This is a genomic window from Serratia sp. CoH_134_PS_4 (genome assembly GCF_058190535.1).
The window spans coordinates 56,747-112,318 of record NZ_JBXWKI010000015.1 but is presented as its reverse complement, the minus strand read 5'-3'; the positions used below and the strand labels follow the sequence as shown (position 1 = coordinate 112,318).

Here is a 55,572-nt window from a genome sequence, read left to right as displayed (position 1 = left end):
GAACACTATGCCCGGCAGTATTATCTCTGCCGGGTTAATGCTTCTTATTATTGTTATTTAATATTCTGGCGCGCCAATTCTAACTGTATATCTTTATCAAGATTGGCTACCCAGCGGTTATAGTTTGGATGAATCTTTCCATCTTTGGCATCCATATTACTGCTGCCCAGATACTTAATCTGATAACTATTTGTATTGTAAGTGATACGGATGTTAGCACTGTGCCCGCGTAACAGGATTTTGCCATCTATCACGCCATCACTCGTCGGATTCAGCATCCAGTTGCGATTCAGCCCGGCAGCGAGAATGGCCTGGCGCACTTGTGCTTCAGTGTGACTCCCTACAACATTCTGATTGATGTTTTTTACCGGTGCAGTGCCTGCACACCCACTGACCAGAACTGCGGCGAATACGCCAGTTAAAATGAGCTTTAATGGTTTCATACTCTTTTCCATGAGCGGTCGTAAATAAGAAATGTATTAGCCATACACGAAGAGCGCGGTATGGTTTCCCCTCATTAAGATACCTCTATAGATTCTTTTCGACAAATATTGCTGCTTTTCATCGTGATAATTCTCTTTTTACTCAAGTCTCACTGCGGTATGTCGATAAGTATTCCTAATCTTTTAATTGGATATTCCGTGCAAAAATAGGAATTTTGGGAATGCAATCTGAGGTCAGATATAATAAATTTACCCACGCAATTTCTTTGACCGGTAATACCCTTATATGGCGGCGACATGAATATACTCAGTTGGTGGGCAATGGCTCCCGATCGTGGAACGCGTGAAGCTTGGCGTCAATGGGCTGCAGACAACTCATTTGCTACTGAATCACAGGGTGTATTACCCGGTTGTTCACATATTCCCATGATGTCGCTACGTCGAATGAGTGTCGGAACGCGTTTGGCAGTAGAGAGTGGACTCATCTTACTGAATGACTTCCAGGCGGATATGGCGATCTTTACCAGCCGCCATGGTGAGTTAGCGCGGACACACAAAATTCTCCAACATCTGCATCAAGAACAGCCGTTATCGCCAACGGATTTTGCCATGTCGGTGCACAACACGGCTGCCGGTTGGTTAACGATTATGGCGAAGAATATCTTGCCAACGACATCATTGGCCGCCGGTGAAGACAGCTTTCAGCAGGGCATGATAGAGGCCCAGGCCGTATTGGCGACGGGTAGCGCGGAGCGGGTGCTATTAATTGATTTTGACGGTGTTGTGCCGGAAGTTTACCGGCCTTTTACTCCCGCGAATTCCTACCCTTATGCTGTCGCGTTGCTGTTGGAAAGCGGTGGTTCACTGCATTGCAACGCCGTAGACGACGGGCCGACGGGCTGTCAGGAACCACAAAGCCTGTCGTTCTTGCGCGGTTGGTTGCGCACTGATGATGCATTCACTGTTCCGGGCCCGCGGCACGGCTGGTCGTGGGGGCGCTGATGGCAACGACGATATCTGCGGGAAATGTGCCCGAACAATCGTCCTGGGTTAATCGCTGTTGGCGGGTAGTGGCCACCGGCTTTTGCTTTTCTCTTTTCGGTCTGGGCGGCCTGCTGCTATCAGGCGTTTGGTTTAACCTGATGCGTCTGGTGGTGCGCGATCCTGCGCGTCGTAGCCGGCTGACACAAAACGCGATCCGGCATAGTTTCCGCTTTTTTCTGGCAACGACGCGTTTTTTCGGTGTACTGGATTACCATTTCGACAACGTTGAACGCTTAAGTGAGGACAGTGGCTGTTTGGTTATCGCCAATCATCCCAGCCTGCTGGATTATGTGTTGCTGGCTTCACAGATGCCGCGCTGCGACTGTATCGTCAAGGAAGCATTACTGAGTAACGTGTTTGTCAGTGGTGTGATCAAAGCTGCGGGCTATCTGGCCAACGCGCAGTCGGATATTTTGTTGGAACAGTGCCGCCAACGTCTGGCCAGCGGTGGAACTATCCTGATCTTTCCTGAAGGGACACGCACGACGCCGGGCAAGGGGCTGACCCTGCAACGTGGGGCAGCCAATATTGCGCTACGTAGCCAGTGTGATATCCGCGTGGTGCATATCCACTGCCAGCCACCTATGCTGACGAAAGAGGGCAAATGGTATAAGATCCCGCCGATAAAACCGCAGTTCCGCATCACCGTTCAGGACAAGATCGACGCTCGCGCATTTATACATGCGAATGACGTTTCTCCCGCCCTCGCGGCAAGAAGATTAACCCAGCATTTAACTGACGCTTTACAGTCAGATTCTATAAATAATGAGAAATAGCGTAATGAATTTATTGAGCTCTGAAATCAAGCAATTGATCATTGATACGCTCAATCTTGAAGGTATGACACCGGAGGAGATTGACGCCGAGGCGCCGCTGTTTGGTGATGGACTGGGCTTGGACTCCATTGACGCCTTGGAGCTGGGCTTAGCACTAAAGAACCGTTATGGCGTGGTGCTGTCGGCTGAAAGCCAAGATATGCGGCAACATTTTTATTCCGTGGAAACGCTGGCGAAGTTTGTTTCTGCACAGCGTAGCAAATAAGGGGTTTTCATGGATAAGCAAGAAATTTACCTGCAAATTCAGGCATTACTGGTCAAGTTGTTCGAGTTGGATGCCGATGACATCAAACCCGAGTCTCGGCTGTACGAAGAATTAGAGCTAGACAGTATTGATGCAGTGGATCTCGTGGTGCACCTGCAGAAAACAACCGGTAAGAAGATCAAACCTGAAATGTTCAAGTCGGTACGTACTGTGCAAGACGTGGTTGATGCCATCGATGCGTTGCTGAAGTCAGACAGCTAAGGCCAGGGCGTGAAGGTGAAGACTGTTCCTTGGCTAAATGGGGTGTTACGGCTGCTGCAGGCTGCGACCTGGCTAGTGCTGCTGCTTTACCCGCTGGCGGTCTGGGTGGGTTTATCACGCTGGGGAACCACTGTCTTGGCGCCGTTATTGGTGACGTTCTTTACCCTTCGTCTGTTCGTACTGCGCGGTAAACTGCGTCAGCAAATGTGGCTGGGCAAAGCGTTAGCCATCGTTGGCATTCTACTGGCGCTTGTCAGCTGGGCGCTGAAACAGAACCATTGGTTGTTGTATTACCCCGTACTGGTCAACGCATTACTGTTGATACTGTTTGTATACTCCCTGTTTGTACCACCCACGGTGGTTGAGCGGCTGGCCCGAATGACAGAGCCGCAGTTGGACTGCGCCGGCATTATTTATACGCGGCGGGTGACTCAGGTGTGGTGTGGCTTTTTTATTGTTAACGGTGCAATAGCGCTGGCAACCTGTTTGTCCGGTGATATTGCACTTTGGACGCTGTATAACGGCGGCATCAGCTATCTGCTGATGGGAGCATTAATGGGTATTGAATGGATAGTCAGGAAAAGGGTCAGGCACATCTAAGTTTGCCAATGAGCCAATGGCTTAGTTCGGCACGCGACGATAGGGTGCTTATCGCCTGGCGTGGCGACAAAGCATTATGTCTTGGCCAATTTCGCCGTGACGTTGCGGCGTTGACCGAAAAACTGCTGGGCAGGGAAGAGCGCCGCTGGGCGCTGTGTTTTGATGATAGCTATCGCTTTGCTGTCGCGTTGCTGGCGTCTTTGTATGCTGGCAAGGTGCCCGTGATTTTTGGTCACCAGCGTGAGGCTATCCTCAAAGAGCAGCGAACGGATTTCGATGCGTTATTGACCGATCTTGCTCTTAATCCCGGCGTACCCATTTTGGCTGTATCCGAGGGCGCTGGTGCAGATATAGGCTTACCTGCCTGGCCTCGGGATCCTCGCTTTATCCTTTATACTTCCGGATCGACCGGCCAGCCGCAAGCGGTGAATAAATCTGTAAGCTGCATGGACCGAGAAAGCGAGCTTTTGGCCGCAACGTGGGGCGATACTTTCCAGGGATGTCGCGTCGTTGCCTCGGTCTCTCACCAACATATGTATGGCCTGAGCTTTCGGGTGTTCCTGCCGCTGGCTTTGGGCCTGCCCTTTGATGCGCAGCTGACGCAATACCATGAACAGTTGATTGCTCAGCACAAGGGGCAACGTTTAGTGTTCGTCAGCAGTCCCGCGTGGCTTAAACGATTAGATAACCGGTTGGCTATTGCAGAGTGCGTTGATGTTATTTCCGCAGGTGGTCCGCTATCCTGCGCGGAAGCAATGCAGTCTAAGCAAGCGCTGGGCGTATTGCCGTTGGAAATTTATGGCACGACGGAAACGGGTACGTTGGCCTGGCGCAGGCAAGATCGTGAAGAGACATTGTGGCAGCCGTTTGCGGATGTAAGGTTAACGGTAAACTCAGATGGCAGTGTTCAGGCTATGTCCCCATTAATACCCGATACCGGTGAACTGGTGCTGAGCGATATTATTCAGCTTGCGCCAGATGGCCGGCAATTTCAGTTAAAGGGGCGTGCTGACCGTATTATCAAGCTGGAAGAGAAACGCCTGTCGCTAACCGAAGTCGAGCAACGCCTCATTTCTCTGCCGGAGATCGCCGATGCTGCGGTGATAACGCAACAGCGAAGGGGGCGCACTGTATTGGCGGCGGTGATTGTACTGTCTGCGTATGGTGAAACGCGCCGGCATGCCTTGTCTGAAGGGGGATTTACCCGTGCGTTGCATCAGGCATTACGGTGTTGGCTAGAGCCGGTGGCCCTGCCACGCAGTTGGCGTATTATCGACGCCATTCCGCTTAACCCACAAGGTAAACGCGCCTATGCCGAACTACAGGAGCTATTTTTATGATGCAACCTGAGGTGCTGCAACAACAGGTGAGTGATGCAACGCATGCCAGCCTGCAGCTGCGTTTACCTGCCGGGCTGTTTTGGTTTCGGGGTCATTTTCCAGAACATCCGATCTTGCCTGGGGTCACGCAGTTGAACTGGGTTATGCAGTATGCCCGGCAGTTGCTGGCTATTGAGGCCGAGTTCAAGGGGATCGAGGTGATCAAGTTTCAACAACCCTTGCTACCTGAACAAACAGTGACGTTACAGCTTGAATGGCAACCCGCGCGGCAGAAGCTGTTGTTTAGTTACCGCGTGGGTGAGGCGACGGCCAGCAGCGGCAAGATCTCATTATGTCAGTGAGCGCACCCTTCTCTCCCTGCATTATTATCCCTTGCTTTAATCATGGGCAGATGATGCCAGCAGTGCTGGCTGCGCTGGCAGGCTATGGCTTGCCATGCCTGGTTGTCGATGATGGTAGTGATCCCGCGACCGAGCAGGAGTTACAGCGGTTGGCTGCTGGGCTGCCATGGGTCATGTTACTGCGGCTGGAGCAAAATCAAGGCAAAGGCGCGGCAGTAATCGCCGGTTTGCAGTTGGCACAACGGCAGGGTTACAGCCATGCTTTACAGGTGGACGCCGACGGTCAGCATCAACTGAGCGATATCCCGGCAATGATAGCCGAAGCGCAAAGGTACCCAGACTGTCTGATCTCCGGTCGGCCTGTGTATGACAGCTCAGTGCCGAAAGCGCGTTTGTATGGCCGCTATATCACCCATGTTTGGGTGTGGATCGAAACCCTGTCACTGTCATTGAAAGACAGCATGTGCGGTTTTCGTGTCTATCCGGTGGCGTCGACGCTGGCGTTGACGACACGCCAACCGCTTGGCAAACGCATGGATTTTGATACCGAAGTGATGGTCAGGCTATATTGGCAGGGGGTCGCAAGCCGTTTTCTACCCACGCGTGTGACCTATCCTGCCGACGGCGTTTCCCACTTCGATGCGCTGCGCGATAATTTGCGCATATCCTGGATGCATACCCGTTTGTTTTTCGGCATGTTGCCGCGTATTCCCCGCTTGTTGCGCCAGCGGCGTCGGTTGGCAGCCCCAGAACATTGGTCGGCGACGCAAGAGCGTCAGGGCCTGTGGGGCATTCGGCTGATGTTGCGGGTGTACCGTCTGTTCGGCCGCCGGGCTTTTCAACTACTGCTGTATCCGGTGATCGGCTATTTCTGGCTGACTGGCCGTACTCAGCGGGAGGCATCGCGAGACTATCTGCAGCGCCTGCAGCTGTTTGCCCAGGGGCGGCAGCAGCCGTTGCCCGGGCCACTCGACAGCTTCCGTCATTTTATGCGCTTTGGTGATGCGATGCTTAATAAGCTGGCAAGTTGGCAAGGCGAGCTGAGCGATATCAAGTTGGTGAATCCTTCTCTGTGCGAACATCAAATTGCCAGCGGCAAGGGAACCTTAATTCTGGCCTCGCACTTGGGAGATATTGAATCCTGTCGGGCGCTGGGGGAGTTGGGTTCCGGCGTGACGGTCAATGCGCTGGTGTTTACGGAACACGCCGAGCGTTTCAATCAGTTGATGAAAGAGGTTAATCCCCGCGCCAATGTGAATTTGATTTCTGTGACGTCGTTGGGACCAGAAACGGCGATGCGCTTGCAGGATAAACTGGATGCCGGTGAATGGGTGGCGATCGTGGGCGATCGTACTTCCGCGGGCAAATTCCAGCGCGGTGAGCAGCCGCGTGTCGTGTGGAGCCGTTTCCTCGGTCACCCTGCACCGTTTCCGCAGGGCCCATTCATTCTGGCAGCCGCGTTGCGCTGCCCGGTATTTCTGATGTTCGGCCTCAAGCAGCAGGGGCATCTTAACGTCTATTTTGAACCCTTTGCCGATCCGCTAATTTTACCCCGTCAACAGCGCCAGCAGGCGTTGCAAAAGGCGGTGGACCAGTATGCCGCGCGGCTGGAACATTATTGTCTGCTGGCACCGCTCGACTGGTTTAATTTTTTCGATTTCTGGCAGTTGACGTCGCAACCGTCATCGCAACAGAGGCCTGAGACATGAAGCTAAAAGACGATCCGCGTTTTTCCGTTAAGGTTGAGATCACCATTCCTTTCCATGATACCGATGCCATGGGGGTGGTCTGGCATGGTAACTACTTCCGCTATTTTGAAATCGCCCGTGAGGCTTTGCTGAAACAGTTTAACTATGGCTACCGGCAAATGCAGGCATCGGGCTATGTTTGGCCGATCGTCGACACACGAGTGAAATATATTGCTCCAGTGCTGTTTGAACAGAAAATTAGTGTCTGTGCCGAGCTGGAGGAATATGAAAATCGCCTGCGTATTGGCTACCGCATCCTTGATGCACATAGCGGTCAGTTAACCACTCGCGGTCATACCATTCAGGTGGCAGTAGAGATTGCCAGCAAAGAGATGTGTTTCGTTTCGCCGCAGGTGCTATTGGATAACATCGAGGAGGCGCAATGAAATTCTGGGTGCTAACTATCGCTGCCTTTTTTAGCTTGAGCGTGCAGGCGGTAACGCTGCCGGAGCTGCAACAGCGCTTTAGTCAACAGCCGGTACTGCGTGCCGAGTTCGAACAGCAACGCAGCATTAGCGGCATGGCAAAGCCCTTGAAGTCCAGTGGTGAGCTTTTGATTTCTCAGCAAAAAGGGCTGTGGTGGGCGCAGCAGAAACCCTTCCCGTTGACCCTGCTGTTGGACGATAAACGTATGGTACAAACCCTGGCAGGCCAGCCACCGCAGGTGGTCACGGCGGAAAACAACCCGCAGATGTTTCAGTTCAACCATCTGCTGACCGCACTGTTTCACGCTGACAGCCAGGCACTGGAACAAAACTTTGCTTTGCAATTCAGCGATCTTGGGCACAACCAATGGCGGTTGGTACTGACACCGAAAACCACGCCGCTCGATAAGTTGTTCAAGCGCATTACTCTCAATGGTGAGCAATTCCTGGAAACCATTGATATTGATGATATGCAAAGTGACGCCACACATATCCGTTTCTTTAACCAGAAAACGGCACCCCAGACACTGACGGCTGCGGAGCAACAGCGTTTTGCGTCCTGACTTGCACCGACGGTTAGCCTTGGGTTGGTTGGCGATTTGTCTGCTCTTGCTTGCAGCGCTGTGCTGGCTGTTACCGCGTAGCCAGATTAACAGTAGCGTCTTGGCGTTATTACCCAAGCAGCAATTGGTGGGGGTGCCGGATGAACTGGCTGATGGTTTCAGTCGCCGGCTCGATCGGCAACTGATGTGGTTGGTGAGCCCACCGCCAGGCGCGGATAGCGCGGCGGTGAAGTGGTGGTGGCAGCAATTACGGCAGATGCCCGAACTGCAGCAGGTTGGCGGGCCAATGGATGCGCAACGCCAACAGCAGTGGGGGCGATTTTTCTACCAGCACCGTAACGTGTTGTTGGACGATGCTACCCGGCAACGGCTTCAGCAGGGGCCGGATGCGCAAAGCCAGTGGATCCTCGGGCAACTCTATTCAGCTTTCGCCGGCGTCAGCGGTAAAGAACTGGCTAACGATCCGCTGATGCTGGTACGTGCCTCGCAATTGGCGCAGCAGCAAAACGGGGGGTTGTTGAGCCTGTCCGACGGCTGGCTGGTGGCGCGCGACGCACAAGGCCGCAGTTGGTATCTGCTGCATGCGGAGTTAAGTGCATCTTCTTATGACATCACCAGTGCTCGGCGAACGGTGGATAAACTGGCCGCGTTGCAGCAACAACTGCAACAACGCTGGCCGGGCACAGAGGTGTTGAATCGCGGCACGCTGTTTTACAGCAACTACGCCAGCCAACAGGCCGAACGGGATATTTCCACCATTGGCCTGGCGTCGGTCGTGGGCGTGTTTTTATTGGTGTTGTTGATGTTCCGATCGCCGTTGCCGCTGTTATTGTGTGCGCTGTCCGTGAGCATTGGCGCATTGGCGGGTACTGTCGCTACGCTGCTGGCGTTTGGAGAAATACATGTGATGACGCTGGTGCTAAGCATCAGCATTGTCGGCATTTCGGCGGATTACACGCTCTATTTCCTGACTGAACGAAGGGTACATGGCCAGCAATCGACGCCATTAGCCAGTTTGCAGAAACTGTTGCCCGCCTTGTCGATGGCGTTAGTGACCACCGTGGTTGCCTACCTGGCGCTGTTGATTGCGCCATTTCCGGGTTTACAGCAATTGGCGGTGTTTGCCGCTGCAGGGCTGAGCGCCGCCTGTATCACGGTGATATGTTGGTACCCACGGTTATCGCGTCGGTTGCCTGTGCGCCCGGCGCCGGGATTAACGCTGATTTTGCGCTGGTTACATGCCTGGCGTCATCGGCCAGCACTGCGTTATGGGTTGCCCGGAGCAGTGCTGTTGCTGGTGATAGTCGGCTTCAGCCAATTGAAGGTGGACGACGATATTGGGCAATTACAGGCGTTGCCAATGGCGCTGCAGCAGCAGGAACAACGTATCGCCGCTCTAACGGGGCAACATAACGATCAGAAATGGCTGGTGGTCTACGGCACTAATGCCGAACAGTTGCTACAGCGAATGGAGCTGTTGCAGCCCATGCTGGCACAGGCTAAACGGCAAGGCATACTGGCGGATTATCGGTTGTTACCTTTACCTTCACTTCAGCGTCAGCAGCAGAATGCTGCCTTGCTGCAACGGGTTGTACCCCAAGTGATGGCGCAGTTACAGCAGGCGGATCTGGCGCTGAACGCCCCGGACTTGACGCCTGAATGGGTAACACCGGAACAATGGATGGGCAGCGTGGTCAGCGAGGGCTGGCGGTTGCTGTGGTTGACGCTACCTGATGGCCGCAGCGCGGCGTTGGTGCCTGTCAACGGCGTGCAAAACAGTGCGGCGATGCAGGCATTGGCCGAGCAAGTGCCGGGCACCGGATGGATCGATCGTAAAACCGAATTCAGTGAGCTCTTTGGGCAATACCGGTTGTATCTCTCGTATTTGCTGATGTTGTCAGTGGCGGTGATTGCGCTTATCTATCTGTGGCGTTTTGGTGTGCGCCATGGCCTGCGCTGTATGGTGCCAACGCTGTTGTCACTGGGTAGCGGTATTGCGGTGTTGGCATTGAGTGGCCATACGTTGAATTTGTTCTCGTTATTGGCACTGGTGCTGGTACTGGGGATTGGCATTAACTATACGCTGTTCTTTACGAATCCCCGTGGTACGCCGACCACCTCAATGTTCGCCATCTTTATGGCGGTATTCACCACTCAACTGACCTTCGGCATGTTAGTGCTGAGTCATACACAGGCCATCAGCAGTTTTGGTATCGTATTGAGCAGCGGAATCGCCGTAGCATTTCTGTTGGCGCCGTTGACGTTAGCAACAAAAAGAAAAAGAGGAAAAGCCTGATGCACGGCTTACGAATGATGTTGTTAATGCTGGTCGCCGTGCTGGCCGGCTGTGCCAGCCCGCAGGATCAGACCCTGCCACAAGCCTGGCTGAAGCCCGGAACCCGGGTAACATTACCCGCGCCGACGCTGGCCCAACCGTTCAATCAGCAACAGTTACTGACCGCCAACGTAAAAGGGCAGCAGCATTCGATGCTGGTATTACTCAATGCTGACGGCCAGCGCCTGCAACTGGTGGGTATGTCACCGCTCGGCATTCGCCTGTTCAACCTGACCTATGATCATCAGGGGATCCGCACCGAACAGTTGATCAACGTGGGTGAGCTGCCGCCAGCCAGCCAGGTGCTAGCCGACATTATGCTGAGTTATTGGCCGGTAGCCGATTGGCAGCCCTTGTTGCCCGCGGGATGGCGCTTAGAGGATCAACCCCAGATGCGTCGCCTGTATGATGATCGCGGGGTGATCGTCAGTGAAATTCGTTACCAGCAAGCAGATGGGCGGCGTGAACCCGTTTCTATTGCGCAATCCGCCTTCCACTATCGCATCACCATTCAAAACCTGGGGAGCGAATAATGATCTACTTCTCCGCCGTAGGCATGGTGAATGCACTGGGTAATAGCCTGCCGCAGATTGCAGAAAATCTGGCGCGTGGCGTGTCGCCAGGCATGCAACCGCAAACGCAGTGGCTCATCGGCGGCGCTCCCTCCTGGTTTGGCAATGTGCAGGGGGAGTTACCCACCATTCCCGAGTCACTCAAACGGCATAATTCACGCAACAACCGCCTGCTGCTGGCGGCGCTGGCGCAGATTGATGCGCCGGTGCGAGAGGCTATCGCCCGTTACGGTGCGGAGCGTGTCGCGGTGATTATGGGCACCAGTACTTCGGGGATCCGCGAGGGTGAGCTGGCGTTACAGCAGTACCATGCAGGGCAATGGCCGCAGGGTTATGATTATCAGCAGCAGGAATTGGGCGATCCGGGCCAGTTCCTCAGTGCTTTCCTCGGTACCCGTGGCCCGGCATATACCCTATCTACCGCCTGTTCCTCGAGTGCTCGCGCCATCATCAGCGGCAAGCGCCTGATTGAGGCAGGGCTGGTGGATGCGGCGATTGTCGGCGGTGCTGACAGTTTGTGCCAAATGCCAATCAATGGTTTCAACAGCCTGGAGTCACTGTCCGCTGAACGTTGCACACCCTTCGCGACCGGGCGTAGCGGCATTAATATTGGCGAGGCGGCGGCATTGATGTTGTTAACGCGGGAAGCGGCACCCGTAGCGCTGCTGGGCGTCGGCGAATCTTCGGATGCCTGGCATATGTCGGCGCCGCACCCGTCGGGTGACGGTGCCGAACGGGCTATCCAAATGGCACTGCGGCAGGCAGGTTTGGGCGTCGAGCAGGTTGGCTATATTAATTTGCATGGTACCGCCACGCGGCTGAACGATCAGGTTGAAGCTCAGGTGGTGAATCGCCTGTTTGGTTCTCAGACCCCCTGCAGTTCCACCAAACATCTCACGGGCCACACGTTGGGCGCTGCCGGTGCCGTAGAGGCTGCGTTGAGTTGGTTACTGCTGACCGAACAGCTGCCGTTACCACAGCAGGATTTCAGCGTTGTGCCACGCGATGCTGAACTCCCAACCATAGGTCTGGTTTGCCAGCCGCAGTCGTTGGGGCCACGTACGATCTTGTCCAATTCCTTTGCCTTCGGTGGCAATAACGCTTGTCTGCTGTTGGGAGATGCGCCGTGAATCGGTATCACAACGCCGAATACTACTTGCCTCACGCTTCTCCTATGGTGCTGTTGGAGCGGGTACTGGAAGTGGGGGAAGAACATGCGCGATGCGCAGTAATGGTTAGCGGTGACGGCGTGCTGGCCCCTTTCCTTGACGCGCAAGGGGCGTTGCCTGGCTGGTATGGCATTGAGCTGATGGCGCAGGCGATTGGCGTATGGAGTGGTTGGCATGGTCGCCAGCGCGCTCAGCCGCCCCAGCTTGGTATGCTGCTTGGCGGACGCGCAATTCACTGCGAACTGTCGTCTTTTCCCGCCGGTAGCGAACTGTTGGTGAGCGTGCATCAGTTGTTGAAAGATGAAAAGTTAGCCAGCTTTGAATGCGAGATCAGTATCAATAATGTGCAAATAGCACAGGGCAGGTTGAACACCTATCAGCCTGATCAACAAGAAATTATTCAATTGACGACCTTAAGGGGAGACGCATGATGCGTTCCGTTTTAGTCACCGGCGCCAGCAAAGGAATCGGCCAGGCTATTGCCTGCCGCTTGGCTGCGGATGGCTTTTTGATAGTAGTTCACTACCACAGCGATAAGAACGGGGCAGAGCACACGCTGCAGCAGATTGTCAGTGCTGGCGGGCAAGGGCGGTTGATTCAGTTTGATATTAGCAACCGTATTGAGTGCCGTGAGCGGCTTGAGCAGGATATTGACACCCACGGCGCTTATTATGGTGTGGTGAACAATGCGAGTATCACTCGCGACGGCGCTTTCCCGGCATTAAGTGAAGACGACTGGGATGGTGTGATCCATACCAACCTCGATAGCTTCTACAACGTGCTGCACCCTTGTGTCATGCCGATGATTGGCTTGCGCAAAGGGGGGCGGATTGTCGCGTTGTCTTCGGTCTCGGGTGTCATGGGAAATCGTGGACAGGTCAACTACAGTGCAGCCAAGGCCGGTGTGATAGGCGCTTGCAAGGCGTTGGCGATTGAATTGGCAAAGCGCAAAATTACGGTTAACTGCATTGCACCTGGCCTGATTGACACAGGGATGATCGACATGGAGCCTGCAGCGTTGGATGACGCAATGCGCGCTATTCCGCTCAAGCGCATGGGATCTGCGGAAGAGGTGGCGGGGCTAGCCAGCTACCTGATGTCGGATATTGCCGGTTATGTGACGCGGCAAGTCATTTCCATTAATGGAGGAATGGTATGACGCAGCGCGTAGTCGTTACCGGTATGGCGGGCATCACCGCCTTTGGCAATAATTGGGCGGACGTGTCCAGCCGCCTGAAGCAGGGCAAGAATGCCGTGCGTTACATGGCACAATGGGAAGAGTATCAAGGGCTGAACACTCACCTCGGTGCTCCGGTCGAGGATTTCGCGTTGCCGGAGCACTATACCCGCAAGCGTATCCGTTCGATGGGACGCGTTTCATTGCTGGCGACTCGGGCGACGGAATTGGCGCTGGAGCAAGCGGGGCTACTGGGTGAGGCTGTATTGACCAACGGCGAGACCGGCATCGCCTATGGTTCCTCAACCGGCAGTACCAAGCCAGTCAGCGAGTTCGCCACCATGTTGACCGAAAAGCACACCGGCAATATTACCGGCACCACCTATGTGCAGATGATGCCTCACACTGCGGCGGTCAATACAGGCCTGTTCTTCGGCTTGCGGGGGCGAGTGATCCCGACCTCCAGCGCCTGTACGTCGGGCAGCCAGGCGATTGGTTACGCCTACGAGAGTATCCGTCACGGCTATCAAACGGTGATGGTGGCAGGAGGCGCCGAAGAGCTATGTCCTTCGGAGGCAGCGGTGTTCGACACGTTGTTTGCCACCAGCCAGCAAAACGATCACCCTGCGCTTTCACCGCGCCCGTTTGATCGTCAACGTGACGGTTTGGTCATTGGTGAAGGCGCGGGAACCCTGATCCTGGAATCGTTGGAACACGCGCTGGCGCGTGGTGCCACCATTTACGGTGAAATTATCAGCTTTGCGACCAACTGTGATGCGGCACATATTACCCAGCCTCAGCAGGAAACCATGCAAGTTTGCATGCAACAGGCGCTGAAAGCGTCTGGGTTGGCAACCCGCGATATTGGGTATATCAGCGCTCACGGAACGGCAACAGACCGTGGCGATATCGCTGAAAGTCAGGCAACGGCGGCCATTTTCGGTGACCGTACGCCGATCTCTTCATTAAAGAGTTATTTTGGCCATACGCTGGGCGCGTGTGGCGCGCTGGAGGCCTGGATGGCGCTGGAGATGATGCGTGAGGGCAGCTTTGCACCGACGATTAACCTCAGTGAGCCGGACAGCGCCTGTGGCGAACTGGATTACATCATGGGTGACTATCGCCAGATTGATACGGAGTTTGTCCAATCGAACAACTTCGCATTTGGTGGCATCAATACCTCGTTAATTCTGCGTCGCTGGGCATAACGCTTCATTGCCGGGGGGATCACCCCGGCAATTGTTGCTGTTTAATCAAAAGTCTTATGCGCAATAGGGCGTTTTTGATCAACAAAACAGTTGCCATAATCCTCTCATATCGTTTCAACATCCTAATGAGAGAATAAAATTATGAGCATCCCTGCATTTGGTTTAGGTACCTTTCGTCTTCAGGATCAGGTCGTGATCGACTCGGTCACTCGCGCACTTGAGCTGGGGTACCGCGTTATCGATACTGCGCAGATCTACGAAAACGAAGCGGCGGTAGGCCAGGCGATTGCCGCCAGCGGTGTTCCGCGTGACGAGCTGTTCATCACCACCAAGATCTGGATCGCCAATCTGGCTAAGGGCAAGCTGATCCCAAGCCTGCAAGAAAGCCTGACAAAGCTGCAAACGTCCTATGTTGATTTAACCTTAATCCACTGGCCTTCGCCGAATGATGAGGTCTCTGTCGCAGAGTTTATGGCTGAGTTAGCCGAGGCCAAAGCGCTGGGCCTGACGCGCCAGATTGGTGTGTCCAACTTCACTCTGGATCTGATGCAGCAGGCGATTGACGCCGTGGGGAGCGATCAGATCGCCACAAATCAGATTGAGCTTTCACCTTACCTGCAGAACCGCAAAGTGGTGGCGTTTGCCCAACAGCATGGCATTGCTATTACTTCCTACATGACGCTGGCATATGGCAAAGCATTGCAGGATGAGACAATCAAGGCGATCGCGGCACGCCGCAATGCTACCCCGGCACAGGTCATTCTGGCTTGGGCGCTACAGCAGGGGTACGCGGTGATTCCTTCATCAACCAAACGTGAAAACCTGGCGAGCAACCTGCTGGCGCAACAGTTGACGCTGACTGCCGAGGACATGGCGGAGATCGCCACGTTGGAAAATAATGGCCGTTTGGTCAGCCCGGAAGGCTTGGCACCGAACTGGGATTGATTTAACACCATACGCATCAAGGCGCCCTAATGGGCGCCTTTTTTATTGCGCCAGACGCTCACTGATAAAATCGATAAAGCTGCGCAGGCGGTTGCTGACGGCGCTGTCGCTGTAATACACCGCATTGATCGGCATCGCGACCGGCAGGGTCTCTTTCACCAGGATTGGCACCAGATCGCCGCGTTTGATATCGGCATGAGTCATAAAGTCCGACAGGCAGGCAATGCCGTTACCGTGCAGGATCAGATGGCGCTGGGTTTCACCGCTGTTGGTGGTCAGACTCGGCGTAATTTCTAGCTGTCGACCGTCGGCGCAAGCGAGCGGCCAGCGGTTCAGGCTGGGCAGGTCGTTAAAACCTATGCAGCAGTGCTGCGCCAGATCCTCTACGGATTTTGGCGTGCCGTGTTGCGCTAAATAGGCAGGGGAGGCCAGTATGTGCCGATAGCTGGTCATCAGTTTACGTGCTTTCAGGCTGGAGTCGGTCAATTCGCCGACGCGAATAGCAATATCTACCTTACGTTCTATCAGATTGATAAAGTTTTCTGAGGACACCAGCGACAAGGACATTTCCGGGTAGAGCGCCCGAAACTCAGCCACCAACGGCGTTAATACGTGTAACACCACCGGTGTTGCGGCATCAACGCGCAGTAACCCTTGAGGGCGCTGGCGGCTTTCCATTAAGGCGTTTTCTGCCGCAGCCATATCACTCAGTACCTTCTGCACCTGGCGGAAATAGTTTTCCCCTTCCTGCGTCAGGCTGATCTGGCGCGTAGTGCGATTGAGCAACGTGACGCCCAGCTTGGTCTCCAGCTTCTTGACCGTACGACTGACGACCGAGTTAGCTTGGTCCAGCCGCTCCGCCGCTCGGCTGAAACTGCCGCTTTCAACCACGGTAACGAAGGTGATGAGCTCATCCGAGTTCGCTTTCACTATTGCTCCTTTGGCAAAATTAATTTGATATTTTGAGCATTTTTATCATTTAAGCACGGGCCGATAATAGCCGTCATCAACTGGAACGCTATTTGGAGTAAAAAGATGCCTCTCGCATTACTTGCATTGACCATCAGTGCCTTTGCTATCGGCACGACGGAGTTCGTGATTGTTGGGTTAATCCCGACGATTGCAGAACAACTTGGGGTGACAGTCCCTTCTGCCGGACTGTTAGTGACTATTTACGCTATCGGTGTGGCCATTGGTGCGCCGGTCCTGACGGCATTAACGGGTCGGGTTCCGCGCAAGCTGTTGCTGATCAGCCTGATGGTGTTGTTTACCTTGGGTAACTTATTGGCCTGGCAGTCACCAAGCTATGAGTCGCTGGTGGTGGCACGTCTGCTGACGGGGCTGGCTCATGGGGTGTTTTTCTCCATTGGTTCCACTATTGCCACCAGCCTGGTGGCGAAAGAGAAAGCGGCGTCGGCGATTGCCATCATGTTTGGTGGCCTGACTGTCGCGCTGGTGACCGGGGTGCCGTTGGGGACTTTTATCGGCCAGCACTTCGGTTGGCGTGAAACCTTCCTGGCGGTGTCGTTTATCGGTGTGATTGCGACCATCGCCAGCATTATTCTGGTGCCAAACACGATTAAAAATCAGGCCAGTGCCAGTATTGGTGAGCAGTTTAAAGTACTGACCCATCCGCGCCTGCTGCTGATTTACGCGATTACTGCATTGGGTTACGGCGGTGTGTTCACAACCTTTACCTTCCTGGCGCCAATGATGCAGGAACTGGCGGGCTTTTCCGCACCGGCGGTCAGTTGGATCCTGCTGGCCTACGGTATTGCAGTGGCGATGGGTAATATTTGGGGGGGCAAACTGGCGGATCGACACGGGGCGGTGCGCGCACTCAGCTTTATTTTTGCCGCACTGGCCGCGTTGCTGTTGGTGTTTCAGTTCACCGCTAGCCACAGCGTTGCTGCGTTGATGACGGTGATCGTGATGGGCGTATTTGCCTTTGGTAACGTTCCAGGCCTACAGGTGTATGTCGTGCAGAAGGCAGAGCAGTACACGCCAAATGCCGTAGATGTTGCTTCCGGTCTGAATATCGCGGCCTTTAACGTGGGTATTGCACTGGGTTCGGTGATTGGCGGCCAAACAGTCGCAAGCCTGGGATTGGCGCAAACGCCGTGGATTGGTGCGCTGATTGTGTTGGCGGCACTGTTACTGGTTGGCATTAGCGGACGCTTGGATAAGAAATACCGGCAGAAACTGGCCTAATCTCCCTTTCCATGGCCCGCATTTTGCGGGCCTTTTTGCATTTATGCGCCACCGTCACCAACCTTTACACACATATACTGTCAGAAGATTGAATTCCCCGCCTTACGCCCCTATAACTGAAAAGGGTATGCCCCGTAAAAGCCATGCCGTCATGTCAGGGCAGGCGTATAATCGAATTATTGTTGGCGGGAATGTCACCGCCAGTTTCATCCTAATGGGAAATAGGCGAATAGCGTGCCGAAACGAACTTATGCAATGAGGTATGTTGCAGGCCAGCCAGTTGAGCGAATTTTCCCTGGCGCCATTAATCAACCGCTGCCACCCGGGGCTGCATTGCCCACATCTGGTGCGTTACGGGTGATGGTGTGGAATATCTTTAAACAGCAACGGGCAGATTGGCTTTCGGTGCTGAAAAGTTATGGTAAGGATGCGCAACTGGTATTGTTGCAGGAAGCGCAAACGACGCCTGAACTGGTGAGTTTTGCCACCTCAAATTATCTGGCTGCCGATCAGGTTCCTGCTTTTGTGTTGCCACAGCACCCGTCCGGCGTAATGACGCTGGCGGCGGCGCATCCGGTCTATTGTTGCCCGTTGCGCGAGCGTGAACCCCTGCTGCGATTAGCCAAGTCGGCGTTGATCACCGTCTATCCGTTATTTAATGGCCAGCTATTGATGGTCGTGAATATCCATGCGGTGAACTTCAGCCTGGGTGTGGACGTTTATAGCAAGCAGCTGGGGCCGATAGGTGAACAAATTGCCAATCATCATGGACCGGTCATCATGGCCGGTGATTTTAATGCCTGGAGCCGTAAACGTATTAATGCGCTGTACCAGTTTGCCAGTGATATGGCATTGCGTGAGGTGAGCTTCACGGATGATCACCGCCGTAAGGCCTTTGGGCGTCCGTTAGACTTTGTATTTTATCGCAATATGGGTGTGGCTGAGGCTTCGGTGCTGGTGACCAGTGCGTCGGATCATAACCCGCTGCTGGTGGAGTTTCATCCTGAAGCCGATAAACCGCACTGGTAGGGCAGGGCCCAATATTCAGACAATAAAAAAGCACCCCGAAGGGTGCTTTTTTTGTGCCGGAAATTTAGGTGTCCGGCGACGTTTTATCGCTGACAAACAAGGTCAATTTCAGACCTGGTTGCAGACTGTTGTTGGCTTTTGCAAGCGTTGAGTTCCAACGCATCACGTCGTTAATATCGACGCCGTGACGACGTGCAATACTGGCAAGCGAATCACCTTTACGAACCTGATAGGTGATACTGCTGTTATTGCCAGTGTTGCTGGCCACTTGCAGGGTTTGCCCAACTTTTAAGGTGCTCTTGGCACGTAAGTTGTTCCAACTCTGCAAATCGCTGGACTTGATGTTCAACCGTTTTGCAATGCCCGATACCGTGTCGCCGGAGCGCACTTTATACGAACTTCCGCCTGTCAAACCGCTGTTCTTTGCCAACTGGGTTGTTGGCTGAGTCACTGCGATTTGGCCGTCGGCCAACGAGTCTTTCAGCTGATCGGCATGGCCTTTGGGAACCATAATGTAATGGGGCCCGTTGGGTGCCGTAACGCCTTTTTTGTAGCCTGGGTTGTAAGCTTTCATCTTGGTAAGTGAAAGCCCAGCCATCTCAGCCGCCTGAGTTAACTGTATCTGCTGCCCAACATCAATACGCGCCAGTGCACGGGTGTTATCAGTCTTAGGTAGATTGATACCGTACTTCTTGCTGTTTTTAATGATGTCGCTCAGTGCCAGCATTTTCGGGACATAAATTGACGTTTCACGTGGAAGCGACAATGCCCAGAAATTGGTTGGCTTACCCTGGCGTTTATTCGCCTTAACCGCCTGCATGACACGGCCTTCACCACTGTTATAAGCGGCAATGGTCAGTAACCAGTCACCGTTAAACATGCGGTTCAAATACTGCATCATATCAAGCGCAGCGGTCGTCGAGGCTACAACATCGCGTCGCCCGTCATACCACTGATTGTTTTTCAAACCATAGTTCCGACCCGTTTGCGGCACGATTTGCCATAGCCCTGCGGCGTTGGCATTTGACGTGGCGTGTGGGTCAAAAGCGCTCTCCACTATGGGTAGCAGTACCAGTTCCATCGGCATATTACGTTTCTTAATCTGCCCGACTATCCAGTACATGTACGGCTCTGCCCGTAATGTTACATCGTGGAGATAGCTCTTACTTTTTAGGTACTTTCTTTTTTGATCACGGATCCGGGAATTTTCCGGAACCTCCATCTTCAGCTCGTCGCTAATGAAGTTCCACAGGTTCTGTTGCGCGGCACCACTATTGTTATCTAGCCACCGCGCCGAGCTCGCTCGACCATTCGCTGTGTACTCTCCTGCTTCACCATCTTGACCTGCCGAAGACAAACTCTGTGCATGCTGTTCTGGGGCCGGTGCGTCCTGCCTGGACGACTGGCACCCCACTAGCAAGACTGAGGCGAGAAATATCGCTTTAGCCTTCATGTGTGTGTCAATGTAGTTGCTTAAAAGACGAGCAATCATACTTTGCTTCGTCAAATAACACAACTAAAAGCTCAGAAGTTGTCTTTCCGCAGGCGTAATTCGGAAAAAACTGAATGAAGGTGTTGCGGTGGCGTATGAAAGCCTAATTTCCTTTGTAAATCAGCGTCATGACAGCGTAAAAATACGTTAATTTTACGCTCTAATTGTAGCGTGGTGGGCACGCTGGGTTGGCCTTTTGCCCGTAACGCAGTGACTTGTTGCTGATATGTTTCAATCTCTCGATCTTCCGGCAAAATAGCCCTCGCAAACTTAAGATTTGAAAGCGTATATTCATGCGCGCAACAAATTAAGGTGTTATCGGGAAGTTGCGCGAGTTGTTGAAATGAGTCGAACATTTGCTCGGCGGTCCCTTCGAACAGCCTGCCGCAGCCAGCAGAGAAAATAGTGTCTCCGCAGAACAGATAAGGGGCGCTATAGAATGCCACATGTCCCAATGTATGTCCGGGAACGGCGATTGTGGCGAATTTTAGGCCGTCTATTTCGATGGTTTCGCCGTCATGAACGACGTGGTTGGCGCCTTTGTCGGCCGTTTCCTGTGGGCCATAGACTTTCAGCTCAGGATAGCGCGCCGTGATTTGCGCTACGCCGCCAACGTGATCGTGATGATGATGGGTAAGCAGAATGGCGTCAGGTACCAGATGCAGGCGATCAAGCGCGTCGAGCACCGGTTGCGCTTCGCCGGGGTCGACAATAATGCAATGGCCTTTCTGGTTATCCAATAACCAAATGTAATTGTCCTGGAAGGCGGGAATGCTGATAAGATTCATGTAAGACCTCTTGTTGGTAACGGCTTGATTTACCCGTCGTCTTTCAAAACGCAGCGTTATTTGTTGCTGCACGCGCTCCCCCAGTGACTGACGGGCATTCGCGCTTGAGGACGCACAAGTTAGCCGCCTGGCTGCAATTTGAATCCATTGGGTAGAGAAGACACTAAATCATGAAACCAGCCCATACTCTACAAAAGCTCACCGGCCCACAGTCTTGGGCAGAGTTGCCGTGGGGGGAATACTATCGTGAGGCGCTCGAGCGACAGTTGCAACCCTGGTGGCCGAAGCTGTTTGGTTTCCATCTGCTTAAGCTCGGTAATCTCAGCGCCAGCCTGGCCACCGACAAGTGCGCTATTTCGCATCAGGTGAATGTGAGTCTGGAAGGTGAAAACCTGCAGGTGATCGCGGACGCCTACCAGTTGCCCTTTGCCGCTAAATCCGTGGATGCCTGCTTATTGGCGCATACGTTGTCTTATGCTGACGATCCGCACCGTATGCTGCGTGAAGTCGATCGCGTGTTGATTGATGACGGTTGGCTGGTGATCAGCAGTTTCAACCCGTTCAGTTTGCTGGGCTTAGGCAAGCTGGTGCCTGGATTGCGTCGTCGTCAGCCCTATGTCAGCCGGATGTTCACCCAGATGCGCTTGCTGGACTGGCTGAGCCTGTTGAATTATGAAGTGTTATATCAGTCGCGTTTTCATGTGCTGCCGTGGCAGCGCAAAGGCGGGAAGTTTCTGTGTACACATTTACCGGCGCTGGGGTGCATGAGCGTGATCGTTGCGCGTAAACGCACTTTGCCGTTGACGCCAACGCCGATGAAGCTCGGGGCGAGAAAGCCTTCTCTCAGCCGCGCGGTTGGCGCGACCAAGAGTTATCGCAAGCTGCCTTAGTTTTCCGGCTTGTAACCCACGTCATCTTGGGTTGGGTTACCTGCCGCATCACGTGCCAGCACGTCACAACGTTCGTTTTCCGGGTGGCCGGCGTGGCCTTTAACCCACTCCCATTTGACGCTGTGGCGCTGAATAGCCAAATCCAGCCGTTGCCACAGATCGACATTCTTAACCGGTTTTTTGTCGGCAGTTTTCCAGCCGCGTTTTTTCCAGTTGTGGATCCAACTGGTGATGCCCTGGCGCACATATTGGCTGTCGGTACTGAGGATCACTTCACAAGGCGTTGTCAGAGCTTCCAGTGCGACAATGGCCGCCATCATCTCCATACGGTTGTTGGTGGTCAGGCGGAAGCCCGCGCTAAAGGTTTTCTCAGTTTGTTTATAACGCAATATTGCGCCATAACCACCGGGGCCCGGATTGCCAAGGCAGGAGCCGTCGGTGAAAATTTCTACCTGTTTGAGCATCTCTGGTAGACTCTTCCTATCAGTTTTATAAAAGCCAAGTCTGACATAAACGAGCGCTGTGAGCACTGCAATATGATCTCTACAACCACCAGACAGATTGTCCTCGATACCGAAACCACCGGTATGAACAAACTCGGGGTGCATTACGAAGGCCACCGCATCATTGAAATTGGTGCCGTTGAGGTGATTAACCGTCGCCCGACGGGCCGTCACTACCACGTTTATATCAAGCCTGATCGCTTGGTCGATCCTGAAGCCTATGGCGTTCATGGTATCAGCGATGAATTCCTGGCAGATAAACCGACGTTTGACCAAATTGCCGATGAGTTTATCGACTTTATTCGTGGCGGTGAGTTAGTCATCCATAACGCGGCGTTCGACATCGGCTTTATGGATCACGAATTCCGCATGTTGCAGCAGGGCATTCCGAAGACCGATACCTTCTGCACCATCACCGACAGCCTGTTAATGGCGCGTCGTCTGTTTCCGGGCAAACGCAATAACCTCGATGCCTTATGCAGCCGTTATGAGATAGACAACAGCAAGCGTACGTTGCACGGCGCATTGCTCGATGCCGAGATCCTGGCGGAAGTGTATCTGGCGATGACCGGTGGTCAGACGTCGATCGCGTTCCAGATGGAAGGTGATACCCAGAATAACAACTCAACGCAGGACATTCAGCGTATTGTTCGCCCGGCGACAACGATGAAAGTGGTTTACGCCAGCGAGGCAGAAGTAGCCGCACACGAAGCTCGCCTGGATCTGGTGGCGAAAAAAGGTGGCAGTTGTCTGTGGCGTACTGACGTGGAGTAACGCTGTTTTTTGCGTATAAAAAGGCGGTTGAGTAGCCTTTGCGTCGTGTTAGCTGAAAAACTGCGCAAACGGTTCATTTGGTAAGAAAAAGGCATTGACGCAATACTGACTCAACCGTAATATGCGCCTCGTTCCTCTCGAAAGAGAAGAACGGCGCGGAGCGGTAGTTCAGTTGGTTAGAATACCTGCCTGTCACGCAGGGGGTCGCGGGTTCGAGCCCCGTCCGTTCCGCCAACATTCAGAAGCCCTGAGTTAGCAATAACTCAGGGCTTCGTTGTTTTTACTCTTTGCTCAATTCGGCTTTGGCAAAGGTGACCGCCTGATTGGCCGCCCATTCGCGGCGGGCAATGATTCGATAACATCCCCCACCCAATGCAGCACCAATAAACCAACTGAAGTTTGCCACCTCATGCAAACCCGGTGTGAAGCTGATCGCCAGTCCAATTATCACTGCGGGTACCAGCGCCCAGATAGCATTTGGATTGAACCCATTTTTGTACCAGTAGCGGCCCGTCGGTGTGGCGTTATACAAGTCATCGACATGCAATTCCCCCCGCTTGATGATGTAAAAATCCACCAACAAAATACCGAACAACGGGCCGATAAAGGCCGCCAGAACATCCAGCGTGTAATGAATCAACTCGGGCGACTGGAACAAATTCCACGGCGTGAGCAGGAATGAACCGACAGCGGCAATCATCCCGCCAGTACGGAAGCTGATTTTCTGCGGTGAGCAGTTAGAGAAATCAAACGCCGGTGACACAAAGTTGGCCACAATATTAATGCCAATAGTGGCCACTATCATGGTCAGCAACCCAAGGGCGACGGCAATATCACTGTCGAGGCGGGTGACCGTTTCGATGGGATCGGTGATGAGCTGCCCGAACAGCGGCAAGGTGCCGGAAACAATCACCACCGTCACCAGCGAAAATAACAGATAGTTGAACGGCAGCCCCCAACGGTTACCGCGTTGCACCTCGGCAAAGCTTTTGCCGTAGCGGGTAAAATCGCCAAAGTTAAGCAGTGGACCGGAAAAATACGATACCACCAGCGCAGTAGCCGTCAGCATTAACCAGCCTTGTTCGCCGGCACTCAGGTTTTTACTTGTTAGCGTGAGGGAAAGGTTGGAAAAACCAACGCGGTAAATAATCCAGCCCGCCAGCGCGAACATCACCACATAAACGGCCGGCCCGGCGATATCGATAAAGCGCTTAATGGCCTGCATGCCATGCCAAAACACCATTGCCTGCAATAGCCACATGGTGATGTAACAAAACCATCCAAGTTGCGATAGCCCAAGAAAATGCGGCAGAGTCATTGGCTCCAGCGACGGGAAGAATTTAAGCAGCGTCAGCATCAGCGCGTTGGACGCCAGGTAGGTTTGGATGCCATACCAGGCGAAGGCAATCATGCCGCGGATTACCGCGGGAATATTGGCGCCAAACACGCCAAACGCCTGACGGCTTAATACGGCGTAAGGCACGCCGCCAAGTTGGCTGGGTTTGGCCACCAGATTAGCGCAAAACTGTACGATGCAAATTCCCGCCAACAGGCAAATCAATACCTGCCAGCTCGACAGACCCAGAGCAAAGAAGCTGGCTGCCACCACATAGCCGCCCATACTGTGTACATCCGACATCCAGAAAGAAAAGATGTTGTACCAGCTCCAGTTCTGGTCACGCGTGGGTGCCAGGTCATCGTTGCACAGCTTGGGACTGTAGTTTTCATTAGGGTTTGGCATAAATCGTGCTCCTCTCAAGAACGTCACCCGGATGTCGTTATCTGTTTTTGGTAAAGCGTGCTGAGAGGGCTTTTGCAGGATCCAGGCCAAACTGTGCTTTCTTGTATACAAAATATCTGTTTTTTGTATACGATTTGACTATCGAAGGGGACGAGGGGCAGAAAAATGATCGGTATGACGAAGGACGCCAGCGCCGTGTGGCACGGGCAACAGGCCACGTATTTCATTGAAGATAAAGACGATCATATTTATAACTCGCTGGTGAAAGCCATCGTCGAACACCGGTTGCTGCCCGGCAGTAAACTGCCGGAAGAGGCGCTGGCAGAAACCTTTGGTGTCAGCCGGACCGGCATTCGGCGGGTATTACAGCGCCTTGCCGGAGTGCAACTGGTTACCCAACTGCCCAAACGTGGTGCACAGGTGGCAACGCCGGGGCAGGACGAAGCTGCTCACGTTTTCCAAACGCGAAAAATGTTGGAGTGTGCCAACCTGCCGCAGGTGATTGCGCACTGCGGTGAAGGTCATGTGTTGGCGATGGAAGAGATCGTGGCACAGGAACAGCAGGCGCACCGCGATCAGGACGGGGCCGCGGCGATTCGCCTGTCGGCGTCGTTTCACGTGCAGCTGCAGGCCATTGCCGGCAATCAGGTGTTAACGGAGATGGTTTCGCTGCTCACACTGCGCTCATCCTTGGTGATCGCTGTTTACGGCTCTCCGTGGCAGCAAGGCTGTCGTTGCCATGATCACAGCGATCTATTGGCGTTGTTGCGTGCGAAGGACAGCGCAGCGTTGGTGGATCATCTGTCCCGTCATTTTGACGATATCGTGGCTAATTTACGCTTTGACCAGGGCACCCATGAGGTGCCGGATTTCGCCTATATTTTTGCTGCAACCGCATCACGGGAGGCGCGATGACCGTTCGCTGCATCATTCAGGTCATTAATCCGAATACCAGTCTGGCGATGACCGAAACCATAGCCGTTGCTGCCCGAGCGGCAGCAGCGCCGGGTACCGAGATTCAGGCAGTCTGTCCGCAAGCTGGGGCCCCGTCGATAGAAGGCCATTTTGACGAGGCTATCGCCGCCATCGGCGTATTGCAGCAGGTGAGGCTGGGCCGAGAAGCGGGTGTGAGCGGGCATGTTATCGCCTGCTTCGGCGATCCGGGCCTGCTGGCGGCGCGTGAATTGGCCAGTGCGCCAGTGATTGGCATCGCTGAAGCAGCAATGCACATGGCGACGCTGGTGGCGACGCGTTTCTCTATCGTCACCACGCTGCCACGCACGCTGGTCATTGCACGGCATCTGCTACATCAATATGGCTTTGAACGGCACTGCGCTGCACTGCATGCCATTGATCTACCGGTGCTCGCACTGGAAGATGGCAGCGGTCTGGCCCAGCAGAAAGTGCGTGAACAATGCATTCGAACAAAACAGCAGGACGGCAGCGGGGCGATTGTTCTCGGCTGCGGTGGTATGGCCGATTTAGCGCGAGAACTGACGTTGGAGTTGGGGATCCCGGTGATCGACGGCGTCAGCGCCGCGGTGAAGATGATCGAGTCGTTGAATGCACTCGGTCTAAGCACCAGTAAACACGGCGATCTGGATTTCCCACCGGCAAAATCTTTGTCCGGCATGTTTAGCAATTTTAACGGGTAATCAGCATAGGGAAACGGCGATGAGTGAATACCAGTTCAATAAAGATTACCCCCGTGATTTGATCGGTTACGGTGGGCAACCGCCCCATGCGCGTTGGCCTGGGCAGGCACGCATTGCAGTGCAGTTTGTCCTCAACTATGAGGAAGGTGCCGAAAACAACGTGCTGCACGGCGACGCCGGCTCTGAACAATTTCTCTCCGATATCATCGGTGCCGCCAGTTATCCCGAGCGGCATATGTCGATGGATTCGCTGTACGAATATGGTTCACGCGCGGGATTCTGGCGTATTTATAATGAGTTTCAGCGCCGCGGCCTGCCGTTGACGGTATTTGGTGTGGCGATGGCGCTGGCGCGCAACCCATTGGTGGTTGAAGCGATCAAAAACGCCAATTACGACGTCGTCAGCCACGGCTGGCGCTGGATCCATTACCAGCATATGGACGAAATTACCGAACGGCAGCATATGCAACAGGCCATCAGGGTATTGCGCGATCTGTTTGGCAAGGCTCCGCTCGGCTGGTATACCGGCCGCGATAGCCCAAATACCCGGCGGCTGGTGGTGGAACAAGGTGGTCTGATGTACGACAGCGACTATTACGGCGACGATTTGCCGTTTTGGACCGAGGTACAGTGCGCCAACGGAGAGAAAAAACCGCATTTGATCGTGCCTTATACCCTGGAGGCGAATGACATGCGCTTTGCCTCACCGCAAGGGTTTAACACCGGCGAGCAGTTCTTCACCTACCTGAAAGACAGCTTTGATGTGCTGTATGCCGAAGGGGCTGAGTCACCGAAAATGCTGTCGATCGGCATGCATTGCCGTTTATTGGGGCGTCCGGGCAAGTTTCGTGCGTTGCAGCGATTCCTGGATTATATCGAGCAATATGATCGTGTCTGGGTATGCCGGCGCCAGGATATTGCCGACCACTGGCTGGCACAGCATCCGTTCAAGAAGTAAAAAAGGGCCGATACGGCCCTTTTCGTTTTGTTTGAGCGCAGGATTGCGCTCGGGCAGAAATCAGAACAGGACGGAGTAGTTCAGACCAAAGGTGCGGCCGCGGCCTTTATAGCTGTACAGCTCTGGTGAGCCGTAGGTTGGGCTATAAAGGATAGGTGCACGTTGGCCCCATACCGTGGTGTACTCCCTGTCCAGCAGGTTCTCTACGCTGAAACTGAGTTTACCCACCGGCAGGGCATAGCTACCGAGGAAGTCGATGGTGTTGTAGCCATCAATTTTGCGGCCCTGGGTGGAGCCGGCTTTGGTGTAATCGCCGTCATCCGACACGTCAAAGGTCTGTTGTGATTGCAGACGCAGGTTCCAATCGCCCGGCGCCCAGCCGACATAGGCGGTCACTTTCGATGGGCTGGCGGTATCCACCACCAACTTTTTCCATTCGCCGTTGACCTTGGTCTCAGAGCGAATGACGTTGAAGTTGGTACCGGCACTCCAGTCGCTGTCTTCGAAGAAGTAATCGACCGCGCCTTCCACCCCGTAGATACGGCGTTTGTCCGAGTTGACGTTAATCGTCATGTCGGTCTTGTTGATCGAAATGCTCTTATCGGACAGGGAATAGTAGCCGGCGATCTGCGTGCGCAGGTTATCACCGGTATAGCGCCAGCCAAGCTCATAGGAGTTAACCTTGATGCCTTCCAGCTTGGAATCACCCACGTTGACGCTTTTGTTCAACTGATAGTGGCCCTTGTTCAGTGAATAAGTGCCGTTGCCGTAATATTTGCCCGGATCCGGGATCTCGTAACCCTGTGAGAAGTTGACCCAGGTTTGTTGGCGTTCGGTGAGATGTGCTAACAGGCCGGCGTTGAACAGGGCGTTGTTATAGTCAGTTTTCCCTCCAGGGATCGCGTCCGCGGAGGTCGCACCGCCGGTGGCGATGGCCTGCTGTTGGCTATAACCGACAAAGTCGTCAATCTTGTTTTCGGTGTACTGATAACGGACGCCGCCGCTCAGCGTAAAGATTGGGTTGATGTCGTAGCTGGCCTGCAGGAATGAAGCCAGGTTGGTGGTGCTGTAGCCAGGATAACGCCCGGTGTTATAAGCATTTTGCAGATCCATACCGCCGGACTGCTGCGCTTTTGCCAGATTGAAGAACTGCTGGTTGGAGTTGAACGTCTCATGTTCGGCGTCGATGCCGTAGGTCAACGTCAGGTCGTCGGTTGGCTTACTGTTCAGCGTCAGCTTGCCGCCGTAAAAGTCGGTCTTCTGCTGTGAAGCCCCAATGCTGCTGACGTAATAGTTTGGTGCTTTGCCCGCCAGCGTCGGGAACGGGTAGAAAGTCAGTGACTCATCGCGGTAATAGACCTGCGCCACCAGATCCTGCCCGAGGAAGTCGGTATTGGAGTATTGCAGATTGATCAGATGACGTTCGGTACCCGGAATACGATCTGAATTGAGGTTACCGCTGTTGTACGCCTTGGCGTTGCCGGTTACCGCCGCGAAATTTTCTCCAAGGAACAGGCCGTGGTCGCCGTCGGACTGGCTTTTGTAATACTGAGTGGTCAGCTGCAACTGCTGGTGGTCATCGATGTTAATGGTGCCGGTACCCATCACGTCGAGACGGTCAGAATACTGCAGGCCAGTCTGGGTATTGTCGATCAGGACTTCATTGCCCTTACCATCGTACCAACCGCCATAGCGCTGATAAGAAACCGACAGACGGCCCGAGGCATTATCATTGCCGCCGCTGACGGCCGCCGCTACGTTCTCGTCGTGGTCAGTATGGCCGCCAAAGCCGGTTTTGCCGCCGATTTGCAGCTCGACCTGCTGCTCTTTCTGGCCTTTTTTAGTGACGATGTTGATCAGACCACCGGTACTGCCGCCGCCGTAGAGCGAGGTGGCACCGGAGATGACTTCAATGTGGTCGATATTGAACGGGTCGATCGAATCCAACTGGCGGCTGTCGCTGCGTGAAGAGTTCAAACGCACGCCGTCGATCATCACCATCATTGAACGACCGCGCAGGTTCATGCCGTAGTTGGTGCGCCCCTGGCCGCTAACGTCCATGCCAGGGATCAACTGTGCCAGCATGTCCTTGATCTCTTTACCACCCTGAACCTGCTGCTCAATTTCCTGGCTTTCAATCACCCAGGTGGTTTGTGCCATTTCTGCCACCGTACGGTGGGAACGGCTGGCTGAGACGACCATTTGCTCTTCGTTTTTTTGTTCTTCTGCCCAAGCCGCCGCGGGTGCGAGCATCGCCAGCAGGCAAGGATTTAATACCCAGAGGTGTTTGCGTTTCATCGTTATGGACCTGTGTTTCCCGTATTGGTGTGTATACCCGTCATCTTTCAAGCTGCTGCGTTGTTACCTGGACTCACTCACCCCAGTTACTTACCTTTAGTAAGCGCCTGGGGATGAGTGAGCTGGTCGCCTGGCTGCAACTTGAAAGCTATAAGGTAGAGTTAAAACTCGGTGTAATTGAGCATGACGTGATCGGCGCGGGCTGATGTGCCCGGCTGCCGACTGCGCCATTGGATCACAGCCGGGGTGGACGTTAAATCGAACTGGTCGCGTCCTAAAGCCCGGTTGAGAATACGAGCCGATCGCCAGGCCATCAGGCTGAGCTGGGGTTCGGCGATGCCGTGACTGTGCATACCGGCGTTAACGGCAAACAGGCAGTTTTCCTTGGGGCCTTCCCACTCCAGGCTGAAGTCGGGGGCCACAGAGTACTGGTCATCGGCGGTGGTCAGCAGGCGGTTTGCCAGCGGTTCAAGGAACGCGGGGCGATCCTGCTGGTAGCCGGTGGCGAAGATCACCACGTCGGTATCGAAGGTTTCCCGGCCCTGATCGAGATGGTGATGCGTGACCAACTGCCAGCCGTTGCCTGCGGCCTGTATCGCTGCTAGAGAGCGGCTTGGCAAAAGATGTGCCCAAGGTTTTTCACGCAGCACTTCAAACTGGTGATACATCGCACGGTAAATCGCTAACAGCGAGTCGCTGGTGATGCCGTCAGAGGTCATCTTCTGCTCGGTCAGCATGCGTTGCTTGGCGCTGTCGTTTAGGCCGTAGAAGCCGTCAACGTAGTCTGGGGTGAAGTACTCGTTGGCGAAGGCGGCTTCGTCCAAAGCGTTATAGTTGTTGCGGCGTGAGATCCAGTTCAACTGGGCTGGCTGGCCCCACTCGGCGCGAAAAATATTGAGGAACAGATCCGCACCGCTCTGGCCACCGCCGACGATGGTGACACGCTTGCCGGTCAAGTCTGGATTGCGCAACGTCATTTCACTGGCGTGGAAGCAGCGGTCGTTTTGTTCGGTGACACAGTCCGGCAGCTTGATGCGTTTGCCGATGCCCAGACAGACGTGGCGTGCCCGATAGGTTGCACGTTGGGTGGTGACGACAAATTGGCGCTGCTGGTCGTCAAAGTCCACGCTTTGAATGTCTTGGCTGAACTCAAGCGACTTTAAACCATTGGCGGCCCAGTCCAGGTAGTCGGCGAACTCTTCACGCGATACCGTGCGCATCTCGGTGGTCAGGAAACGGTAAAATTTCTTCCGCTTTACCAGATAGTTAATAAAGCTGTAGGGGTTGGTCGGCGATACCGCACTGACCAGGTCTTTCAGGAAACTGGTCTGCATATGGCAATCAGGCACCATCATGCCGGGATGCCAGGAAAAATGGGGTTTACGCTCGAGGAACTTAGCGTTAAAACCGGCGACTTCACTGCCGAGCGCGGCAATGCTGAGGTTGAACGGGCCGATGCCAATGCCGATGAAATCCAGGGGCTGATTCATTGGGCAAACTCCTTGGTGACCAGGTAAAGAGGGTTATCCAGATCCTGCAGATAGTTTGGCAACATGCGGCTGCCACCGTCCTGTTCTGAATAGGTGAGTTTCACCGGGTTGAGCACCACGCGAATGATTTGTGGCTTAAACAGATCAAAGAGAGCAAAGCGTTCTGCCATGTCGGGGTGTTGAGCCATGTAGCTGTTCAACACCTGCGCCAGCAGTTGATAGAAACGGGTTTCACTGATCCCACAGGCTTGCATCAGCGGCGAAATAAAACGCAGCACAGTGACGAAATGCCCGGTTTGCAAGTCATGGATCAGGTAGTCGGCAGACAGACGTACGGTGACATCCTTCACGACGTTTGGTAGCGATGCCGCTTCAGGGAAGTCTTGATCCACCAGGCGCATATCGCCCTGGAAGTCTTTTAACAGCACGCGCTGCGGCACATGGTCCTTCATCACCAGCGTGATATTCTGGCCGTGGGCGATCAACGCCACGCCGTAGCGGCACATCAGGTGATACATAGGCACCACCGTCACACTGAACATTTGCTGCAACCAAGCCTCGGCGCTCAGGCCGGAACGGGCGATATAGGCGGCGATCAGTGGTTGGCCGTGGTTGTCCGTTTCCATCAGCGTCGCCATCAAAATGGCTTGTTCGCCTTCCTGCAGATAGCAAGACGGGTTCTCACGCCAGATCACCCCAAGCATTTCCTGATACCGATAGGGGGCTTTGGCCAAAGAGGCGTAGGTTGGGTGTGTCATATAGCCTGCCGCCGGTTCGCCAAGGATCTCGGCGCCGCTGCCCTGCAGCGTGCTGTCTTCGGTAAATATCTGCTGTAACCAGCGCGAGGCGGCGGGTCCGGCGCTGATGTATTTACCCGGGATCCCGCGATAACACGAGGTGTTGTAAATGGTCAGCGGCAACTTAATGTCGAATGCGGAGCGGCGGCTGATGTTGGTCAGGGTACGCAACGATTGCTGTGCCAAATAGCGGTCGCCGAATTCACCCAGCTCCACCAATTCGCCTTCGGCCAACTGCGGCAGGAAGTGCAGGGCAATCTTTTGCTGCCACTGCCACGGATGCAGCGGCACCGGGATCCAATCATGGGTCAGTCTCAGCTCGCGCCAACGGCGGTCAAAGCGCTGGCGTTCAGCGTAATCCATCGCACTGCCAAGCAGATTTTCCAGTGGATACTCTTCATCAGCACACCAGACGAAGCTACCTCGCTTGGCTGCAACCCAGTGCAGGCGGAACTGCCCCTGATACTCGGGCGCATACTGCTGTAAGGCGGTCAGCCCCCAGCCGCGGCGACCTTTGTTAAACACAAACTTGGGATGCCCGGCCAGCAGACATTGCAGCGCATCGGCGTCCAGCGCAATCAAATCCTGTGCGCTCATGCCATGACGGGCGGAGAGTAACTGCATATCGCCGCGCAGCGTGGCGTACAGATCTTCCAAATGCTCGGCGATCTGCGCATCGTCCATTTTCAGCACCTGCGCTAACTGACGCAGCGTCTGGTCGGCAGCTAACGGCGTTTGATCGCAAACCAGCGTAGCCGGATCGATATGCAACCAACCCCAGATACCGCGTTCAGCGCTAAAGCTATAGTGGGCGTCGCCTAACGTGATGTGCCATTGCCCGTCGTGCTGATTGGCATGCAGCGTGCGCTCGTATTCCAGCTCGGCAAGGATCTTGGCGATCATTTGGCGGTTAACGCGCTGCCAGTCGACATAATCTGTGGTGATCATACTGAACCCCCCCGAAAGAATTCATCACGCTGATTTATGATCAAGCGTGAACGCTTATGCGGGAAATCAAACTCTTTGACGGTGTGGTAACCCGCGGCCGGCAGGTGACGGAACAGGCGCTGGTTATCCGCGCGTGGCTCCGCAACGACCCTTGTGGTGCGTGGCTCGTCCAGGTAGAGATAATGCGTCAGGCCACGTAGCCAACTGCGGATGTACTGCGCGCCGCGGCAGTCTTCTTCACCGACCAGCATGTGCAGCCCGCGGTCGAACGGCTGCCAGCGGTAGTGACGCCCGATACGGTCCTCCGGCGCCCAATAGACTTCGAAATAGCCGAATGGGCGATCGTCAAAGCAACCCAGTAGTGGGTAACAGTAGCTGGAGTCCAGTTGACGCTGCAGGTAGGCAGCCTGGGTTTCCAGTGGGCCGCTCATTTCCCAAAATGCGTCGACGCGAGGTGAGTTCATCCAGCGGGTGAACTGTTCGGCGTCGCGTTCCACTTCTGGCAGGCGGAAGCTCAACGTTTTCTTCAACTGCGGATCGTAACGGCGATACACTTCGCCGCTGGGCCGTGCCGGGCGTTGCGGGAACCACAGGCCACGTTCGGCGTCATACTGCATCTTCCCTGACGCAGTGTGGCGTTCGGCACCCAGCCACAATGGCAGTTGATAAAAGGTGTCGCGAGCCAGGTAATCACTGCTTGCCAAGGTAAATAGCGCCTGAGCCTGCGGTTCTTCGCACCATTGCGCGTAGGGCAGGGTAATACCGCTAAGTTGGGGGGCCGCGATCAGTAATTGATCCAGCGCCTGCACTAACCAGCCCTGCGGCAGTGGTCCCGGGTAGTGCAGCACGGCACTGCCGTCCAGCCCCAGCCCGAGTTGCAGCTCCTTTTCCAACTGCTCGCAGCGAAAACCGCTGCCGGCATGCATCAGTTTGGCGTGCGGCATCATTGGGTAGCCCCCAGGCGCAGCGGGTTGACGAAGTCGAAGTAAATCACCGCCGGATCGACGATGGTATTTTCGTTATGGTCGTGCAGGTAACAGAAGAAATTGCCTTTGCAGTTCCAATGGCTGCTGTCGAGCACGTAGTCAAGGCACAGGGTATTTTTGGCGTTGGCCCGCAGGCCACTCAGTGCATCGCGCACCCGGGCCATCAGCTGTTCTTCACTGTCGAAACCGGCCGCCGCCAGCGCAGCGGTGACCGCCAGGCTGGAGTTCACCAGGAGGTAGTAAGGGAAGTAACGCAGCAACTGCTGTTCGCTGAAGCGGTTTTCCGCATCGGCCTCGCCAATCTCTTCCAACCACGGCCCAGCGTCGCGGGTAAAGCCGCTGCCCTGACAGTCGCGGTACAGCATCCCGATCGGCAGGTCCTGCTGCATCTCTACCAAAATGTTTTGCTGGTGGGCCAAAAGCACCAGTCCGTAATCGGCTTCGGTGCTGAACAGCGGCAGTAAGACGTGTTGGCAGTAAGCATCCAGCCAGGTATGGGTGGCCTGCTGCAGTGGCAAGTTCAGGCGAGTGGCTAAACGGCGCACTGCCGCAGCCAGCAAGCTGTCGCCGCCGTCCGGTGCCGCTTGGGTCAAGGTCACCAGCACATTGGTCTGGTTTTCTGGTTGCTCGAACAGCAGATTATCGCGCAGTGCCATCAGGCTTTCTTCCTGAATCGTCCCGTCCGCAGAGCGCAGACCGGCCCAGCCGTCTTCCTGCATCACACGGAAGGTTGGATAACGTGCCTGCAATTGCTGCCAACGTGGCGTTTGTGCCAAACGGGCCAAACGGATGCCGCGTTTCACTTCTTTTACCGACAGGGTTCGCACCGAGTTGGTCAGGCGTACGCTGAGGGAGAACTTGATCATGTCGCGGTTGCTGGCGCTGTACAGCGAGCGCGAGGAACTGGTTGGTAACCAGCGTTCACCGGCTTCGCCCAGATCGCGCAGCAGCCCCTGAGCCACCAGATCCTGGCACCAGACTTGCGTCAGCAAATGGTCGGCTTGCCACGGATGCATCGGCAACAACCAGACGTCATCGGTAAAGTGCGCCAGCAACTGCGGGGCACTTTCGGCAGCAAAACGCTGCAGGCGTTGTTGCAGTGTCAGATTAAGACTATCACCGCACAGGTGGCGTTTATCGACAGCAAACCAACGTAGCGGGAAACGGGCACCAAAGTCTGGCAGATAGCGGCGCGCCTGCTGCTCATTGAATGGCTCGTGGGATTTTGGTGCCGGGTGGAAGGCGTGGCCGACCAGCAGGCCCTGTTCCGCTTGGGCAAAATTCAATGGCTTGTCGCGCAGCGCAGGCCAGTCCAGGCGAACAGTGATCGCCTGTTGGGTATTATCATGACTTTCCAGCACACGCTGGCGGAAGCGGGCTACCACGTCATCCGACAATTCACCTTTCACCGCCGGTTTCTCCAGCAACAGAGTGACCAGTTGCTCTATGCTCAGCGCCACGCCAGCCCCATCGTCCTGCTGATGCAGACGTGCCGGGAACAGATATTGGTGATGCTGAGTGGGGGAGGTATGGCGTAACGCGATGCGAATAGCCTGAGAAGACGAAAGTGGAATGTGGAGTTGTGGATACTGTTGGTGGCTGGCTGGCGGAACGATTTGCCAGTCCCGAGTTTCACGCATCAATGCGTTGAGAAAACATTGTGCAGCCACGTCGGTCGTCGCGGTTTCAAACTGGATTGTCATGATCCCATTTCACTGTTTGAATCAATTGAGAATGATTCTTATATCAATAATATTTATTGTTATCAATCGTCCTATGATACAATTTTTCAATGAATTGAACATAACCTTATAATTTTATTAACGGTAAATTTACGTTTGATGCCTATTTACTCTCCCCCTAAATCACCGACAATTGGGAATACGTCTCCTTCCAATTGGCCTTTGGCGCTGTGTGCCGGGCTGTTGGGCATCGGGCAAAACGGCCTGCTGGTGGCATTGCCGGTGTTGGTGAGCATGACTCAATTGTCGCTTTCAGTCTGGGCCGGGCTATTGACGCTCGGCTCAATGCTGTTTCTGGTTGGTTCGCCGTGGTGGGGTCGGCAGTCTGAAATACGGGGCTGCAAGTTTGTGGTAACCATGGCATTAGCAGGGTATTTGTTCAGTTTCGCTTTACTGGCATTGGCCGTTTGGGGGTTGTCTGCCGGTTGGCTTTCACCGATGGTGGGGCTAGGTGGACTAATCGTGGCGCGGATTATCTATGGGCTGACGGTATCCGGCATGGTGCCTGCCAGCCAGACCTGGGCTTTGCAGCGTGCAGGTTATGAACAGCGCATGTCGGCGCTGGCGACCATCAGTTCTGGCCTGAGTTGTGGGAGACTGCTTGGACCATTGTGCGCGGCATTGGCGCTGTCGATTCATCCTATGGCGCCGCTGTGGCTGATGGCGATTGCCCCCTTAATCGCCTTGCTGGTGGTGTGTCGCCAGCAAAACGATCCTCCGTTGCCGCCGGTTGCGCATCAGCAAAATCGGCTGCGTCTCAATATGGCACCTTATTTACTGTGCGCGTTGTTGTTGGCCGCGTCGGTTAGCCTGATGCAATTGGGGCTTGCACCGCATTTGACGCGTCTGTTTAGCCACTCCGCCACGACCGTCAGCCATCATGTGGCGGTATTGCTGAGCGTAGCGGCAGCCTGTACGTTGTTGGCGCAGTTCTTGGTGGTGCGTCCACAACGCTTTAGCGCACCGCAGCTACTGCTGATTGCGGCAGTATTGATGGTGGTGGGATTGGGCTTGATGTGTGCTCAACCCTTGGCACTATTTTACACCGGCTGCGCGCTGGCCTCTTTTGGTGCAGCGATGGCAACGCCGGGTTATCAGTTGATGTTGAACGACAAATTATCTACCGGCAAAGGATCTGGCGCGATCGCGACCAGTCATACGTTGGGTTACGGTCTTAGCGCACTGATGGTTCCGGTAGTAGCAAAGTTTTATGGTGAGTCGCAGCTGATCGCGGCGGCTCTGACGATGGCGGTTCTGCTGGGTGGCATCAGCGGCTGGCTGTGGCGCCAGCATCGCATCAGCGTAAAGTCTGCGGGAGAGTAAAGACATGTCCGGCGTATCAAGCTATAGAATTTTTGATATCACACTGAAAGTAAAAGAGAACGTATCGCCTTCCTTGCTGCGCTGCGTTTTCGAGGGACCGGACGTCCATCGCATGAAGCTGGAAGCGCCGGATCAGCGCATCAAACTGTTATTCCCGGCGGAGGAGGGGCAGATCTTGCGTCTGGAAAACAGCGACGACTGGTATCGGGACTATATGGCGATACCGAAAGCGCAGCGCCCGGTGATGCGCACCTATACGCTGCGTGCCTTACGCGTCGAACAAAATCAAATGGACGTCGAATTTGTGCTGCATGGTGTGAATGGGCCAGCCTCTGCCTGGGCGACGCAGGCCAAACCGGGAGATACTCTTCAGACGGTGGCACCCAATGCTGATTTTGACGGTGACAGCGGTGGCTACGAATGGTCACCGCCGAGTGCGTTACAACAGGCTCTGCTGATTGCCGACGAAACGGCTGTGCCGGCGGCGATGGGCATTCTGGAACAGTTGGCGCAACGGGCCAATCCGCCGCGAGTGCAGGCGTTCTTCGAGGTACCGGTGGCGGGCGACTGCCTGAACATGGACCGTTTCCCCTTTGCCGAGGTGTACTGGTTGCCGCGTGACGTCGGGCATCAGCAGGTGCAGGGTACGCTGCTGGTGGAGTCGGTGCGCCAGCGGGTGAATATTCCTGAGTCGGCACGTGAACAAGCGCAGTCGCTGGCGGAAAATAGCCTGGGAGGCGATTTGTTGTGGGAACGTGCAGAAGGCGCGAAAAGCTTCTATGCCTGGGTCGCGGCGGAGTCTTCAGCGGTGAAGGCTTTACGCCGTTACCTGATTGGTGAGCGCGATTTGGATCGATCCACCGTTAACTTTATGGCGTATTGGTGTTGAGTTAATCCATCAATAACCGGCTTCACTTTGGTGACGCACCGTCAGCAGAACTGCGGTGCGACCATCAAAATGATACAACGCGATATAGCCGCTGCCGCCGAAGCCGATCGGCCATTCCCTAAATTCAATATCCATACCGCCATAAAAAACACCCTCACTCAGGAAGGTGTTAGACAAGTCTTATCGGAGCTGAGCAGGCGTGCAGTTGTAGATTTCCGCCAGCTTGGCGAGTGTGGCGGCCTGCGGGCGCTTAGAGCTTTCCAATTGAGACACGGAAGCCTGGGTTACACTCAGCTTTGCGGCAACATCCGCTTGGGATAAGTTGCGATAGATACGCCATGCAGCCAGCAGGCTCACGCCTTCTTTGACCTTGATACTCACGACAGCATGTGGAATTACGTCATCGTCATTGCTATCTACTGAGTATGGGACATCTTCAAACGCATCATCATCCTCATTCCCGGCCGCTGCTATAAGACGCCTATAGTCATCGATCGGTATGACGGCGTAAGCAACGTTGTCGTTGCTATCTTTGAGAAATTGAACGGACATATTGTGATCCTCGACTTCAGGGATAGTTCATAAATCTAACTTAAGAAATCATACTTCATACTTATTAATTCAAAGGTTAGAGGGGGAGTTTCCCCCTGACTTGCTCAGCTGTAGGTTTTTGTTGCCCGGCGCTTGACCATCAGTATTTTGATGACCGTTGGCACCCCATCGATAACTTCAAACAACACTCGGTAATCACCCACGCGCATCCTGTATTCGTTATCGCCATCTTTCATCTTTTTGATATCGAGGTTAACGGTGGGAAACCCTGTCAACTGGTCGACTTTCTCAAAGATTTTTCGCCTATACCGCGCATCTATGCTATCCAACTGCTTCTCAGCGCGGCGTGACCAAACTATCTCCATGCGCCTTACCTTTCCCGTCCTTGAAGAACATCGCCTTGCGAAAAATATAAGATTTTTTATCAATTTTCACAAGAGTTTACTTATTATTATTCTTATATTAATCTTATGTTAAATGTGCGAGTGTTCGCCAAGGCAAGTGTTGTGACGATTGGCTTTATAGCTCCGGCTAAAGTTAAAATCGTTGTTTACTGATTGTCATTCATTGGCTATTTTCGTGAAAAGCATCAACCTAACGATCAGAGAACAAAAGCAATGCACATTACCGTTACAACACAGAACGTACACCAACATAAGAAAAACATCAGGCGTGATGATCTAAAAGGACTAACCTGCTTTATGCAAATGGCACACAGTGTGCGCGTTACGGCATCCTTAGATCATCAGACGATAGTTCGTGGCGTTTTGGGCGAACCTGACAGCCAAGAACATCATCAATTAGCATCTTATTGGCGCTGGGAAGATGTAGACGCAGTAAAGCTGGTAGATGTGCTATACGCGGTAGCTAACGCATAGAAAATGTGGGGGGGCTGGGGTTGTGGTATATAGCCACGAATAGGAAAAGCCCAGATCGCTGGGCTTAATTATCATCCAATTTTTGTGCGATGTGATTTAACTGGCCATCAAACTCACGTGCGCTGCCACAATACGCCAGCCGCAGGGCAGTTTGGCCCAGGTTTGCATTTGGCGGCCGATGCGTTCGCTGCCTGGACGGCGGAATTCGGTGCTGGCTACCGCCATATCGTCACCGTAGGTGGTGATGACGGTGTTTTCCAACACGCGGTCCAGCCCTTTTGATGGCCGCTGCAGACGGAAATCACGGATCTGATCGATACCGTACAAATTCTCTGTCGCGCCATAACGGACGGTGCGCCCATCGTGCCAGAACAGCTCATCCAATACGTCAATATCATTGCTAATCAACGCCTGCTCATAGCGATAAAAGGCGGCGTTCACCTCTGCCAATACCGCTGGGCGATCAATATGGTCACTCTTCATCTGTTAATCCTGTTTGCCCGGTAAAACACAGGCCGCCACGCCGCGTTGTTCCAGCGCGTAGGCGGCGCGCAGTGCCAGATCCTCCCGCCACGGCGGGGCGATCAACTGCAGACCAATTGGCAGGCCAGAGGCCGTTTTCAGCGGTACTGTCACCACCGGCAAGCCAAGGAAGGAAATAGGTTGTGTCAGCATCCCCATATTGGCACGAATGGGCAGATCGGTTCCGTTGATGCGCATGGTTTCCTGGCCAATGAGCGTGGCGCTGCACGGGGTTGCTGGGGCAATCAAAATGTCCCAGTGTTCAAACAAGGGCAATACCTGCTGCTGGAAATGGGAGCGGAAGCGTTGTGCCTGCACATACCAAGCGGCAGGCAGCATAGCGCCGGCCAACAAGCGCTCACGCGACAATGGCTCAAAGCGTTCAGGTTGGCTACGCAGCAGTGGCAGGTAGTGATTACCGCCCTCGGCTGCGGTGAGTATAAACGCGGCAGAACGTGCCAGTTCAGCCTGTGGCAATTCGACGTCGGCGATGGCTTCAAGTGCCTGAGCGACCTGCTGAACCGCCGCTTTTGCGTCGTCATCGCACCAATGCTGGAAATACCCTGCCAGCACTGCGCAACGTAGCCCTTGTTGTCCACGCGACAGCAAAGACTCGGTTTGGGTGATCGGTTTATCCGCCTGGAAGCGATCGTCGATGTCGGTGCCTTGCATGACGTCATACACCGTTGCCAGATCGCGGACCCGGCGTGCAAAGGGGCCAACATGATCCAGACTGGCGATAAAGGGTTGGCTGCCACTCCGCGACAGGCGACCGAAAGTGGGTTTCAGGCCAAAGATACCGCACAACGAGGCGGGCACACGTATTGAACCGTTGGTATCGCTGCCGAGCGAAAATGTCACTAACCCGGCTGCGACTGCCGCCGCTGAACCGCCGGAGGAGCCGCCGGCAATGCGTGTGGTGTCGTGTGGGTTGCGCGTCGCGCCGTAGTGGCTATTTTCGGTGGTGAAGCCGTAGGCATAGGCGTCCATATTCAGCATGCCGGAGAGCAGCGCACCTTGTGCTGCCAGTTTACTCACCACCCAGGCATCCTGTTTTGCGGGCGGGTTATCGCTGAACAGGCTGGCACCCGCTAAGGTGGTTTCTCCTGTGACATCGAACAGGTTTTTCACCGCATAGGGAATGGCTGCCAAAGTCGGCAGTACCTGGCCCTTGGCACGAATGCGATCAATATGATCGGCTTCGCTCAGCATTCGTTCGCGGGTGATGTGGGTGTAGGCGTTCAACGAAGGATTGAGATCATCAAGACGTTCCAGCGTGTGCTGGGCGATCTCACGGGCAGAAATCGCACCCTGATTCAGAGCGGCGCGGATCTCGGCGATCGACAGTTCGCTTAACGGATTCATGCTCGATATACCCCGGCAATTTCCAGACGCTGATCGAGCGGCAAAGCCATCAGCGGTTCGGCCATCGCCGCGATGCGGTTGTACTGGGTCAACAGTTCCTGGCGACGCACGTCATCCAGCTCCAGGGCCAATACGGCTTCCATCTGGCGGATATAGGCTGCCCAGTCTGTGGGGAGTGAGTTGTTCATTGTGTCCTCTTCTAGATAGAGCGGTTAGAAGCCAGCGGCGCTGCCGTTGCTGCGTGGATCAAAAGCGCCTTCAAGCATGCCGTTAGTATGGCGAACAATGGCCCCGGCGTGGCCGACGGCTTCGCTAAAATCAGGCAGCAGTTCCACATCGTGTCCGCGTTGGCGTAAATAGGTCAGGGTTTCCTCAGAGAAGCGTCCTTCAAGCTTCAACGAGTCGGAGCTTTCGCCCCAGGTGCGGCCGAGTAGCCAGCGTGGCGCACTGATCGCCTGTTGCAGCGGTAAACCCTGCACTACATAGCGGACAAATACGGCCGCCTGAGTCTGCGGTTGACCGTCGCCGCCCATGGAGCCGTACACCAGGGTGCGCCCGTCATACAAACGTGCAGCCGCCGGGTTTAAGGTGTGGAAGGGTTGTTTGCCGGGGGCCAGTGCCAACAGGTGGGCCGCATCCAGACTGAAAGAGGCCCCGCGGTTTTGCCACAGCACACCACTTTGCGGCAGCACCACGCCACTGCCGAATTCGTGGTAAATGCTTTGGATAAAGGACACCGCCAGACCGCTGCTGTCCATCACGCCCATCCAGACGGTATCGCCGGGGCCTTTACCTTTCCCCCAGAGAGCGGCCTGCTGGGGATCGATGCGTTGGGCCAGCGCATCCAGATGCTCATTTGTCAGCAATGCTTGTGGATCTTGCGTCATATGCCGCGGATCTGTGATGAATTGATCGCGCAGGCCGAATGCCAGCTTGGTGGCTTCAACAATTCCATGCACGACGGCCCCTTCGCTGCGGCTGGCAAGCGGTAGCCGGTCGGTTAGCCCGAGGATCGCTAACGACACGAGACCCTGAGTCGGCGGCGTCAGGTTAAAGATCTCGCCTTTCTGATGCTCCAGCCGCAAGGGGGTACGACGGTGTGGTCGATAATCTGCCAGATCCTGCGCGGTGAGTGGCATGCCGAGCTTAGCCATATCCGCCGCCATACTCTGTGCCAGTGGGCCGCGATAGAAACTGTCCAAACCCTCTTCGGCCAGCGTAATCAGCGTGTCCGCCAGCTGCGGCTGGCAAAAACGTTGCCCGGCGTGAGGTATTTCGCCGTGCGGCAGGAAGGTGCGGGCAAAGTGCTCAAAATCCGCCAGTTCGTGATATTTGCTCCGCGTGGCAGCCTCTTGCGAGGCGGTGACCGGAATGCCATCTGCGGCATAGCGAATGGCATCGGCCAGCAGGCGTGGGAGCGGTAATTGTTCGCCGCCCAGTTCGACCGAATAATCCAACGCTTCCTGCCAGCCGCCAAGGGTCCCCGCGACAGTCAGTGCCGCTTTGGGGCCTCTATGCGGAATGTGGCTTTCGCCGGCGTAAAAATCCAGCGTCGCCAAAGAGCCGGCTGCACCGCTGGCATCGATCGCCACCGGATCGCCCTGTGGCGGGACGATCAACCAGAAGCCGTCACCCCCCAAACCGTTCATATGTGGGTAGACCACGGCGATAGTGGCGGCAGCGGCGACCATCGCTTCAATTGCGTTTCCGCCTTCACGCAATACCGCCAGTGCACTTTCGCTGGCGAGGTGATGCGGCGTGACGGCCATGCCCAATGGCGCAGTGTTGCTGTTAATCATTTCTTGGCCCTTGTTTGAAGTCAGCATCTGCCTTAAACACAAGCAAGAGACGTTCCATGTTTTCGTGAAGGGCAATAATCGCTTGCCAGCAGGTAGCTTGAGCGTGCTATGTTCCGCTGAAACAAAGGTTACAACCCCCGTCCTATTTCACATTACCGCGGCGTTGACTTCTGCGCCCACCCCCAGTCACTTAACTGACTGAGCTTCTGGGGGTTGCTCGGTTGCCACCGGGCTGCACGTTGATAATTATGGGGGACAGCAGGAGCAGCAATGAAGCAGATAGACGAACGCTTGCGCGGTGAATATCCGCAGCTCACGCCGCAGGAACAGCGGGTGGCTGACTTTATTTTCGATCACTTTGATGACCTGATCAGCTACAACAGCGCTGAGCTGGCGCGCCTGAGCGGCGTGTCCAAAGCCACGGTCAGCCGCCTGTTCAAACGCCTGGGCTACCCGAGCTACCGTACTATGCGCGACGAATTGCGCACCTTGCGCCAAAGCGGTATGCCCTTGACGGATAATCGTGATGCGGTACAGGGCAACACCTTGTTGGCGCGGCACTACAAACAGGAAATGGCTAATCTCACCCACTGGGTGAACCACATGGATACCCATCAGTTCACGGCGGTGATCGCCGCTTTGGTGCAGGCGCGGCGAGTAGTACTGATGGGGTTTCGCAACAGCTACCCGGTCGCGATGCACCTGCGCCAGCAGCTGATGCAAGTCCGTGAGCAGGTCCTGCTGGTGCCGCAACCTGGCCAGACGCTGGCAGAAGAGCTGGTTGATTTGGATAAACGGGATGTGGCCGTGATGGTGGCTTTCCGCCGCAGGCCGCGGCAGCTGCGGGCATTGCTGACGCAGCTGCAGGGGCAACAGGTACCGACGCTGCTGGTGTGCGAGCCTCAAGCACAGGCGTTGATCCCGTTGGCGAGCTGGCATCTGGCGACGCCACTTGATAGCGTTTCTGCTTTCGACAGTTATTCCGCAGCCATGAGCCTGGCGAATCTGCTGAGCAACGCCTTGCTGCATGAGACGCTGGCGCAAGGGCGTCAACGCATTCACCAGATCGCAGATCTGTATAGCGATTTGGACGAGCTGGAGCAGCGCTGATCTCAGCGCTATTTTGGTGCTTTCGCACTTTGATGGTGCGTTATTTTCCCGTTTGATGGATGAGCCTTGCCCTGTCCATGGCAGGCTAATCCCCCTCCTGATGCCCTCACTGACGGGCAGTCATACCAAACATTCCCAATACCGTGAATTGGCACATTAGTTGCAAAGTGATAATCAAAGAATCTTTTGTTTCATCATTTCACCATCGGGGATAATCTATGAACTTCAAGAAAATCGGGGTAGCGGCGTTAGGTGCGGTGTTGTTGATGGCGCAGGCCGCAACGGCGATGGCGGATCAACTGCAAGAAATCCAGCAGCGCGGCGTGTTGCGGGTCGCAGTACCTCAGGATTTTCCGCCGTTTGGCTCGGTGGGTACCGATCTGCAGCCTCAGGGTTATGACATCGATATGGCGCAGTATCTGGCCAATAAGATGAAACTTAAGTTGCAGCTGGTGCCCGTGACCAGCGCCAACCGCGTGCCCTATCTGCAGACCAACAAGGTCGATCTGGTGATCTCCAGTTTGGGGAAAAATGCAGAGCGTGAAAAGGCCATCGCTTTCAGCCGCACCTATGCACCCTTCTTCCTTGGGGTGTTTGGCCCTAAAGACACTGCGTTGGGCGACGCTGCACAACTGGACGGTAAAACCATTGGCGTCACGCGCGGAGCGGTGGAAGACATGGTGCTGAGCGACACTGCGCCCAAGGGCGCGCAGATTAAGCGATATGAGGATAACAACACCACGCTGTCGGCCTATCTTTCCGGGCAAGTGCAATACATCGCCACCGGGAATTTGGTGGTGAGTGCGATTGCGCGGCAGAACCCGACCAAAGCGCCAGTAGCCAAATTCATGCTTAAAGATTCCCCGTGCTACGTAGGCCTGCGCTTGGGGGAGCCGGCCCTGAAAGCAAAAGTGGATGAACTGATTGAACAGGCGTTGAAAGACAACACCCTGAATGGCCTGTCGGAAAAATGGCTGAAAGCGCCGTTGCCTGCCAACTTTGGCGCATAACGGGGGCACCTGATGACCTATCAGCTTAACTTTCCTGCTCTGTGGCCTTACCTGCCTGAGTTGCTGGCGGGTCTGCTGACCACCATTGAACTGACGGCCATGGCTACGGTGCTGGGGGTCACACTGGGTATTTTTGGCGCGGCGCTCCGCAGCGGCAAGGCTAACCTGCTCAGCCATGTTTGGGGTGTTTACGTTGAGATTGTGCGTAATACGCCGTTTGTGGTGCAGCTGTTCTTTATTGTATTTGGCCTGCCAAGTCTGGGATGGAAGCTGACCGCCGGGCAGGCGGCATTGCTGGCGATGGTGGTTAATCTGGGCGCGTACAGCACCGAAATCATCCGTGCAGGTATTCAGGTCACGCCGAAAGGCCAGTGGGAGGCGGGGCGAGTGCTCGGTTTCAGTCGAAGCCAGACGTTTTTACGCATCGTGCTACCGCCGTCGCTTCAACGGATTTATCCGGCGCTGGTCAGCCAGTGCATCATTGTCATGCTGGGTTCATCGGTGGTGTCACAGGTGTCTTTTGAGGAGCTGACGTTTGCTGCCAACCTGATCCAGTCGCGCACCTTCCTCAGCTTTGAGGTGTATCTGGTGACGGCGCTGTTTTACCTGCTGTTATCCATATTGATGCGCCAACTCTTGCTGGCCGCCGGACGCCGTTTTTTAGGGAGCCAAGGCTGATGCTGACATTTACCGATTGGGACATTGTGCGCAATTTGCTGTTGGCGGCGCGCTGGACGCTGTTGTTATCACTAACGGCATTTATTGGCGGTACTTTGGTGACCTTGCCGCTGTTACTGCTACGCCTGAGCAAGCGTAAGGGGGCACTGCGTTTTGTTCGCGGCTATACCGAATTGTTTCAGGGGACGCCGCTGCTGATGCAGCTGTTCCTGGCATTCTTTGGCCTGGCACTGTTCGGCATTGATGTTAGCCCCTGGACAGCCGCCGCGTTGGCATTGACGTTATTCACCAGCGCATTCCTGGTGGATATCTGGTCCGGCAGCATTGCTGCATTACCGAAGGGCCAGTGGGAGGCATCACGCTGCCTTGGGCTGAGTTTTGGTCAGACACTGACGCGGGTGGTGGTGCCACAGGCAGTACGCATTGCCATCGCACCGACCGTCGGTTTTTCCGTTCAGGTCATTAAAGGCACTGCACTGGCGTCGATCATTGGTTTTGTCGAACTGACCAAGGCCGGCACCATGCTGAATAACGTCACGTATCAACCTTTTAAAGTTTTCGGTCTGGTCGCACTGGGGTATTTCCTGATGTGCTACCCGTTGTCGCGCTACAGCCATTATTTGGAGAAGAAATTCCATGCCGCTCATCACAATTAATCAGGTTCAAAAGTATTACGGTCAGAACCATGTGCTGAAGGGCGTGGATCTGGATATTGATATGGGGCAGGTGATTTCAATCATCGGTCGCAGCGGTTCCGGTAAAAGCACGCTGTTACGTTGCATCAATGGGCTGGAAGGTTATCAGGAAGGCAGCATTAAACTGGGTGGCATGACCATCACCGATCGCGATTCACAGGCGCGAGAAATCAGTAAATCCGTAGGCATGGTGTTCCAAAACTTCAATTTATTCCCGCACATGACCGCGCTAGAGAACGTGATGCTTGCACCTCGGCGGGTGCTGAAAAAAAGCCCGGCTGAATGCCGCGAGCTGGCGGAAGAGATGTTGAACAAGGTTGGGCTGAGCGAACGTATGCATTATTCACCGGCGAACCTTTCCGGCGGGCAGCAGCAGCGTGTGGCGATTGCCCGCGCTTTGGCGATGAACCCGAAGGTGTTGCTGTGTGACGAAATTACCTCCGCGTTGGATCCCGAGCTGGTGAGCGAAGTGCTGAAAGTGTTGGAACAGCTGGCCAAAGAGGGCATGACGCTGATCCTGGTGACCCATGAAATGAATTTTGCCCGTGAGGTCGGTGACCGGGTGGTGTTTATGCACCAGGGCAAAGTGTGGGAGCAAGGCGACAGCCGCACGCTGTTTGCCAACCCGCAAACGCAGGAATTAAAACAGTTTATCGCGTCGGTCCGCGGTTTGTCCGAGAACGGATAAACGTAAATCTCTACCCAATAGATTTCAAGATGCAGGAAGGCGGCAACGCAGTGAGTCCTTGGGAGCGTACAAGTAGTACGTGACCAAGGCGAGCGAGGAAAGCCAACGCATCTGCAACTTGAAAGATGAAGGGTATATTAAGTTGGCAAGGAATGAACATGTTAGATATCGCAAAATTCGATCAGATTAACCCCCCCGCCCGCCTGCTGATGGGGCCGGGGCCGATCAACGCCGATCCGCGTGTGTTGCGTGCCATGTCGAGTCAATTGATTGGCCAGTACGATCCCGCGATGACGGGCTACATGAATCAGGTCATGGAACTGTATCGCGCGTTGTTCCGCACCGAAAACCGCTGGACCCTGTTGGTGGACGGTACTTCCCGTTCGGGTATTGAAGCGATGCTGGTTTCCTCAATCCGCCCAGGGGACAAGGTGCTGGTACCGGTATTTGGCCGTTTCGGTCATCTGCTGTGTGAGATTGCCCGCCGTTGTCGTGCTGAAGTGCACACCATTGAGGTTCCCTGGGGCGAGGTGTTCAGTGCGGACCAGATTGAAGATGCCATCAAGAAGGTGCGCCCGCGCCTGCTGTTAACGGTGCAGGGCGATACCTCCACCACCATGTTACAGCCACTGGAGGCGTTGGGGGATATTTGCCGCCGCCACGGTGTGCTGTTTTATACCGATGCGACCGCTTCGTTTGCCGGTAACCCGCTGGAAACAGATGCATGGGGGCTAGATGCAGTCTCCGCCGGGTTGCAGAAATGCCTGGGTGGCCCGTCCGGCAGTTCGCCCATCACCCTCAGCCCGCAATTTGAAGAGATAGTTCGCCGCCGTAAATGTGTGGAACAGGGCATTCGCACCGCAGACCATGCCGATGGCGACGACGAGATGATCTACTCCAACTATTTCGATCTCGGCATGATCATGGATTACTGGGGGCCAGAGCGCCTGAACCACCACACCGAAGCCACCAGTATGCTGTTCGCCGCGCGTGAGTGCGCCCGGGTGATCCTGGAAGAGGGGCTGGATAACACCATTGCCCGCCACAAGCTGCACGGTGCCGCAATGTTGGCCGGCATTCAGGGTATGGGGCTTGAGGTCTTCGGCGATCTCGATAACCGGATGAATAACGTGCTTGGCGTGGTGATCCCGCCACAGGTGCAGGGCGAGCAGGTACGTCAGATGATGCTGAATGATTTTGCCATCGAGATCGGTACGTCCTTTGGCCCGCTGCAAGGCAAGATCTGGCGCATCGGTACCATGGGTTACAACGCACGTAAAGACTGTGTGTTGCAGACGCTCACCGCGCTGGAAGCCGTGCTGAATCGGCTGGGCTTCGCCAGTAAACAGGGGGAAGCGCTGCAGGCGGCCTGGAACACCTACGACGACGGGAGCCGTTGATGACGGCGTTGTTAACCGCCCAAGCGGCGGAGCTGGCGGCGGCGCGGGTGATGGCCCGTTGTGACGAACTGGCAGCGATCAGTGCGACGCCAGGCGAATTGACGCGGGTTTATTTATCGCCGGAGCATCGACGCGCCAACCTGTTGGTAGGCGACTGGATGCGGACTCTCGGCATGACGGTCTGGCAAGACAGCGTTGGCAATATTTGTGGCCGTTATGAAGGCCAAACGCCGGGCGCTCCCGCGCTGTTGCTCGGGTCGCATTTGGATACGGTGCGCAACGCTGGGCGTTATGACGGCATGCTCGGCGTATTGACTGCGCTGGAAGTGGTGGCGCATTTGCATCAGCAGCAACGGCGTTTACCGATCGCCGTTGAAGTGATTGGCTTTGCCGATGAAGAAGGCACGCGCTTTAGTATCGCCCTGTTGGGTAGCCGGGGCATTACCGGCCAGTGGCCGGCAGACTGGCTGGAAAGGACTGACGACGAGGGTATCAGCGTGGCGCAGGCACTGCGTGATTTTGGTCTTGATCCCGCGGCGGTCGGTGAGGCGCGGCGCGCGCAAAGTGATATCTGCGGGTATTTGGAAGTGCACATTGAGCAGGGGCCATGCCTGGAAGCCGCCGATCTGGCGCTGGGTGTGGTAACGGCGATTAACGGTGCTCGGCGTCTAAACTGCACCTTCACCGGCGAGGCAGGCCATGCCGGTACCGTGCCGATGGGGCAACGTAAAGACGCCCTGGCGGCAGCGGCGGAGTGGATGGTGGCGGTTGAGGCGATAACCTGCGCCAGCGATGGGCACTTGGTGGCGACCGTGGGGCAGATAGAAAGCCTGCCGGGAGCGGTCAATGTGATCCCCGGAGAGGTCACATTGTCGCTCGACGTGCGTGGCCCGGAAGACGGCCCGCTGGCGGTGCTGCTGACGCAACTATTGGCGCAGGCAAACGCGATTTGCGCACGTCGGGGACTGCGTTTTTCCAGTGAGGAGTTTTACCGCATAAATGCAACAGAGTGTGATGCAAATTTGCAACGTCGCTGGCAACAGAGCGTGGTCGCGGCGCAAGGGCGCAGCATCGCGTTGCCGAGCGGTGCCGGGCACGACGCGATTGCGTTAGCGGCCTGTTGGCCAGTGGGTATGCTGTTTGTTCGTTGCGATCGTGGCATCAGCCACCATCCGGCTGAAGCCGTAAGTCAGGCAGATGTGGCGTTGGCCATACAGGCTTACTGCCAAACGGTAGCCAGTTGGGAGTTTCCTGATGAACCTGCAACAGTTTAACCAATTATCCGTGGCGGAAGCCGAGCGGCGGCTGCGGCCCTGCGTAAACATTGCCGCCTGGATAGCCGCGGTGATCGCAGCGCGGCCATTCAGCAGCAGTGATGCCGCGCTGGCTGTCGCCTGGCAGGCGGCACAGAACTGGCGGTCTGAAGAGGTCAGCCTGGCCTTGGCGCAGCATCCGCGTATCGGTGAGCGTGCGAAAGGCATGGAGCAGGACGCCCAGTTTTCAGCGCGTGAGCAAGCGGCGGTCAACGCACAGGATACTGAGCTTGCCCAAGCGCTGCAGGCAGGTAACCAGCGTTATGAGGCGCAATTTGGGCAGGTATTTTTAATCCGTGCCGCCGGTCGAGATGGGTTCGCCATCCTGCGTGAGCTGGAAAGACGATTGAAAAACAGTGCGGAGCAGGAACGGCAGGAAACCGCCGAACAGCTGCGTGAGATCGTGATGCTGCGTTTTAAGGAGTTACTGAGCGATGAGTAAAATAAGCACCCATATTTTGGATACGTCACTCGGTAAACCTGCTGCAGGTGTACGGTTGTGGCTGGAGTTCGAGCAAGACGGGCAGTGGCAGACATTGGCCGAAGGCCATACGGATACCGATGGCCGCGCGCGCGATCTGACCGCTGACAGCCTGGCCACCGGACATTACCGCCTGTCTGCCGATCTTGGCGCTTACTTTGCTGCCGATCGGCGTGCGACGCTGTACGCGACGGCAATTATCGATTTTGTCATCAATGATGATGCCCAGCATTACCATTTGCCGCTGCTCATCAGCCCGTATTCCTACTCAACCTACCGGGGCAGCTAAACGCCGTGTTTAATGGGGGCCATTTTGGGTTGGGGCAGTGCTCGGCCTCCTCACGGACTTCATGTATGCCCTGGGGATCCCCACACTGACGGCGACAATAACGCCAATTGACGTTGTTCTACATGCATATTGACGAGGTTCTTATGGCTCTGTCTCAGGATAAGGGTGCGGCTTCGTGCTGCCCGGAAAATGAAAAATTGCCGTTGGTAAAAACGTTCGCCTACGGTCTGCAACATATTCTGACGATGTACGGCGGGATCATTGCGCCGCCGCTGATCATAGGTTCAGCCGCAGGATTAAGCGCACCACAGATTGGCATGCTGGTGACGGCGGCGTTGTTTGTCAGCGGGTTGGCTACGCTGTTGCAAACGCTTGGTGTGCCCGGCTTCGGTTCTCGTCTGCCGTTGGTGCAGGGCGTTTCCTTTGCGGGTGTTGCGACCATGGTGACCATCGTCACCGGCGACGGCGGCCTGCCCGCGGTATTTGGCGCGGTGATCGTCGCTTCTCTGGTGGGGCTGCTGATCGCGCCATTTTTCTCGCACATTATCCGCTACTTCCCGCCGGTGGTGACCGGCACGGTGGTGACGGTGATCGGGTTGTCATTGATGCCGGTGGCGGTACGTTGGGCGATGGGGGGGAATGCCAAGGCGGCAGACTGGGGATCAACCGGAAATATTGGTCTGGCGGCGTTCACACTGGCGGTCATTTTATTGCTCAATAAAGTGGGGTCACCGGCGTTGAAACGCTTATCCGTGCTGTTGGCGATGGCCGTCGGCTGCGCGGTGGCGGTGCTGGTGGGCAAGGTCAGTTTTGCTGCTGTGGGGACCGGGCCATGGGTGGCATTCCCCGAGCCCTTCGTGTATGGCTGGCCCACCTTCGAATTGAGCGCAGTGTTATCCATGCTATTGATCGTACTGGTGCTGCTGACGGAAACCACGGCGGGGCTAATGGCGGTGGGCGAGATTGTCGGTTCACCGGTCAATGCGCGCCGGATCGCCAATGGCTTACGTGCCGATATGCTGTCGAGTGCGTTGTCGCCGGTGTTCAACTCATTCCCGCAAAGTTCGTTTGCCCAGAACATTGGGCTGGTGGCAATCACCGGCGTGAAGAGCCGTTTTGTCGTCAGCGCCGGCGGTGCAATTTTGGTGCTGCTGGGCGTTTTGCCGGTGCTGGGTCGGTTAGTCGCCTGCATTCCGTTACCGGTACTGGGCGGTGCCGGCGTGGTGTTGTTTGGCTCGGTGGCTGCCAGCGGCATTCGTACCCTGGCAAAAGTGGATTATAAGGACAACATGAATTTGGTGGTGGTGGCGACGGCGATTGCCTTCGGCATGATCCCGATAGTGATGCCGACCTTTTACGATCAGTTCCCAAATGGGGTGCGTACCTTGCTGCATTCCGGCATCAGCGCTTCGTGCCTGGTGGCGTTACTGTTAAACCTGCTGTTTAACCGTATTGAGAGCGCAGAAGAAAAAACGGGCGAGGAAGAACTGTCTTGACGTTACGGGCGTAGAGGACCACGCCCGTCATCATTAATCGTGGCGCAGGAAGCTGTCGGCATCACGCCAGGCCGGGAAGGCGCTGCGGTAGTTTTGCAGGGTTTCCAGCGACAATTCTGCATCCAACTGTGCGGCGGCGAATGGCTCAACGTGCGCCAGCGTCTCTCCCTGCGGGCTGATGATCAGGCTGTCACCGCTGTAGTTTAGCCCATTGCCGTCCTCGCCAACGCGATTGCAACCCGCCACGTACACCTGGTTTTCAATGGCGCGTGCTGCCAACAGTGTTTGCCAGTGTTTGCTGCGCGGCGCTGGCCAGTTGGCGACGTACAACGCCAGATCGTAATCTTGTTGATAACGGGACCACACCGGGAAGCGCAAGTCATAACAAATCTGCGGCAGAATCCGCCAGCCACGCCATTCAAAAATTTCACGCCGTTTGCCCGCCTGATAATGCAGGTGTTCGCCAGCCATGCGGAATAAATGGCGCTTATCGTAGGCATGTACCCGACCGTTCGGCTCAACCAGCAGGAACCGGTTTACCGCGCCTTCGGGGGTTTTTAGCGCCACGCTGCCACCGACCAGCGCGTTGCTTTTGCTCGCCCAGCCGTGTAGCCAGTCGATCACCTGCCGTTCCGGCAGTGCACTTTCCCCGGCATCCATAGCAAAACCGGTTGTGAACATTTCCGGCAGCACAATCAAATCGCGTCCACTTAACGGTGCCAGCAGCGTATCAAAATGACGCAGGTTGGCCTCACCGTCGCGCCAGACCAAGGGGTGCTGCAACAGGGTAATTTTTAAAGTCGACATAACCGCTCCGCAGCTGCATCCAGCGTGGCATCTTGTTTAGCGAAGCACAGCCGGATCAATTTATGGGGGAAAGGATCGGCACAGAAGACCGACAGCGGGATCGCCGCCACGCCCACGTGCTCAGTTAACCAATGGCAGAACGCCACGTCGTCCAGATCGGAGACGGCGCTGTAATCTGCCAACAGGAAGTATGTACCTTCACAGGGGAGAATTTCCAGTCGGCTGTTTGATAATGCCTGTACAAAACGATCGCGCTTGGCGCGGTAAAACGCCGATAACTGCTGCCAATGTTCTGGTTCGCTGCGCAACATATCCGCCAGTGCCAATTGCGCCGGGGTGTTGACGGAGAAGGTCAGGTATTGATGCACTTTACGTACTTCAGCACTCAGCGCTTCCGGGGCCACGCAGTAACCCACTTTCCATCCGGTCATGTGGAAGGTTTTACCGAAAGAGGACACGGCGATCGCACGCTGACGCAATTGTGGGTGAGCTAATACGCTGGTGTGGCCACCTTTGGCGAAACAAATGTGCTCGTAGACTTCGTCGCTGAGGACATAGATTTCGCGATCGCTGATTGCGCGCCACAGTTGCTGCATATCCTCCGCTTGCCAGGCTGTGGCGGACGGATTGTGTGGCGTATTGAGGATCACCAGACGGGTGCGTGGCGACAGTAATTGAGAAAACTGTTGCCAGTCTACGCTGAACGCCGGCGGTTGCAGCGCAATGCGTTGTAGCGTGCCGCCAGACAAGGCCACCGCCGGAGCATAGCTGTCGTAGCTGGGATCAAAACAGATCACTTCATCGCCGGGGCGTACTAACGCGCTGATGGCGGCAAACAGGGCTTCGGTGGCACCGGCCGTGACGGTGACTTCGGTGGTGGCGTCTGGCAGCCAGCCATACAAAGCCGCCGTTTTTTCAGCGATGGCCTCGCGTAAAGGGGCGACGCCGGTCATTGGAGCATATTGGTTAGCGCCCTGGCTGACATGCCAGGCTAAGCGCTCTTTCAGGTAATCGGGGCCATCGAAATCGGGAAAGCCCTGCGACAGGTTGATCGCCTGATGCTGCGCCGCCAGTGCGCTCATCTGGGTGAAAATGGTCGTGCCCAGTGCGGGCAATTTACTTTCGGGGATCCATGCTGAAGTGCTCATAGCAGGCTAATACTCCTGGCGCTTATGTTGCCGTCAATATAACACGATGTTAGTATTTGGCAATCAAGACGCTTAGATGGCTAAATGAAGAAAAGATCTAACCATCAATCAAATCATTCTAAGCTTCATCTGCTGGACGACCTTACAGACCGGGAAACGATAATGACCGAAAATCCGCAACTTACAGCGCTATTGTCTGCGTGCCACTGGATTGGTGAAAGGGGTTGGTGTCCGGCGACGGGCGGCAACATGTCGTTGCGTCTTGACGATCGGCACTGTCTGGTAACCGAATCCGGCAAGGATAAAGGCAGCCTGACTGAAACGGATTTCCTGCTGGTAGAAACGGACACCAATCACGTACCCAGCGGCCGCACGCCGTCGGCGGAAACCGGCCTGCATACCCTGATTTACCGCCTCTATCCGCAGATTGGCGCGGTGTTGCATACGCATTCAGTGAATGCGACGGTGTTGTCACGTGTTGAACCGGGTGATGGGCTGTTGTTGCAGGGCTATGAGATGCAAAAATCACTCAGTGGACAACGCACGCATCTGGATAGCCTGGTTATCCCTATTTTCGATAACGATCAGGACATCCCGCGCTTAGCGGCGCGCGTGGCGGCTTATGCTGAAGTGACGCCGTTGCAATATGGTTTTCTGGTGCGGGGCCACGGTTTGTACTGCTGGGGCAGCCAGGTCGCAGAGGCTCGCCGCCATCTCGAAGGACTGGAATTTCTGTTCCAGTGCGAACTGCAACGCCGCTTACTGGAGGCAAAATGATCCGCGCTATCGTCACCGACATTGAAGGCACAACCAGCGATATCCGCTTCGTACATCAAGTCTTGTTCCCTTATGCACGAGAAAGGTTGGCGGCGTTTCTTCGTCAGCACGCCGCTGATGCCGAAGTGGCCGCGCCGCTGAACGACTTACGCCAGGAAATTGATCGGCCGCAGGCGGACATTGAACAGCTGATTACTACGCTGTATCGCTTTATGGACGAAGATCGCAAATCTACCGCGCTGAAGGCACTGCAAGGCATCATTTGGCGCAGTGGCTACCAGAACGGTGATTTTCGTGGGCATTTGTACCCCGAAGTGGCCGAACAATTGGCGGCCTGGCAGCAGCAAGGGCTGAAGCTGTATGTCTACTCATCCGGTTCGGTAGAGGCGCAGAAACTGTTGTTCGGATACAGCGATGCCGGGGATCTTCAGCCGCTGTTCAGCGGTTATTTTGATACCCATGTGGGTGCCAAGCGCGACGTTGCTTCGTACCGCAATATTGCCCGTGAAATCGGTATTGCTCCCGACGCGCTGTTATTTCTTTCTGACATTCACCAAGAGCTGGACGCCGCGCGTGCTGCCGGTTGGCATACCTGCCAACTGATCCGCGATGATGCCGATGAGCAAAGCCAGCATCTGCAGGTTAACCGGTTTGATCATATCGATTTAGGGGAGTTTGCCTCATGAGTGGATTAACCATTTTCAGTGATAAAGAGCCGCAGCAACCTTTGTGGCAGAGCAACGATGCGCAGGCGATTCAGCAGCAATTGGCGCAGATTGGCGTACGCTTCGAACGCTGGCAGGCGGATCGCGAACTGGGTGAAAACCCAGAACCAGCC

General features: G+C 55.2%; 59 protein-coding genes and 1 tRNA gene (1 of these 60 running past the window's edge). 40 read left to right on the top strand and 20 right to left on the bottom strand.

Annotated features, from left to right (window positions below; genetic code table 11):
- Positions 1-53: 53 nt before the first annotated feature.
- On the bottom strand, positions 54-443 hold the full coding sequence (locus AC2FCQ_RS20585; protein WP_209636891.1) for a hypothetical protein: 390 nt from the start codon (positions 441-443) through the stop codon (positions 54-56).
- A gap of 297 nt (positions 444-740) precedes the next feature.
- Here AC2FCQ_RS20585 and AC2FCQ_RS20580 point away from each other — a divergent pair, with 297 nt between their 5' ends.
- From AC2FCQ_RS20580 to dkgB, 17 genes are all read left to right on the top strand, one after another.
- Positions 741-1,445 carry a beta-ketoacyl synthase chain length factor gene (locus AC2FCQ_RS20580; protein ID WP_490308911.1) on the top strand — a complete coding sequence of 235 codons (705 nt, stop codon included), beginning with the start codon at positions 741-743 and terminating at the stop codon, positions 1,443-1,445.
- Positions 1,445-2,263, top strand: a complete 819-nt coding sequence (locus tag AC2FCQ_RS20575; protein WP_490308912.1) for a lysophospholipid acyltransferase family protein — start codon at positions 1,445-1,447, stop codon at positions 2,261-2,263. The genes AC2FCQ_RS20580 and AC2FCQ_RS20575 overlap by 1 nt, the downstream gene beginning before the upstream one ends.
- A gap of 4 nt (positions 2,264-2,267) precedes the next feature.
- Positions 2,268-2,528 (top strand): phosphopantetheine-binding protein, encoded by a 261-nt coding sequence (locus AC2FCQ_RS20570; RefSeq protein ID WP_037426925.1) that lies wholly within the window; start codon positions 2,268-2,270, stop codon positions 2,526-2,528.
- A gap of 9 nt (positions 2,529-2,537) precedes the next feature.
- A complete protein-coding gene (locus AC2FCQ_RS20565; RefSeq protein WP_265554857.1) occupies positions 2,538-2,789 on the top strand; it encodes an acyl carrier protein in 252 nt (83 codons plus the stop codon).
- 15 nt (positions 2,790-2,804) lie between these two features.
- Positions 2,805-3,389 (top strand): COG4648 family protein, encoded by a 585-nt coding sequence (locus AC2FCQ_RS20560; protein ID WP_490308913.1) that lies wholly within the window; start codon positions 2,805-2,807, stop codon positions 3,387-3,389.
- Positions 3,390-3,397: 8 nt separating this feature from the next.
- A complete protein-coding gene (locus AC2FCQ_RS20555; RefSeq protein WP_490308914.1) occupies positions 3,398-4,729 on the top strand; it encodes an AMP-binding protein in 1,332 nt (443 codons plus the stop codon).
- Positions 4,726-5,070, top strand: a complete 345-nt coding sequence (locus AC2FCQ_RS20550; RefSeq protein WP_265554850.1) for a 3-hydroxyacyl-ACP dehydratase FabZ family protein — start codon at positions 4,726-4,728, stop codon at positions 5,068-5,070. The genes AC2FCQ_RS20555 and AC2FCQ_RS20550 overlap by 4 nt, the downstream gene beginning before the upstream one ends.
- Positions 5,061-6,779: a glycosyltransferase family 2 protein gene (locus AC2FCQ_RS20545; RefSeq protein ID WP_490308915.1), complete on the top strand. Its 1,719-nt coding sequence runs from the start codon at positions 5,061-5,063 to the stop codon at positions 6,777-6,779. Before AC2FCQ_RS20550 ends, AC2FCQ_RS20545 begins: the two co-directional genes overlap by 10 nt.
- Entirely contained in the window at positions 6,776-7,204 is a 429-nt protein-coding gene (locus AC2FCQ_RS20540; RefSeq protein ID WP_209636877.1) for an acyl-CoA thioesterase, read from the top strand. Before AC2FCQ_RS20545 ends, AC2FCQ_RS20540 begins: the two co-directional genes overlap by 4 nt.
- Positions 7,201-7,806: a LolA family protein gene (locus AC2FCQ_RS20535; protein ID WP_209636875.1), complete on the top strand. Its 606-nt coding sequence runs from the start codon at positions 7,201-7,203 to the stop codon at positions 7,804-7,806. Before AC2FCQ_RS20540 ends, AC2FCQ_RS20535 begins: the two co-directional genes overlap by 4 nt.
- The gene (locus tag AC2FCQ_RS20530) at positions 7,796-10,102 is read left to right on the top strand and encodes an MMPL family transporter (protein ID WP_490308917.1); all 2,307 of its coding nucleotides are present in this window, start codon (positions 7,796-7,798) and stop codon (positions 10,100-10,102) included. The genes AC2FCQ_RS20535 and AC2FCQ_RS20530 overlap by 11 nt, the downstream gene beginning before the upstream one ends.
- Positions 10,102-10,674, top strand: coding sequence for a DUF3261 domain-containing protein (locus AC2FCQ_RS20525; RefSeq protein WP_490308918.1), 573 nt, complete (start codon positions 10,102-10,104; stop codon positions 10,672-10,674). The genes AC2FCQ_RS20530 and AC2FCQ_RS20525 overlap by 1 nt, the downstream gene beginning before the upstream one ends.
- Entirely contained in the window at positions 10,674-11,843 is a 1,170-nt protein-coding gene (locus tag AC2FCQ_RS20520) for a beta-ketoacyl-[acyl-carrier-protein] synthase family protein (RefSeq protein ID WP_490308919.1), read from the top strand. The genes AC2FCQ_RS20525 and AC2FCQ_RS20520 overlap by 1 nt, the downstream gene beginning before the upstream one ends.
- On the top strand, positions 11,840-12,313 hold the full coding sequence (locus AC2FCQ_RS20515) for a hotdog family protein (RefSeq protein WP_209636867.1): 474 nt from the start codon (positions 11,840-11,842) through the stop codon (positions 12,311-12,313). The genes AC2FCQ_RS20520 and AC2FCQ_RS20515 overlap by 4 nt, the downstream gene beginning before the upstream one ends.
- On the top strand, positions 12,310-13,041 hold the full coding sequence (locus AC2FCQ_RS20510; RefSeq protein WP_490308920.1) for a 3-ketoacyl-ACP reductase FabG2: 732 nt from the start codon (positions 12,310-12,312) through the stop codon (positions 13,039-13,041). Before AC2FCQ_RS20515 ends, AC2FCQ_RS20510 begins: the two co-directional genes overlap by 4 nt.
- Positions 13,038-14,267: a beta-ketoacyl-ACP synthase gene (locus AC2FCQ_RS20505; protein WP_490308921.1), complete on the top strand. Its 1,230-nt coding sequence runs from the start codon at positions 13,038-13,040 to the stop codon at positions 14,265-14,267. The genes AC2FCQ_RS20510 and AC2FCQ_RS20505 overlap by 4 nt, the downstream gene beginning before the upstream one ends.
- A 141-nt stretch (positions 14,268-14,408) precedes the next feature.
- The gene (gene dkgB / locus AC2FCQ_RS20500) at positions 14,409-15,212 is read left to right on the top strand and encodes a 2,5-didehydrogluconate reductase DkgB (protein WP_209636861.1); all 804 of its coding nucleotides are present in this window, start codon (positions 14,409-14,411) and stop codon (positions 15,210-15,212) included.
- 42 nt (positions 15,213-15,254) lie between these two features.
- On the opposite strand, the gene yafC is transcribed toward dkgB, so the two are convergent.
- Positions 15,255-16,142 carry a DNA-binding transcriptional regulator YafC gene (gene yafC / locus AC2FCQ_RS20495; protein WP_209636859.1) on the bottom strand — a complete coding sequence of 296 codons (888 nt, stop codon included), beginning with the start codon at positions 16,140-16,142 and terminating at the stop codon, positions 15,255-15,257.
- A gap of 105 nt (positions 16,143-16,247) precedes the next feature.
- On the opposite strand from yafC, the gene AC2FCQ_RS20490 reads away from it, so the two are divergent.
- Positions 16,248-17,423, top strand: coding sequence for an MFS transporter (locus AC2FCQ_RS20490; RefSeq protein WP_404760248.1), 1,176 nt, complete (start codon positions 16,248-16,250; stop codon positions 17,421-17,423).
- 234 nt (positions 17,424-17,657) lie between these two features.
- Positions 17,658-18,452 carry an endonuclease/exonuclease/phosphatase family protein gene (locus AC2FCQ_RS20485; RefSeq protein ID WP_073963495.1) on the top strand — a complete coding sequence of 265 codons (795 nt, stop codon included), beginning with the start codon at positions 17,658-17,660 and terminating at the stop codon, positions 18,450-18,452.
- A gap of 64 nt (positions 18,453-18,516) precedes the next feature.
- Here the strand turns inward: AC2FCQ_RS20485 and mltD are convergent, their stop codons facing one another.
- On the bottom strand, positions 18,517-19,905 hold the full coding sequence (gene mltD / locus AC2FCQ_RS20480) for a murein transglycosylase D (RefSeq protein WP_209636928.1): 1,389 nt from the start codon (positions 19,903-19,905) through the stop codon (positions 18,517-18,519).
- A 71-nt stretch (positions 19,906-19,976) separates the two neighbouring features.
- Positions 19,977-20,732, bottom strand: a complete 756-nt coding sequence (gene gloB / locus AC2FCQ_RS20475; RefSeq protein ID WP_209636926.1) for a hydroxyacylglutathione hydrolase — start codon at positions 20,730-20,732, stop codon at positions 19,977-19,979.
- A gap of 170 nt (positions 20,733-20,902) precedes the next feature.
- Here gloB and AC2FCQ_RS20470 point away from each other — a divergent pair, with 170 nt between their 5' ends.
- Positions 20,903-21,622, top strand: a complete 720-nt coding sequence (locus tag AC2FCQ_RS20470) for a class I SAM-dependent methyltransferase (RefSeq protein WP_265554833.1) — start codon at positions 20,903-20,905, stop codon at positions 21,620-21,622.
- Here AC2FCQ_RS20470 and rnhA read toward each other — a convergent pair.
- Positions 21,619-22,086, bottom strand: coding sequence for a ribonuclease HI (gene rnhA / locus AC2FCQ_RS20465; RefSeq protein WP_209636853.1), 468 nt, complete (start codon positions 22,084-22,086; stop codon positions 21,619-21,621). The genes AC2FCQ_RS20470 and rnhA overlap by 4 nt on opposite strands.
- 72 nt (positions 22,087-22,158) lie before the next feature.
- Here rnhA and dnaQ point away from each other — a divergent pair, with 72 nt between their 5' ends.
- Both dnaQ and AC2FCQ_RS20455 read left to right on the top strand, forming a co-directional pair.
- On the top strand, positions 22,159-22,899 hold the full coding sequence (gene dnaQ, locus AC2FCQ_RS20460) for a DNA polymerase III subunit epsilon (RefSeq protein WP_209636851.1): 741 nt from the start codon (positions 22,159-22,161) through the stop codon (positions 22,897-22,899).
- A gap of 157 nt (positions 22,900-23,056) precedes the next feature.
- Positions 23,057-23,133 (top strand) — tRNA-Asp (locus AC2FCQ_RS20455).
- Between the two features lie 46 nt (positions 23,134-23,179).
- On the opposite strand, the gene AC2FCQ_RS20450 is transcribed toward AC2FCQ_RS20455, so the two are convergent.
- Positions 23,180-24,640, bottom strand: a complete 1,461-nt coding sequence (locus AC2FCQ_RS20450) for an NCS1 family nucleobase:cation symporter-1 (protein WP_209636850.1) — start codon at positions 24,638-24,640, stop codon at positions 23,180-23,182.
- Positions 24,641-24,805: 165 nt separating this feature from the next.
- Between AC2FCQ_RS20450 and AC2FCQ_RS20445 the strand changes: the two genes are divergently transcribed.
- Genes AC2FCQ_RS20445 through puuE form a run of 3 tightly spaced genes read left to right on the top strand, consistent with a single transcriptional unit; the run spans position 24,806 to position 27,253 of the window.
- Entirely contained in the window at positions 24,806-25,555 is a 750-nt protein-coding gene (locus AC2FCQ_RS20445) for a GntR family transcriptional regulator (RefSeq protein ID WP_490308923.1), read from the top strand.
- Complete coding sequence (gene hpxA, locus AC2FCQ_RS20440; protein WP_490308924.1) at positions 25,552-26,295, top strand: allantoin racemase; 744 nt, start codon at positions 25,552-25,554, stop codon at positions 26,293-26,295. The genes AC2FCQ_RS20445 and hpxA overlap by 4 nt, the downstream gene beginning before the upstream one ends.
- A 19-nt stretch (positions 26,296-26,314) precedes the next feature.
- Positions 26,315-27,253, top strand: coding sequence for an allantoinase PuuE (gene puuE / locus AC2FCQ_RS20435; protein WP_490308925.1), 939 nt, complete (start codon positions 26,315-26,317; stop codon positions 27,251-27,253).
- 60 nt (positions 27,254-27,313) lie between these two features.
- Here the strand turns inward: puuE and AC2FCQ_RS20430 are convergent, their stop codons facing one another.
- The 5 genes from AC2FCQ_RS20430 to AC2FCQ_RS20410 all read right to left on the bottom strand — a co-directional run bounded on the left by AC2FCQ_RS20430 (position 27,314) and on the right by AC2FCQ_RS20410 (position 35,475).
- Entirely contained in the window at positions 27,314-29,551 is a 2,238-nt protein-coding gene (locus AC2FCQ_RS20430; protein WP_490308926.1) for a TonB-dependent siderophore receptor, read from the bottom strand.
- Positions 29,552-29,712: 161 nt separating this feature from the next.
- The gene (locus AC2FCQ_RS20425) at positions 29,713-31,041 is read right to left on the bottom strand and encodes a lysine N(6)-hydroxylase/L-ornithine N(5)-oxygenase family protein (RefSeq protein ID WP_490308927.1); all 1,329 of its coding nucleotides are present in this window, start codon (positions 31,039-31,041) and stop codon (positions 29,713-29,715) included.
- Positions 31,038-32,786: an aerobactin synthase IucC gene (gene iucC, locus AC2FCQ_RS20420; RefSeq protein WP_404760241.1), complete on the bottom strand. Its 1,749-nt coding sequence runs from the start codon at positions 32,784-32,786 to the stop codon at positions 31,038-31,040. Before iucC ends, AC2FCQ_RS20425 begins: the two co-directional genes overlap by 4 nt.
- Positions 32,783-33,733, bottom strand: coding sequence for a GNAT family N-acetyltransferase (locus AC2FCQ_RS20415; RefSeq protein WP_209636836.1), 951 nt, complete (start codon positions 33,731-33,733; stop codon positions 32,783-32,785). Before AC2FCQ_RS20415 ends, iucC begins: the two co-directional genes overlap by 4 nt.
- Entirely contained in the window at positions 33,730-35,475 is a 1,746-nt protein-coding gene (locus tag AC2FCQ_RS20410; RefSeq protein ID WP_490308928.1) for an IucA/IucC family protein, read from the bottom strand. Before AC2FCQ_RS20410 ends, AC2FCQ_RS20415 begins: the two co-directional genes overlap by 4 nt.
- Before the next feature lie 138 nt (positions 35,476-35,613).
- Here AC2FCQ_RS20410 and AC2FCQ_RS20405 point away from each other — a divergent pair, with 138 nt between their 5' ends.
- The gene (locus AC2FCQ_RS20405; protein ID WP_209636832.1) at positions 35,614-36,837 is read left to right on the top strand and encodes an MFS transporter; all 1,224 of its coding nucleotides are present in this window, start codon (positions 35,614-35,616) and stop codon (positions 36,835-36,837) included.
- 4 nt (positions 36,838-36,841) lie between these two features.
- Positions 36,842-37,726: a siderophore-interacting protein gene (locus AC2FCQ_RS20400; protein ID WP_265554811.1), complete on the top strand. Its 885-nt coding sequence runs from the start codon at positions 36,842-36,844 to the stop codon at positions 37,724-37,726.
- Between the two features lie 9 nt (positions 37,727-37,735).
- Here the strand turns inward: AC2FCQ_RS20400 and AC2FCQ_RS20395 are convergent, their stop codons facing one another.
- The 7 genes from AC2FCQ_RS20395 to AC2FCQ_RS20365 form a co-directional block, all read right to left on the bottom strand.
- Entirely contained in the window at positions 37,736-37,903 is a 168-nt protein-coding gene (locus AC2FCQ_RS20395; RefSeq protein ID WP_404760238.1) for a hypothetical protein, read from the bottom strand.
- A gap of 3 nt (positions 37,904-37,906) precedes the next feature.
- Positions 37,907-38,278 (bottom strand): helix-turn-helix domain-containing protein, encoded by a 372-nt coding sequence (locus tag AC2FCQ_RS20390; protein WP_490308929.1) that lies wholly within the window; start codon positions 38,276-38,278, stop codon positions 37,907-37,909.
- 104 nt (positions 38,279-38,382) lie between these two features.
- Entirely contained in the window at positions 38,383-38,643 is a 261-nt protein-coding gene (locus AC2FCQ_RS20385; RefSeq protein WP_490308930.1) for a type II toxin-antitoxin system RelE family toxin, read from the bottom strand.
- 609 nt (positions 38,644-39,252) lie between these two features.
- A complete protein-coding gene (hpxZ, locus tag AC2FCQ_RS20380) occupies positions 39,253-39,639 on the bottom strand; it encodes an oxalurate catabolism protein HpxZ (RefSeq protein ID WP_490308931.1) in 387 nt (128 codons plus the stop codon).
- Positions 39,640-39,642: 3 nt separating this feature from the next.
- On the bottom strand, positions 39,643-41,043 hold the full coding sequence (locus AC2FCQ_RS20375; protein WP_209636816.1) for an AtzE family amidohydrolase: 1,401 nt from the start codon (positions 41,041-41,043) through the stop codon (positions 39,643-39,645).
- The gene (gene hpxX, locus AC2FCQ_RS20370; RefSeq protein ID WP_209636814.1) at positions 41,040-41,231 is read right to left on the bottom strand and encodes an oxalurate catabolism protein HpxX; all 192 of its coding nucleotides are present in this window, start codon (positions 41,229-41,231) and stop codon (positions 41,040-41,042) included. Before hpxX ends, AC2FCQ_RS20375 begins: the two co-directional genes overlap by 4 nt.
- Positions 41,232-41,255: 24 nt before the next feature.
- Positions 41,256-42,842 carry a gamma-glutamyltransferase family protein gene (locus AC2FCQ_RS20365; RefSeq protein WP_490308932.1) on the bottom strand — a complete coding sequence of 529 codons (1,587 nt, stop codon included), beginning with the start codon at positions 42,840-42,842 and terminating at the stop codon, positions 41,256-41,258.
- 270 nt (positions 42,843-43,112) lie between these two features.
- Here AC2FCQ_RS20365 and AC2FCQ_RS20360 point away from each other — a divergent pair, with 270 nt between their 5' ends.
- The 10 genes from AC2FCQ_RS20360 (at position 43,113) to AC2FCQ_RS20315 (ending at position 52,002) form a co-directional block, all read left to right on the top strand.
- Complete coding sequence (locus tag AC2FCQ_RS20360; protein WP_404760233.1) at positions 43,113-43,952, top strand: MurR/RpiR family transcriptional regulator; 840 nt, start codon at positions 43,113-43,115, stop codon at positions 43,950-43,952.
- A gap of 218 nt (positions 43,953-44,170) precedes the next feature.
- Positions 44,171-44,962 (top strand): transporter substrate-binding domain-containing protein, encoded by a 792-nt coding sequence (locus tag AC2FCQ_RS20355; RefSeq protein WP_404760232.1) that lies wholly within the window; start codon positions 44,171-44,173, stop codon positions 44,960-44,962.
- Positions 44,963-44,974: 12 nt separating this feature from the next.
- Positions 44,975-45,640 (top strand): amino acid ABC transporter permease, encoded by a 666-nt coding sequence (locus AC2FCQ_RS20350; RefSeq protein ID WP_404760231.1) that lies wholly within the window; start codon positions 44,975-44,977, stop codon positions 45,638-45,640.
- Positions 45,640-46,296, top strand: a complete 657-nt coding sequence (locus AC2FCQ_RS20345; RefSeq protein ID WP_490308933.1) for an amino acid ABC transporter permease — start codon at positions 45,640-45,642, stop codon at positions 46,294-46,296. Before AC2FCQ_RS20350 ends, AC2FCQ_RS20345 begins: the two co-directional genes overlap by 1 nt.
- Positions 46,277-47,023 (top strand): amino acid ABC transporter ATP-binding protein, encoded by a 747-nt coding sequence (locus tag AC2FCQ_RS20340; protein ID WP_490308934.1) that lies wholly within the window; start codon positions 46,277-46,279, stop codon positions 47,021-47,023. The genes AC2FCQ_RS20345 and AC2FCQ_RS20340 overlap by 20 nt, the downstream gene beginning before the upstream one ends.
- Before the next feature lie 158 nt (positions 47,024-47,181).
- Positions 47,182-48,423, top strand: coding sequence for a pyridoxal-phosphate-dependent aminotransferase family protein (locus tag AC2FCQ_RS20335; protein WP_265554791.1), 1,242 nt, complete (start codon positions 47,182-47,184; stop codon positions 48,421-48,423).
- The gene (gene hpxK / locus AC2FCQ_RS20330; RefSeq protein WP_404760229.1) at positions 48,423-49,697 is read left to right on the top strand and encodes an allantoate amidohydrolase; all 1,275 of its coding nucleotides are present in this window, start codon (positions 48,423-48,425) and stop codon (positions 49,695-49,697) included. Before AC2FCQ_RS20335 ends, hpxK begins: the two co-directional genes overlap by 1 nt.
- Complete coding sequence (uraD, locus tag AC2FCQ_RS20325; RefSeq protein ID WP_490308935.1) at positions 49,678-50,178, top strand: 2-oxo-4-hydroxy-4-carboxy-5-ureidoimidazoline decarboxylase; 501 nt, start codon at positions 49,678-49,680, stop codon at positions 50,176-50,178. Before hpxK ends, uraD begins: the two co-directional genes overlap by 20 nt.
- On the top strand, positions 50,171-50,506 hold the full coding sequence (gene uraH / locus AC2FCQ_RS20320; protein WP_209636794.1) for a hydroxyisourate hydrolase: 336 nt from the start codon (positions 50,171-50,173) through the stop codon (positions 50,504-50,506). Before uraD ends, uraH begins: the two co-directional genes overlap by 8 nt.
- 143 nt (positions 50,507-50,649) lie before the next feature.
- Positions 50,650-52,002 carry a nucleobase:cation symporter-2 family protein gene (locus AC2FCQ_RS20315; RefSeq protein WP_404760227.1) on the top strand — a complete coding sequence of 451 codons (1,353 nt, stop codon included), beginning with the start codon at positions 50,650-50,652 and terminating at the stop codon, positions 52,000-52,002.
- Positions 52,003-52,035: 33 nt separating this feature from the next.
- On the opposite strand, the gene AC2FCQ_RS20310 is transcribed toward AC2FCQ_RS20315, so the two are convergent.
- Both AC2FCQ_RS20310 and AC2FCQ_RS20305 read right to left on the bottom strand, forming a co-directional pair.
- Entirely contained in the window at positions 52,036-52,809 is a 774-nt protein-coding gene (locus AC2FCQ_RS20310; RefSeq protein ID WP_265554779.1) for an amidohydrolase, read from the bottom strand.
- Positions 52,797-53,957, bottom strand: coding sequence for a pyridoxal phosphate-dependent aminotransferase (locus AC2FCQ_RS20305; RefSeq protein WP_265554777.1), 1,161 nt, complete (start codon positions 53,955-53,957; stop codon positions 52,797-52,799). The genes AC2FCQ_RS20310 and AC2FCQ_RS20305 overlap by 13 nt, the downstream gene beginning before the upstream one ends.
- A 162-nt stretch (positions 53,958-54,119) precedes the next feature.
- Here AC2FCQ_RS20305 and AC2FCQ_RS20300 point away from each other — a divergent pair, with 162 nt between their 5' ends.
- The 3 genes in view from AC2FCQ_RS20300 to AC2FCQ_RS20290 are tightly spaced (each overlapping or abutting the next) and all read left to right on the top strand, a layout consistent with a single transcriptional unit that may run on beyond the window.
- Positions 54,120-54,734: a methylthioribulose 1-phosphate dehydratase gene (locus AC2FCQ_RS20300; RefSeq protein ID WP_209636786.1), complete on the top strand. Its 615-nt coding sequence runs from the start codon at positions 54,120-54,122 to the stop codon at positions 54,732-54,734.
- Positions 54,731-55,420, top strand: coding sequence for an acireductone synthase (mtnC, locus tag AC2FCQ_RS20295; RefSeq protein WP_209636784.1), 690 nt, complete (start codon positions 54,731-54,733; stop codon positions 55,418-55,420). Before AC2FCQ_RS20300 ends, mtnC begins: the two co-directional genes overlap by 4 nt.
- Positions 55,417-55,572, top strand: partial view of a 1,2-dihydroxy-3-keto-5-methylthiopentene dioxygenase gene (locus AC2FCQ_RS20290; protein WP_209636782.1) — the 5' end (the start) only. 387 nt of this gene lie beyond the right edge of the window; the window shows 156 of its 543 coding nt (coding positions 1-156); the start codon lies at positions 55,417-55,419; its stop codon lies off the right edge, out of view. The genes mtnC and AC2FCQ_RS20290 overlap by 4 nt, the downstream gene beginning before the upstream one ends.

Coding starts and splice junctions, on each gene's coding strand:
- AC2FCQ_RS20585 (WP_209636891.1), bottom strand. CDS start 443: ATGAAACCATTAAAGCTCATTTTAACTGGCGTATTCGCCGCAGTTCTG.
- AC2FCQ_RS20580 (WP_490308911.1), top strand. CDS start 741: ATGAATATACTCAGTTGGTGGGCAATGGCTCCCGATCGTGGAACGCGT.
- AC2FCQ_RS20575 (WP_490308912.1), top strand. CDS start 1,445: ATGGCAACGACGATATCTGCGGGAAATGTGCCCGAACAATCGTCCTGG.
- AC2FCQ_RS20570 (WP_037426925.1), top strand. CDS start 2,268: ATGAATTTATTGAGCTCTGAAATCAAGCAATTGATCATTGATACGCTC.
- AC2FCQ_RS20565 (WP_265554857.1), top strand. CDS start 2,538: ATGGATAAGCAAGAAATTTACCTGCAAATTCAGGCATTACTGGTCAAG.
- AC2FCQ_RS20555 (WP_490308914.1), top strand. CDS start 3,398: ATGAGCCAATGGCTTAGTTCGGCACGCGACGATAGGGTGCTTATCGCC.
- AC2FCQ_RS20550 (WP_265554850.1), top strand. CDS start 4,726: ATGATGCAACCTGAGGTGCTGCAACAACAGGTGAGTGATGCAACGCAT.
- AC2FCQ_RS20545 (WP_490308915.1), top strand. CDS start 5,061: ATGTCAGTGAGCGCACCCTTCTCTCCCTGCATTATTATCCCTTGCTTT.
- AC2FCQ_RS20540 (WP_209636877.1), top strand. CDS start 6,776: ATGAAGCTAAAAGACGATCCGCGTTTTTCCGTTAAGGTTGAGATCACC.
- AC2FCQ_RS20535 (WP_209636875.1), top strand. CDS start 7,201: ATGAAATTCTGGGTGCTAACTATCGCTGCCTTTTTTAGCTTGAGCGTG.
- AC2FCQ_RS20525 (WP_490308918.1), top strand. CDS start 10,102: ATGCACGGCTTACGAATGATGTTGTTAATGCTGGTCGCCGTGCTGGCC.
- AC2FCQ_RS20520 (WP_490308919.1), top strand. CDS start 10,674: ATGATCTACTTCTCCGCCGTAGGCATGGTGAATGCACTGGGTAATAGC.
- AC2FCQ_RS20510 (WP_490308920.1), top strand. CDS start 12,310: ATGATGCGTTCCGTTTTAGTCACCGGCGCCAGCAAAGGAATCGGCCAG.
- AC2FCQ_RS20505 (WP_490308921.1), top strand. CDS start 13,038: ATGACGCAGCGCGTAGTCGTTACCGGTATGGCGGGCATCACCGCCTTT.
- dkgB (WP_209636861.1), top strand. CDS start 14,409: ATGAGCATCCCTGCATTTGGTTTAGGTACCTTTCGTCTTCAGGATCAG.
- AC2FCQ_RS20490 (WP_404760248.1), top strand. CDS start 16,248: ATGCCTCTCGCATTACTTGCATTGACCATCAGTGCCTTTGCTATCGGC.
- mltD (WP_209636928.1), bottom strand. CDS start 19,905: ATGAAGGCTAAAGCGATATTTCTCGCCTCAGTCTTGCTAGTGGGGTGC.
- gloB (WP_209636926.1), bottom strand. CDS start 20,732: ATGAATCTTATCAGCATTCCCGCCTTCCAGGACAATTACATTTGGTTA.
- AC2FCQ_RS20470 (WP_265554833.1), top strand. CDS start 20,903: ATGAAACCAGCCCATACTCTACAAAAGCTCACCGGCCCACAGTCTTGG.
- rnhA (WP_209636853.1), bottom strand. CDS start 22,086: ATGCTCAAACAGGTAGAAATTTTCACCGACGGCTCCTGCCTTGGCAAT.
- dnaQ (WP_209636851.1), top strand. CDS start 22,159: ATGATCTCTACAACCACCAGACAGATTGTCCTCGATACCGAAACCACC.
- AC2FCQ_RS20450 (WP_209636850.1), bottom strand. CDS start 24,640: ATGCCAAACCCTAATGAAAACTACAGTCCCAAGCTGTGCAACGATGAC.
- AC2FCQ_RS20445 (WP_490308923.1), top strand. CDS start 24,806: ATGATCGGTATGACGAAGGACGCCAGCGCCGTGTGGCACGGGCAACAG.
- hpxA (WP_490308924.1), top strand. CDS start 25,552: ATGACCGTTCGCTGCATCATTCAGGTCATTAATCCGAATACCAGTCTG.
- puuE (WP_490308925.1), top strand. CDS start 26,315: ATGAGTGAATACCAGTTCAATAAAGATTACCCCCGTGATTTGATCGGT.
- AC2FCQ_RS20430 (WP_490308926.1), bottom strand. CDS start 29,551: ATGAAACGCAAACACCTCTGGGTATTAAATCCTTGCCTGCTGGCGATG.
- AC2FCQ_RS20425 (WP_490308927.1), bottom strand. CDS start 31,041: ATGAATCAGCCCCTGGATTTCATCGGCATTGGCATCGGCCCGTTCAAC.
- iucC (WP_404760241.1), bottom strand. CDS start 32,786: ATGATCACCACAGATTATGTCGACTGGCAGCGCGTTAACCGCCAAATG.
- AC2FCQ_RS20415 (WP_209636836.1), bottom strand. CDS start 33,733: ATGATGCCGCACGCCAAACTGATGCATGCCGGCAGCGGTTTTCGCTGC.
- AC2FCQ_RS20410 (WP_490308928.1), bottom strand. CDS start 35,475: ATGACAATCCAGTTTGAAACCGCGACGACCGACGTGGCTGCACAATGT.
- AC2FCQ_RS20405 (WP_209636832.1), top strand. CDS start 35,614: ATGCCTATTTACTCTCCCCCTAAATCACCGACAATTGGGAATACGTCT.
- AC2FCQ_RS20400 (WP_265554811.1), top strand. CDS start 36,842: ATGTCCGGCGTATCAAGCTATAGAATTTTTGATATCACACTGAAAGTA.
- AC2FCQ_RS20390 (WP_490308929.1), bottom strand. CDS start 38,278: ATGTCCGTTCAATTTCTCAAAGATAGCAACGACAACGTTGCTTACGCC.
- AC2FCQ_RS20385 (WP_490308930.1), bottom strand. CDS start 38,643: ATGGAGATAGTTTGGTCACGCCGCGCTGAGAAGCAGTTGGATAGCATA.
- hpxZ (WP_490308931.1), bottom strand. CDS start 39,639: ATGAAGAGTGACCATATTGATCGCCCAGCGGTATTGGCAGAGGTGAAC.
- AC2FCQ_RS20375 (WP_209636816.1), bottom strand. CDS start 41,043: ATGAATCCGTTAAGCGAACTGTCGATCGCCGAGATCCGCGCCGCTCTG.
- hpxX (WP_209636814.1), bottom strand. CDS start 41,231: ATGAACAACTCACTCCCCACAGACTGGGCAGCCTATATCCGCCAGATG.
- AC2FCQ_RS20365 (WP_490308932.1), bottom strand. CDS start 42,842: ATGATTAACAGCAACACTGCGCCATTGGGCATGGCCGTCACGCCGCAT.
- AC2FCQ_RS20360 (WP_404760233.1), top strand. CDS start 43,113: ATGAAGCAGATAGACGAACGCTTGCGCGGTGAATATCCGCAGCTCACG.
- AC2FCQ_RS20355 (WP_404760232.1), top strand. CDS start 44,171: ATGAACTTCAAGAAAATCGGGGTAGCGGCGTTAGGTGCGGTGTTGTTG.
- AC2FCQ_RS20350 (WP_404760231.1), top strand. CDS start 44,975: ATGACCTATCAGCTTAACTTTCCTGCTCTGTGGCCTTACCTGCCTGAG.
- AC2FCQ_RS20345 (WP_490308933.1), top strand. CDS start 45,640: ATGCTGACATTTACCGATTGGGACATTGTGCGCAATTTGCTGTTGGCG.
- AC2FCQ_RS20340 (WP_490308934.1), top strand. CDS start 46,277: ATGCCGCTCATCACAATTAATCAGGTTCAAAAGTATTACGGTCAGAAC.
- AC2FCQ_RS20335 (WP_265554791.1), top strand. CDS start 47,182: ATGTTAGATATCGCAAAATTCGATCAGATTAACCCCCCCGCCCGCCTG.
- hpxK (WP_404760229.1), top strand. CDS start 48,423: ATGACGGCGTTGTTAACCGCCCAAGCGGCGGAGCTGGCGGCGGCGCGG.
- uraD (WP_490308935.1), top strand. CDS start 49,678: ATGAACCTGCAACAGTTTAACCAATTATCCGTGGCGGAAGCCGAGCGG.
- uraH (WP_209636794.1), top strand. CDS start 50,171: ATGAGTAAAATAAGCACCCATATTTTGGATACGTCACTCGGTAAACCT.
- AC2FCQ_RS20315 (WP_404760227.1), top strand. CDS start 50,650: ATGGCTCTGTCTCAGGATAAGGGTGCGGCTTCGTGCTGCCCGGAAAAT.
- AC2FCQ_RS20310 (WP_265554779.1), bottom strand. CDS start 52,809: ATGTCGACTTTAAAAATTACCCTGTTGCAGCACCCCTTGGTCTGGCGC.
- AC2FCQ_RS20305 (WP_265554777.1), bottom strand. CDS start 53,957: ATGAGCACTTCAGCATGGATCCCCGAAAGTAAATTGCCCGCACTGGGC.
- AC2FCQ_RS20300 (WP_209636786.1), top strand. CDS start 54,120: ATGACCGAAAATCCGCAACTTACAGCGCTATTGTCTGCGTGCCACTGG.
- mtnC (WP_209636784.1), top strand. CDS start 54,731: ATGATCCGCGCTATCGTCACCGACATTGAAGGCACAACCAGCGATATC.